This is a genomic window from Isoptericola sp. BMS4 (genome assembly GCF_011634835.1).
GTDB lineage: Bacteria > Actinomycetota > Actinomycetes > Actinomycetales > Cellulomonadaceae > Isoptericola.
Genome location: NZ_SIRP01000001.1, coordinates 3,601,331 through 3,657,203, shown reverse-complemented (window position 1 = coordinate 3,657,203; position 55,873 = coordinate 3,601,331). Strand labels below are relative to the sequence as shown.

The following is a 55,873-nucleotide window of genomic DNA, read 5'->3' as shown; positions in this document are numbered from 1 at the left end:
CAGACGATCGACTTCCCGATCGGCGTGGGCGCCGTCATCGGCGGCTGGGACAAGGGCCTCGTGGGCCGTAACGTCGGCGACCGCGTGCTGCTGTCCATCCCGGCCGAGCACGGCTACGGCCAGCGCGGCGTGCCCCAGGCCGGCATCCCCGGCGGCGCGACCCTCGTGTTCGTCGTGGACGTCGTCGACGTCCGCTGACGTCCCGCGCACCGCGACAGGCGGTCGCGCCCGCCACGCCGTGCGGGCGCGACCGCCTGCTGCGTCTCCGGAGCCTCAGCGTCGACGGGACCGGGTGACTGTGAACTTCGGGCTCTGGGCGATGTGCACGGTCGGTCCGACGGCGCGGGTCAGCGCCTCCCGGTAGTGCAGGGCGGTGTTGAAGACGCACCACAGCTCGCCGCCCTGGCGCAGCGCGCGCCCCGCCGCGGCGAACATCCGGCGCGCGGCGTCCGTCCGCACGGCGGCGCGGTCGTGGAACGGCGGGTTGAGCAGGATCAGGTCGACGCTCGCGGGAGGCAGGTCCTCGCCGGCGTCGTCGCGCAGCACGACGACGCGCTCGCCCGCCCCGTTCGCCTCGGCCGTCGCGCGCGTCGAGGCGACCGCGGACGCCGACCGGTCCACGCCCGTCACCCGGGCGTCCGGGTACCGGAGCGCGAGCGTGGTGGCGAGCAGGCCGGTGCCGCTGCCGAGGTCCAGCGCCTCGCGCACGCGGTCCGCGGCGGGCCACCTGTCCGCCGTCGTGAGCAGGAATCGGGTGCCCAGGTCCAGCGCCGGGCCGGCGAACGTGCCGCCGTGCGCGACGACGGTGAGGCCGTCGGGCGCCGTGCCGTCCCTGGGGGTCGCGGCCGCGAGCAGCTCGGCGTCGCGCAGGACCGCGCGCGCGGGGAACGACGGGGCGGCGTCCCGCGCCTCGGGCCGCACGCCCGACGCGACAAGCACCCGCGACTTCTGCCGCGCCAGTGTGGCCCGCACGTCGGCGAACGACGCGGCCAGCACCTCGTTCATCGTACGCGTCATGTGCTTGACCCGGCCGCCCGCCAGCACGGTGACGTCGTCCGCGGCGTACCGGGCGACCGCCTCCGCGATCTCGGTGAGCTCCGCCAGCGACGGCGGCAGCTGCAGCAGGACGACGCGGGCGCCGGCCAGGAGGTGCTCGTCGACGTCGTCGCGCATGGTGATCCCGAGCTGTTCCCGGTCGCCTCGCGCGAGGTCCAGACGGTCGGCGTCGGCCAGCTGGTGCTCGATCGCGGCCTCGGCCGTCACGGCGTCGGTGTGGGTGCGCACGTCGGGTGCCCCGAGCGCGAGCACCCCGAGCGTCAGCGCGCCGAACCGGTCGCCGAGGACGACGACGTCGCCGGGGCCCGCCGTCGCGAGCAGGGGAGCGGCCTCGTCGAGGAGCAGCCGGTCGGTGGCGTCGACGGCGACGGGACCGTCCGGGCGCGAACCGTCCTCCGGCCACGGGACGAGCGCGCCCAGCACGGCGTCGAGACGTTCGCGGAGGTCGGCGGGGACGGGGACACGGTCGGGGCCGGGCTCGGGGGCGTGGTGCACCCGACCAGTGTCCCCGACGTTCCCCTGGGCAGCCCTACGCTGTCGCCATGACGCAGGCCACGGACCCCGAGAGCACCGCCCCCGGCGAGGGCGCGCCGTCGACCGCTCGCGTGGCGATCACCTACTGCACGCAGTGCCGGTGGCTCATGCGCGCCGCGTGGGTGGCGCAGGAGCTGCTCACCACGTTCCGCACCCGGGTGGGCGAGGTCGCGCTCGTCCCCGGGACCGGGGGAGTGTTCCGCGTGGAGCTCGACCCCGGCGACGGGCGCCCGGGCGTGCTGCTGTGGGACCGGGCGCGCGGCGGCGGGTTCCCCGAGATCCCGCCGCTGAAGAAGGCGGTGCGCGACGCTGTCGCCCCCGAGATGTCCCTGGGGCACACGGACCGCGCGACGTAGTGCTGTCGTCAGGTCGGCACTCCGTCCCCGGGTCGGCACACATGTCTGCCGACCCGGGGACGGAGTGCCGACCCGAGGCCGGAGGTCAGCGGGACTCGCGGGACCGCAGCCGGTCCTCCTCCGCGCGCACCTTGGCGGCCGTCTCGCGCTCGCGGACCAGCCACGCGGGCGGATCCTCGCGCAGCTCGTCGATCTCCTCGGTGGTCAGCGGGTCGGTGATGCCGCCGCGGGCGAGCCCGGCGATCGAGATCCCGAGCCGGCCGGCGATGACGGGGCGCGGGTGCGGGCCGTGGCGGCGCAGGTCGGCGAGCCACTGCGGCGGGTTCTTCTCGAGCTCCTCGAGCTCCGCGCGCGTCGTGCCGTGCTCCTGGAACTCCGGCGGCGTGGCGGGCAGGTACACCCCGAGCTTCTTCGCCGCGTTCGTCGGCTTGAGGACCTGCTGGGAGAAGGGGGTTCCGGCCATGGGCACCAGGGTAGTCGCGGCGGCGGCGCCGGGGCGCACCGTAGCCTTGTGGCGTGAATGACGATCCCGTGGCCGACGCCCCGGACGGCGGAACCGCCGGGTTCCGGCTCGGCTACGTGCCGGGCGCTACTCCCGGCAAGTGGGCGCGCACCTGGCGCGCGCGCCTCGCCGACGTCCCCCTGGAGCTGGTCCAGGTGCCCGCCGCCGATGCCGCGGCCGCGTTGGCCGGACGCCGGGTGGACGCCGCGGTCCTGCGGCTGCCCGTGGACGCCGACGTGCTGCACGCCATCCCCCTGTACGCCGAGCTGCCGGTGGTCGTCGTCTCGCGCGACCACCTGCTCGCCGCGACCGACGAGGACGAGACCGTCACCGCCGACGCCCTCGCCGACGACGTCGTCTGGCTGGCCCGCGACGACGTCCTCTACGCGGGCGGCGCGCCCCTCCCGGGTCGCGCGCCCCAGCCGTACGACGACGGCGCCGGTGGCCTGGTGACCCCGGAGCCGCCCGCCACGACGGCGGACGCGATCGCGTGGGTCGCGACGGGCACCGGCGCCACCGTGGTCCCCATGTCGCTGGCGCGGCTGCACCACCGCAAGGACGCGACCTTCCGTGTGCTGGACGGCGGCCCCGAGGCGCCGGTCGGTCTCGCCTGGCTGCGGGACGGCCTGCCGGACGACGTCGCCGAGCTCGTCGAGGAGATGATCGGGATCGTGCGGGGCCGCACGGTCAACAGCTCCCGGGGGCGCGGTGGTCGCGACGCGGAGGGCACGGGATCGTCCCAGGCGGGGTCGGCGAAGGCAGAGTCGGCGAAGGGGCCGAAGGGCGCCTCGTCGCGGCAGGCGCCGTCGAAGGAGCCGCGGCGTGGGGGCCGGCCCCCGGCGCCGCGCCGCGGGCAGCGGCCGTCAGGCCGGCGCCGCGGCCGCCGCTGACCCCCGACAGTGTTGTGGGCGTGATCTTGGCGCATTCCCGCGTCGGGAATGCGCCAAGATCACGCCCACAACGTCCTGGGAGAGGGAGGCGAGCATGACGGAGGGAACGACCGGGGAGATCGCGCTGGACCTGACGGAGCTCCGCGCCGTCGCGGGGTACGCGGTAGCGTGCGCCACCCCCGCGCTGGGGCTCTTCGGGCGCGACCGGCCGGACGACCCGCGTCCGCGTGCCGCCGTCGAGGCCGCGCAGCGGTTCGCCGACGGCGCCCCGCGGACCACGGCGATCAGGGACGCCGCGTGGGCTGCGCAGCGGGCCGCGGGCGAGGCCCGCGACGCGGGGCGCGCAGCGGCGGGCGAGGCCGCCCGGGCGGCGCTGGCGGCGGCCGGTGCCGCGTTCCTGCACCCGTTGGCGAAGGCCACCCAGGTCAAGCATGTCCTCGGGGCGGCCGCGCACGCGGCCCGGGCGTTCGAGCTGGACGCGGGCGGCGATCCCGCCGTCGCCGCGGTCCACCTGGAGCGGGCCCGGCTCCTCGCCGGCCCCGTGGTGGTGGACGTCCTGTCGCGCTACCCGTCCGCGCCCGCGGGTGGTGGGCGGCCCGGCGCCCTGGTGCGCGAGCTCGACGCCGCCCTGCGCGCGGGTCACTCCTGAGGGGACGTCACCGCAGCGCCCGCACGGTGCCCACGGTGTCGGCCTCGTCGGCGGTCTTGTCGTGGCGGTAGCGCACTACGCGGGCGAACCGCAGCGCCATCCCGCCGGGGTAGCGCGTGGAGCGCTGGACGCCGTCGAACGCGACCTCGACGACCTGCTCGGGGCGGACCGTGACGACGTACCCGTCGGTGGGGCCCTCGGCGAGGTCGAGGAAGCGTTCCGTCTGCCACGCGAGCGTCGCGTCGGTCATGCCCTTGAACGTCTTGCCGAGCATGACGAACCCGCCGGTCTCCGGGTCGCGGGCACCCAGGTGGATGTTCGACAGCCAGCCCCGGCGGCGGCCGGAGCCCCACTCGACGGCGAGCACCACCAGGTCGAGGGTGTGGCGCGGCTTGACCTTCACCCAGCCCGCGCCGCGGCGCCCGGCGGCGTACGGGGCGTCGAGGTCCTTGAGCACCAGCCCCTCGTTCCCGCCCGCGACGGTAGCGGCGAAGAACGCCTGCACCTCGTCCGGGTCGGCGGACACCAGCCGCGGCACGACGGCGTCGGCGGGCACGACGGCGTCCAGCGCGGCGAGCCGGTCGCGGGCGGGCGCGTCGACGAGGTCGGTGCCGTCGTGGTGCAGCAGGTCGAAGAACCGCACGCTCAGGGGCAGGGTGGTGCCGAGGGCGTCGGTGTCGTGGCTGCCGGTGCGCGACGCGGTCTCCTGGAAGGGGCGCGGGCGGCCGGCGTCGTCGAGCGCGATCGCCTCGCCGTCGAGCACCACGGCCGTCACGTCGAGGGACCGCGCGAGCTCGACCACCTCACCGAGGCGCTCGGTGACGTCGTCGAGCGACCGGGTGAACACGGCGACGTCGTCGCCGCGGCGGTGCACCTGCACCCGGACGCCGTCGAGCTTGGTGTCGGCGGCGACCTCGCCGTCGAACCGCTCCAGCGCGGTCGCGACGTCGGGAGCCGACGCCGCGAGCATGGGGCGCACGGGCCGGCCGGGCTCCAGGCGGAAGGACTCGAGGGCAGAGGCCCCGCCGTCGAGCGCCGCGCGGGCGATCGGCCCCGACGGGCCGGAGAACATCGCGGCGCGGCGGACGGCCGCCGCAGGCACCTCGGCGGCGTCGGCCACGGCGTCCAGCAGCAGCGAGTCGAGGGCGCCCTGGCGCAGCTGCCCCAGGATGAGGCGGCGCACGAAGTCCTGCTCCTCGCCCGTGGCGCGGCCGAACAGCTCGTCGACGGCGGCGGCGCGGGCGGCCTGCGAGCCCGCCCCGGCGAGCGCGGCGACCCGCGTCAGGGCGGCGTCGACGTCGCCGGGCGTCAGGGTGGGCTCCTCGGCGGGCGGCGGCAGCTCGGCGAGGGTGCGCCAGCCGAGCCCGGTGCGCCGCTGGCGCGGCCGCCCGGAGAGGAACGCGGCGACGACCTCCACCTCGTCGCCGTCCGACGCCGCCCGCAGCGCTCCCGCGAGCAGCTCGCGCTTGCGCAGCCGCGAGCGCGTCGCGGCGACGGCGGCGTGCGTGGTGACGACCTCGGCGAGGAGCACGGTCCGATCGTCGCACCCCGGACCGACACGCGCTGACGCGCGTGGCGCTCAGGCGGCGTCGGGGTACGGGACGCCGGTGGTGGCGTGGCACCGGTACCCGTGCGGGTTCTTCGCGTCCGAGAGGTACTGCTGGTGGTAGTCCTCGGCGTAGAAGAACGGCCCGGCCTCGGCCGCCGGGCGCAGCTCGGTGGTGATCGGGTCGTAGCCGCGCGCCGCCAGCACCTCGCCGTACCGCTCCGCCGTCTCGCGGACCGCGGCCTCCTGCTCCGGCGCCGTCCAGTAGACGGCGGACCGGTACTGGGTGCCGACGTCGTTGCCCTGGCGGAAGCCCTGCGTCGGGTCGTGCCGCTCCCAGAAGATCCGCAGCAGCTCGGCCTCGGAGACCCGTGCCGGGTCGTACGCCACCAGCGTGGTCTCGGTGTGCCCGGTGCGCGCGGTGCACACCTCCTCGTAGGTGGGGTTCGGGGTGGTGCCGCCCATGTACCCCACGGCGGTGCTCACGACGCCGGGTACCTGCCAGTAGATCTCCTCGGCGCCCCAGAAGCAGCCCATGGCCAGGTACAGCACCCGCGTGCCCTCGGGCCACGGTCCGGTGAGGGACGTGCCGAGCACGGTGTGCGGGCGTGCCGCGGGGAGCACGGGGGACTCCCGCCCGGGCAGCGCGTCCTCGGGGGCCACCATCGTGGTCCTGCCGGAGCGGCCGAGCAGCTGGTCGAAGATCGAGCTCATCGGGTTACCTCCTTGATCGGGGCGGCCTCGTTCGGCGCGGCCTGCCCCCGTCAGGCGCAACGACGTCGGCCCGGTGCGTGTTCCCGCGGGCACGACGGCGGCTCGACATGAGGGAAGGGCCCCGCGGGTCTAGAGTGAGCCGCGTCACAGGCCCACGGAGGGGGACGACCGGGGGGTCGTCCGCGGTGCCGTGACGACCACGGTGGCAGGCGGCGCGGCAGGGGCGGCGACGGCCGACGTCACGGTGGTGGCAGCACGACGGAGTACAGGGGGAGAATCCGGGGTGGGCTGCGGCCGGACCGGGGCAGACCGGTTCTGACCGCGGCCCACCGAGGTCAGGGTCGTCCCGCACGGGCGGGCGCAGGAGCAGGAGTCGACGGCGACGCCCCTGCTCCCGGGCGCCCGCGCCCGGGGACGGTCGCGGTCCGTGTCGGGGACCGCGACCGGGCGTCGACGGTCCGTGCCTCGTCCTTCCCCGACGCGCAGACGGGAGACGACGATGGAACCAGACAGCAGCAGCTCCGGCGCCGACGCGGTGGAGCACCTCGTGCTGCCGGACCAGGCGGCCTGGCGCGCCTGGCTCGACCGGCACGAGGACTCCTGCCCGGACGGCGTGTGGCTGGTGCTCGCGAAGAAGGGGCGTCCCGCCCCGACGACGCTCACGCACGCGACGGCGCTGGACGAGGCGCTGTGCAGCGGCTGGATCGACGCGCAGATGCGCAGCCTGGGCGCGGACACGATGGCGCAGCGGTTCTGCCCGCGCCGGCGCAACAGCCGGTGGTCGGCGCGGAACGTCGAGCACGTCCAGCGGCTGACCGACGAGGGCCGGATGCGCCCGCGGGGGATCTCCGAGGTCGAGCGGGCGCGGGCCGACGGGCGCTGGGAGGCCGCCTACCGGGGCTCTGCGACGATCGAGGTGCCGCCCGACCTGGAGGCCGCGCTGGCGGGCAGCGCCCGGGCGCGGGCGGCGTTCGCCGCGCTCAGCGCACAGAACCGGTACGCCATCCTCTACCGGCTCGCGACGCTGCGGACGGAGCAGGCGCGGCGCCGCAACGTGGTGAAGTTCGTCGCCATGCTCGAGCGCGGGGAGACCCCGCACCCGCAGCGGCGCTGGTCTGCCTGAGCGCGCGGGTCGCCGGGCAGCGCGCTGCCCGGCGACCTAGGGTGTGGGCGTGAGTGCACCGACCTCCCCGACCCCGCACGTGCGGGGCGCCGACACCGTCCCGCTGAGCGTGCGCGCCGCCGCGGCCTGGTCGTGGCGGCTCCTGCTCGTCGCCGCGGCCGTGGCCGGCCTCGTGTGGCTGCTCGCCGCGCTGAAGACGATCGTCGTCCCGGTGGCCCTCGCGCTGCTGCTGACGGTCCTGCTCGGCCCCGTGCGGCGGACGCTCGAGCGCTGGCACCTCGGCCGGGGCCTCGCCACCGGCGTCTCCCTGGTGGGGCTCATCGCCCTCGTCGGAGCCCTGATCACCCTCGCGGGGACGTCGATCGTCTCCGGGTTCCAGGACCTGTGGGACCAGGCGGTGGCGGGCTTCGACCAGGTCACGACGTGGCTCGCCGAGGGACCGCTCGGCCTGGACACCGCCGAGCTCAGCTCGCTCGGCGACCAGCTCCAGGAGTCCGTCGTGGACAGCTCCGGGCTGGTCGCCGGAGCGCTGGGTGCGGCCACCACGATCGGGCACGTCTTCGTCGGCGCGCTGATCACGCTGTTCTGCACGATCTTCTTCTTGCTCGACGGGCGCACGATCTGGACGTGGCTGTGCAACCTGCTGCCGGTGCGGGCCCGCGAGCCCGTGCACCAGGCGGGCCGGCGCGGCATGGTCACGCTGTCCGCCTACGTCCGCACCCAGATCCTCGTGGCGGCCGTCGACGCCGTCGGCATCGGCGTCGGTTCGGCCTTCTTCGTGCCGGCCCTCGCCCTGCCGATCGGCATCCTGGTGTTCGTCGGGTCGTTCGTGCCGATCATCGGTGCCATCGTCACCGGGGCGATCGCGACCGCCGTCGTGCTCGTGGCCAACGGCTGGATCGCGGCGCTCATCATGCTCGGGATCGTGCTGCTGGTGCAGCAGGCCGAGAGCCACATCCTGCAGCCCTTCCTCATGGGGCACGCCGTGTCGCTGCACCCGGTCGCCGTCGTGCTCGTCGTCGCGGCGGGGTCGCTCGCCGCCGGGATCGTCGGGGCCCTGTTCGCCGTGCCGCTCGCCGCCGTGCTGAACACCGTCCTGCTGTATCTCCACGGGCACGACAAGTTCCCCGAGCTCGGCACCGAGGACCACATGCCGCTCCTGCGCAAGCGCCCCCAGCTCCCCGGTACCCTGCTCTGGTCGGGCAGGACGACGGCGTCGGGCACGGTGCCCGGCAGCCTGTCCGGCGACACGGACGACGCCCCCGCCGCGCCCGACGCGGGCCCGGCAGGACCAGGAGAGAACAGGTAGTGCCACACCCCCCGATCGACCGGGTGACGCTCGACGACGTGCGCGAGGCCGCGCGCCTGCTGGACGGCGTCGTCACCCGCACCCCCACCCACCCGTTCCGCGCCATGTCGGAGTCCGTCGGCGCGCCCGTCGTGCTCAAGTGCGAGAACCTGCAGCGCGCCGGGTCGTTCAAGATCCGCGGCGCGTACACGCGGCTGAGCCGGATGAGCGACGAGGAGAAGGCCGCCGGGGTGGTCGCGGCGAGCGCCGGGAACCACGCCCAGGGCGTCGCGCTCGCCGCGCAGATGCTCGGCATCAGCGCCGTCGTGTACATGCCGGTGGGCGCCTCCGTGCCCAAGCTGGCCGCCACCCGCGGCTACGGCGCCGAGGTGCGCCAGCTCGGCAGCAGCGTCGACGAGTGCCTCGTCGCGGCGCGCGAGGAGTCCGCCCGGACCGGGCGCACCCTCATCCACCCGTTCGACCACCTCGACGTCGTCACCGGCCAGGGCACGGTCGCTCTGGAGATCCTCGGGCAGGTGCCCGACGTCGGCACGGTCGTGGTCCCGCTCGGCGGCGGCGGCCTCGTGGCCGGCATCGCGACGGTGCTCGCCGAGGCGGCCCCCCACGTGCGGGTGATCGGCGTCCAGGCGGAGCAGGCGGCGGCGTACCCCGCCTCGCTCGCGGCCGGCCGGCCGCTCGCCGGCAGCCTGGGGCCCACGATGGCCGACGGCATCGCGATCGGGACGCCCGGCGACGTGCCGTTCGAGGTGCTGGCGCGGCTCGGCGTCGAGGTGCGCACCGTCTCCGAGGAGGAGATGTCGCGCGCGCTGCTGCTCGTGGCCGAGCGCGGCAAGCAGATCGTCGAGCCGTCGGCCGCGGCGGGCGTCGCGGCCGTGCTGGCCGCGGAGCCCGGCTCCCTGCCCGGCACGGTGGTGCCCGTCCTCACCGGCGGGAACATCGACCCGCTGCTCCTCGTGCGCGTCGTCCAGCACGGCCTCGTCGCCGCGGGGCGCTACCTGCAGCTGCGGGTGTGCATCGACGACAAGCCCGGCTCCCTCGCGGTCCTGCTCGACGCCATCGCCGCGACCGGCGCGAACATCGTGCAGGTCGAGCACACGCGCACCGACACGTCGCTGGCCGTCTCGGAGGTGCTGGTGAACGTGCAGCTCGAGACCAAGGGGCACGAGCACTGCACCGGCGTCGTGGAGGCGCTGCGGGCCGCCGGGTACGCGGTCGGCTGAGCACCGGTGGTCCCGGTCCTGCCCACCGGCGTCCGGTGGCTCGACGCGTCGTTGCTCGTCGCCGGTGCGGGCGTCGCCGCCGGGTACTCCGGCGTCCTGGTGCTGGAGTCCGGCCCCACGCGCGACCGGCTGCTCGTGCTGGCCGCCGGCCTGGTCGGCGGGATCGTGGCCGGCGCCTGGGCGCGCGGCGCCCTGGCGCGGCAGGCCGCGGCGGAGGCCGCGCGGCGCGGCGTCGTCCCGCCACGGTCCGGCCCCGCCTGGGCTGCCGCGACGGCATGGCTCCTCGGAGCGACCGGGGGCGCGGCGTTCGACGGCTACCGCGGCCCCGCGCTGTGGGTGCTCGGGGCGCTGCTGGCGGTCGCGGCGCTCCAGGTGGCGGCACGCCGGATGCCGCGGCCCGCCCGCCCCATTCAGCGCACGGACCGCCGGTAGGCGCCGGGCGACGTCCCGCAGATCTGGCGGAACGTGTCGTAGAAGCTGCTCTGCGAGGTGAAGCCGGCGGCGTGCGCGATCTCGGCCGTCGTCCTCGCCGTCGTGATGAGGAGGCGCTGCGCCTCGGCCACCCGGCAGCGGGCGACGTACGTGCCGACGGTGGTGCCCACCACCCGCCGGAACACCGTCATCGCGTGGCTGGGGCTCAGGTGCGCGGCCCGGGCCACGTCGGCCGCGGTGAGGGGGGAGCGGTAGTGCTCGGCGACGTAGCGCGCCATGGCCGTCGCCCGGGCGACGGGGTCCGTCCCCGGGTGCGTCGTCGTGGCGGGAGGGGCCGGCTCCGCCGGCTCGGCGAGGGCGTGTGCGCCGAGCGCGCGCCGGACGAAGGCCTGCACCTCGAGCATAACGACGGTCGGGTCGCCGCCGGCGAGGACGTCGTGGTGCCAGGTCGCGAAGCGGGCGCCGACGTCGGGGGCGAGGGCGGAGGCCGGGACCACGACCGGGCGGGCGCTGAGCAGGACGGCGAGCAGCTCGGACGGCAGCGACCAGCCCAGCACCTCGGTGAGGGGCACGTGCACCCAGGAGACGTCGGTCGGCACGGCGTCGGGCGCCACGAGCTGGTGCGGCGTGCCGCCCCAGAACAGCGCCACCTCGCCGGCGGCCACCCGCAGCGTCGAGCCGCCGAAGAGGTACCGCAACCGTCCCGTGCGCACCAGGTTGAGCTCGAGGTCGTCGTGCCGGTGGGGGTGCTCCATCACCGGGGGAGCGCCCTGGCGCACCCACAGGGCGGCCTCCTCCAGCCGCACGTCGTCGACACCGATCGGCACGACGGTCAGCCTAGACGCCCCCGGCCTGCCGAAGGATCCCGGAACCCTGGGCCACGTATCCGGAGGACCCACCGTCATCCTCGGACCTAGCGTCGCAGCATGACTCGATCACCGAAGATCACGATCATCGGAGCCGGCGGGTACGTGTTCCCCCTGCGCCTTATCGGCGACCTGCTGAGCTTCCCTGCCCTGCGCGACGCGACCCTGACCCTCATGGACCTCGACGCCGGCCGCCTGGACCGCGTCGCGGACGCCGCGTGCGAGCTCGTCGACCACCACGGCCTGCCGACCGTGGTCGAGCGGACCACCGACCGCCGCCAGGCGCTCGACGGCGCCGACTTCGTCATCATCACCTTCCAGGTGGGCGGCGTGGAGTCGTACCGCCACGACGTCGAGATCCCGCGCCGCTACGGCGTCGACCAGACCGTCGGCGACACCGTCGGCCCGGGCGGCGTCTTCCGCTTCCTGCGCTCCGTGCCGGCGTACCAGGACATCGCCGCCGACGCGCTCGAGGTGTGCCCCGACGCCCAGTTCATCAACTACGCCAACCCCATGGCGATGGCCACCGCGTACCTCAACGCCATCGGCCTGCGCACCGTCGGCCTGTGCCACAGCGTGCAGGGCACCACGCGGATGCTCGCCCGCACCCTCGGCGTCCCCTACGACGAGGTCTCCTACCGGTGCGCCGGCATCAACCACCAGGCGTGGATCCTCGACTTCCGCCGCGGCACCGAGGACCTGTACCCGCGGCTGCGCCAGGTCATGGCCGAGCGGCACCGGCGCGGGCGCGCGGCCGCCGACCTGCTCGCCGACGACGGCGACCACTCCGAGGAGGCGCTCGCCGCCAGCACCTACGAGGGCGGCAACGAGCAGGTGCGCACCGCGCTCATGAACCACTTCGGCTACTTCGAGACGGAGTCGAGCCACCACGCGTCGGAGTACGTGCCGTACTTCCGCAAGGACCCCGGCACCATCCTCGAGTACATCCCCGAGCGGTGGGACTACTACGAGATCTGCACCTCGCACGACGAGCAGGGCGACGTCGACGACCAGCTCGCCCGCCTCAAGGCGGAGCTGGCGCCGTCCGTCGAGTACGGGGCGTCGATCGTCAACGCCGCCGTCACGGGAGTCCCTGCGGTCGTGTACGGCAACGTGCCGAACGACGGCCGCGTCGTCACGAACCTGCCCGACGACGCGTGCGTCGAGGTGGCGTGCCTCGTCGACGCGAACGGCGTGCAGCCGACGTCGTTCGGCGACCTGCCGCCCCAGCTCGCCGCGATCAACCGCACCAACGTCAACGTGCAGACGCTCGCCGTGCGCGCGGCGCTGGACGGAGACGTGGAGCACGTGCACCACGCCGTCGCGACGGACCCCCTGACGTCGGCGCACTGCACGCTCGAGCAGATCCGGGCGATGACGGACGAGCTGCTCGCCGCGCACGCGGACCTGCTGCAGCCCGCCCTGCGCCCGGCCCCCGCCGCGGCGGCACCCGCGCCGGTCCCGGCGCGCTGAGCACCGCGGTGCTCCCGGGCGACGGAGCCCGGGGGCACCGCACCACCGATCCCTCGACGAAGAGGAGACGACATGCCGACGCACGCGTCGCCGGCGGTCCGGAGGCTGTCCCGGCGGAGCTTCCTGGCCGTGGCCGGGATCAGCGTGGCGGGAGCGCTCGCGGCCTGCTCCGGGGCACCCACGGGCACCAAGCACCTGCGCCTGTCCTCGTGGAACATCCCGCTCGACCTCGAGACCTACCAGGCGATCGCCGACGAGTTCGTGGCGGCCCACCCCGGCACCAGCGTCGCCGTGGAGGTCACCACCGGGCAGTTCCACCAGTGGTTCATCACGCGCCTGGCGGCCGACCTGGCCCCGGACATCATCCGCATCACCCCGCAGCAGATCGGCCGCTACGCCGCCAACGGCAGCCTCGTCGACATCACCGGCGCGGTCCCGCCCGAGTACGAGGACGACTGGTCCGAGCCCTTCTGGGCGATCGGCGCCAAGCCCGACGGCCTGTTCGGGGTGTTCCAGCACACCGACAACTTCATCACCTACTACGACCGGCGGGTGATGGAGCGCATCGGGGTGCGGGTGCCGCAGACCCTCGACGAGGCGTGGCACTGGGACGAGTTCTTGGAGGTCGCCCGCGAGGCGCGGAAGGTCACCCGCGGGTACGGCTTCGGCTACGGCTGGAGCGGGCCCGAGACTGCGTACCGGTGGATGCCGGTCGTCTACCAGAACGGCGGTGCCTTCCTCGGCGAGGACGGCGAGACGCCGAGCATGGACACCGCCGAGGCCGTCGGCGCGCTCGAGTTCGGCCGGCGCTGGTACGCCGAGGGCCTCGTCTCGCCGTCGAACATGAGCAAGTCCGGGGGTGGGGCCGTCGCCCGCGACCTGTTCCTCACCGGACAGATCGGGCTGCTGCTCGACAACCCGGAGTCGGTCGCGGCCCTCGACGAGGGCCGGCCGGACGAGTGGGGCACGGCGCCCATGATCCGCAACACCGGCGAGGCCTCCGACCTCGGCGGCAACGCCCTCGCGGTGACGCGCTCCAGCAAGCACCCCGAGCTCGCCGCCGAGCTCGTCGCCTTCATCACCAGCCGGGCCAACATCGCGGAGTTCTGCCGCCGGGGCAACTGGCTGCCGGCACGGTCCTCCCTCGACGCGGCCGACATCGGCTACGAGCGGCACGAGGCCACCATGCAGCGCTTCATCGACCAGGCCTCGACCATCCCGCTGTCGATGGTGCGCGCGCAGTCCGGCCAGTACTTCAGCTCGCTCAACTCGGTGTTCGCGGACTACCTCGACCTGTGCTTCCTCGGGGAGCTCAGCCCCACCGAGTGCGGCACCCGGATGACGGAGGCGATGCGCAGTGTCACCGCACGGTGAGACCCTCACGGCCGAGCCCGTCCCCGCGACCGCCCCCGCACCGGCGGCCGCCACGGGCGACGCGGCCCGCCGCTGGCGCACCCGCTGGGCGCCCTACCTGTTCGTCGGCCCCGCCGGGCTGCTGTTCCTGGCGTTCTCGCTGGTGCCGATCGTCATCGCGGTCGCCCTGTCGTTCCAGGACACGGCGACTCTCGGCGAGGGTGAGTGGGTGGGCGCGGACAACTACCGCACCATGCTCGCCGACCCGCTGCTGCGGACCGCCCTGCTGAACACGCTCGTGTTCACCCTCGGCACCGTGCCGACGGCGATGGCGGTCGGGCTGGCGCTCGCGGTGGCGCTCAACCGCCCGCTCCCGGGCCGCGGGGCGCTGCGAGCGCTGTTCTTCGTGCCGATGGTCGCGGCCGGCGTCGTCGTCGGTGTGGTCATGTCGTGGATCTTCAACCCCGACTACGGCGTGGCGAACAACGCCCTGCGTGCGGTCGGGCTCGACGGCCTGCCGTGGCTGACCTCGCCCCGCACGGCGATGGCGACCCTGATCCTCGTGGTCGTCTGGACCCGCATCGGGTTCTGCATGGTGATCTACCTCGGGGCGCTGCAGTCGATCCCGTCCGAGCTGCGCGAGGCCGCCGCGATCGACGGCGCGAGCGGCTGGCAGCGGTTCCGCCGCCTGACGGTGCCGATGCTCGCGCCGACGACGTCGATCCTGCTCATCCTCAACGTCGTGTTCTCCCTGCAGGCCTTCGACGTCATCTACGTGATGACTGGCGGCGGCCCCGGGTTCTCCACGACGGTCCTCATCCAGTACGTGTTCCGCTCGGCCTTCGCCGACGCCCGCATGGGGTACGCGGCGGCGCTCGGCCTCCTGCTCGTGCTGATCCTGCTGGTCTTCACGCTGCTGCGGCAGCGGGCGACGAAGAAAGCCGAGGAGCTCCTGTGACCGCGACCGTGCGCCCCGTCCCCGCGTCCCGACCCTCCGCGCGTGAGCGTCGCTCGTCCCGGCGCCGCTGGCTCCTCACCGCCGGCCTCACGGCCGTCGCGATGCTCGTCGTCTTCCCGCTGTACTGGATGGTCGTCTCGGCGCTCACGCCGGGTGGCCAGTCGGCCAGCAGCGACTTCTACGTCTGGCCCGCCGCCCCGACCACCCAGAACTTCGCGGAGGTGTTCGCCCAGCAGCCGGTCTGGCGCTGGCTCGGCAACTCGTTCTTCGTCGCGGCGGTCGGCACGGCGCTGTCCGTGTGCGTCTCGCTCGGCGCCGGCTACGCGCTGGCGAAGTACCGGTTCCGCGGGCGCGGGCTGCTGTACGCCCTGTTCCTCGTGACGATCATGATCCCGATCCAGGTGACGCTGGTGCCGGCGTTCCTCGTGGTGGCCCGGCTCGGGCTGGTGGACTCGCCGTGGGCGGTGATCCTGCCGACGCTGTTCGACGTCGTGGGGATCTTCATCGCGCGGCAGTTCCTGCTGGGGGTGCCGGACGCCCTCGTCGAGGCGGCGCGGCTGGACGGCGCGGGGGAGCTGCGCACGTTCGTCCGGGTGGTGCTGCCGTCGTGCTGGCCGCTCGTGGGGGTGCTCGTGATCCTCGGCTTCATGAACCGGTGGAACGACTTCCTGTGGCCGCTCGTGGTGCTGCAGGGCAACGAGAGCCTCACGGTGCCGGTCGGCCTGTCGACGCTGACGAACAACCCCGCGTTCAGCTCGCCGTGGGGTGCGGTCATGGCGGTGGCGACCGTGGCCGTGGTGCCGCTGCTGGTCGTCTTCCTGGTCTTCCAGCGCACGTTCGTGCAGGGCATCGCGAGCACGGGCATCAAGTGACGGCTGGCGGTGCGCCCGATCAGGGGGGACGCGGGCGCACCACCCGCCGTCGTGCCGGTTCCGCGGCCGCGCTCCGGTCACCGCCCACGGTAGGCAGCCGCGTCCCGACGGACGATGGGGAGTTCTCCCCATCGCCGGTGCACAGAAGTCGCACCGTCGCCGGTGTCGAGGACGGGGCCAGCCGTTCGTCGTCCTCATGACACGGCCCGCCCGGGGCCGTGCGGACGAGGAGGCGACAGATGCGATTCCTGGACACGATCCTGCGGACGGACCCGGAGGCCCGCCGGTTCCGGTCGGCGAGCCGGGGCGCGGGCCGCTGCGTCGGGGACGGGATCGAGGCCGCCGACGTGGCGTTCTTCGGCCCGCTAGTGTTCGACGGTGGCCTTGGCCGCGCGCGTGACGAGGAGGTCTGATGCGTTACCTGATGCTGGTGCTGAGCACGCCCGACGACCCGGAGCTGCGTCCCGAGGACGCCGCCGGCGCGCCGCCGATCGAGGGGTGGGTGGCGCGGTACGACGCCGACGGCACCCGGGTGACGGGCGACCGGCTGCGGCCGCCGCCGGACGCCGTGGGGGTCCGCGTGCGCGGCGGGAAGGTGCTCGTGACGGACGGGCCGTTCTCCGAGACCAAGGAGGCGGTCGGCGGGTTCGACATCATCGACGCGCCCGACCTGGACTCCGCGATCACCGTCGCGTCGGAGCACCCGATGGCGCACGCGGGTGCGATCGAGCTGCGGGCGTTCTGGCCCTTCGGGGACGACGCCGCACGATGACGACCCCGGCGACCGCCGTCGAGGACGCGTTCCGCACGGAGTGGGGACGCGTCCTCGGCGCGGTCGCGCGCAGCACCGGCGACCTCGACCTCGCCGAGGAGGCCACCCAGGAGGCGTTCGCGACCGCGTTGCGGACGTGGGGCAGGGACGGCGTCCCCGGGCGGCCGGGCGCCTGGCTCACGACGGCGGCGCGTCGGCACGCGATCGACGTGCTGCGCCGTCGCCGGACGGAGGGGGAGCGGACGGAGGCCGCCGCGAGGCTGGCCGCGCGGGTGGACGCGCCCGGGGACTCCGCCGACCCCGTCCTCGACGAGGTCGCGCTGGGCCTGGACGACGAGGGGTGGGCGGCGGACCACCCCGACGACGACCTGCTGCGGCTGCTGTACACGTGCTGCCACCCGGCGCTCCCGCTGGAGGGCAGGGTCGCGCTCACGCTGCGGTCCCTCACCGGGATGACGACGGCGCAGGTCGCGCGCGCCTTCCTGGTCCCCGAGGCGACGATGGCGCAGCGGCTCGTACGCGCCAAGCAACGCATCCGCGCGACCGGCATCACGTTCCGCGTGCCACCCCCGGCCGTGCGCGCCGAGCGCACCGAGGGAGTCCTCGCCGTGCTCTACCTGTTGTTCACGGAGGGCTACGACGCCTGGGCGGAGCCGGCGGGGGACGACGCCGGGAGCGCCGCCCGCCGCGCGCTCGCCGACGAGGCCGTGCGGCTCGCGCGCCTGACCGCACGGGTGCTGCCCGACGAGCCCGAGGCCCGCGGGCTGCTGGCGCTGCTGCTCCTGCAGCACGCGCGCCGGGACGCGCGGACGGGCGACGACGGGGCGTCCCGCACGCTCGCCGAGCAGGACCGGGCCCGGTGGCGGCGCGACGAGATCGACGAGGGCCTGCGGGTGCTCGACGACGCCCTCGCCGCTCGCCGGGCAGGTCCCTACCAGGTGCAGGCGGCGATCGCGGCGCTGCACGCCCGGGCGGGGGCCGCGGCCGACCCGGACTGGGTCGAGGTGCTCGGGCTCTACGACGTGCTCCTCGCGATGACGCCGTCGCCCGTGGTGGCCCTCAACCGGGCGGTGGCCGTGGCGGAGGTCCGCGGCCCGGAGGCGGCGCTGGCCGTCGTCGACGACCTCGCCGACGAGCCCGCGCTGCGGGGCTACCACCTGCTGCCCGCCGTCCGGGCGGAGCTGCTCGCGCGGGCGGGGCGGGCCGATGAGGCGGGCGAGGCACTGCGCGCGGCCCTGGATCTCGTCGACCGCGAGGGCGACCGGCGGCTGCTGCGCCGCCGCCTCGCCGCCCTGACCGGCTGACGAAAAGCTGTGGGCGTGAGCTCGGCGCTGTTCCCTCAGAAACAGCGCCGAGCTCACGCCCACAGCGCGGGTAGCGGGTCAGACCGTGGCGGTCTCCGGCTCCTCGGTCACCAGCGGGTACACGCCGTTCTCGTCGTGCACCTCGCGGCCGGTGACCGGCGGGTTGAACACGCACACGCACGTGATGTCGGTGCGCGGGCGCACCTTGTGCTTGTCGTGGTCGTTGAGCAGGTACAGCGAGCCCGGCTTGAGCTGGTGGACCTCGCCCGTGGCCAGGTCCTCGATCTCGCCCTCGCCCGAGGTGATGAAGACGGCCTCGATGTGGTTGGCGTACCAGAAGAAGCTCTCGGTACCGGCGTACAGGGTCGTCTCGTGCACCGAGAACCCGACGCCCTCCTTGGCGAGGACGATGCGCTTGGAACGCCAGTTCTCGCTCTTGATGTCGGCGTCGGTGTCGGTGATCTCGTCGAGGGTGCGGACGATCATGGTGGGTGTTCCTCCGGGGATGGGTCAGGACAGGACGGCGGCGAAGGCCTCGTCGAGGATCGCCAGGCCGCGGCGCAGCTCGTCGTCGGTGATGGTCAGCGGCGGGAGCAGCTTGACGACCTCGCCCTCGGGACCGGAGGTCTCCACGAGCAGGCCGCGCTCGAACGCCTCGGTCGTGACGCGGTCCGCCAGCTCACCGTCGGGCAGCTGGAGCCCGCGGGCCAGGCCGCGGCCCTTCGACACGAGGTCGTGCTGCGAGTAGCGCGACACGAGCGAGTTGAAGTGGCTCTCGATGAGCGCGCCCTTGGCGATCGTCGACCGCTCGAGCGCGTCGTCGGTCCAGTAGGTGCGCAGGGCCTCGGACGCCGTCGCGAAGGCGGGCGCGAAGCCGCGGAACGTGCCGTTGTGCTCACCCGGCTCGAAGATGTCCAGCTCGGGGCGCACGAGGGTGAGTGCCAGCGGCAGGCCGTACCCGGAGATCGACTTGGACAGGCAGATGATGTCCGGCGTGATCCCGGCCTCCTCGAAGGAGAAGAACCCGCCGGTGCGGCCGCAGCCCATCTGGATGTCGTCGGCGATCAGCAGGATGCCGTGGCGCTTGCACAGGTCGGCCAGACCGCGCAGCCACTCGGCGCGCGCGGCGTTGATGCCGCCCTCGCCCTGCACCGTCTCGACGATGATCGCCGCGGGCTCGTTCAGCCCGCTGCCGCCGTCCTCGAGCAGGCGCTCGAGGTAGATGAAGTCGTCGACGTCGCCGCTGAAGTAGTCGTCGTACGGCATCGGCGTGGCGTGGACCAGGGGGATCCCCGCGCCGCCGCGCTTCATGGAGTTGCCCGTCACGGACAGGGCCCCGAGCGTCATGCCGTGGAAGGCGTTCGTGAAGGTGATGACGGACTCGCGGCCGGTCACCTTGCGCGCCAGCTTCAGTGCGGCCTCGACGGCGTTGGCGCCGCCCGGGCCGGGGAACATCACCTTGTGGTCGAGCCCGCGGGGCTCGAGGATCACGTCGTGGAAGGTCTCGAGGAACTCGCGACGCGCCGTGGTCAGCATGTCGAGCGAGTGCACCATGCGGTCGTCGGTCAGGTAGTCGATGAGCACCTGCTTCAGACGACGGTTGTTGTGCCCGTAGTTGAGCGACCCGGCTCCTGCGAAGAAGTCGAGGTAAGGAGTTCCGTCCTCGGCGTACACGGTCGCGTCCACGGCCCGGTTGAAGACCGTGGGCCAGGCGCGCGAGTAGCTGCGGACCTGTGACTCGAGGGCGGTGAAGCCCGTCGGGTCGTCGCCGGCGTCGGTGGACGGGAGGGGGACAGTCGGGGATGTCACTGAGGACACTCCTTCTGGTGGTGCGCGCGGGTGCGGTGTGTGAAGTGAGGGGCTGCGGCGTCACCTGCGCGCCGGACCGGCGCAGCCCGAGATGTGTGCGTGCGAAGGGTCAGCGGTCCCGGGGACCGGGAAGCCCCTCGACGAGAAGCAGCGGCTCGGCCTCGTGGCCGTCCGGGAAGTCGGCGGCCTCGTAGCCCGTGGTCTCCCGGAGGGTGGCGTCGCGGCGGGCGGCGAAGCGGGCGAAGAGCCGACGGGAGGCGGTGTTGTCCTCGGTCACGGTGGTCGCGAGGCTCGTGACGCCGGGGGTCTCGTCGACGACGGCGTCGAGCATGCGGGCGGCGACCCGGCGTCCGCGGGCCTGCTCGTCGACGGCGACCTGCCACACGAAGAGGCGGCTCGGGTCGGCGGGGAGCCGGTAGGCGGAGAGGAAGCCCACGGGCCGGTCGCCCAGGAAGGCGATGCGGCAGGTCGCGGAGAAGTGGTCCGCGAGCAGCAGGTAGGCGTAGGAGGAGTTCAGGTCGAGGCTGCCCGTGTCGCGCGCGAGGCGCCACATCGCGGCGCCGTCGGACGTGCGGGGGGCTCGGACGACCAGTGCGGTGGCGGGGTCTCCGTCTGCGGGGTCGTCCGACGTGCGCCCGGTGGGCCCGGGGGCTGCCCCGGCGTCGTGCGTATGGTCCGTGCTGTCGGTCGGATGGTTGGTCGTTGCGGTGTCCGTCGTGTCCATACCGCCGTCGATCATAGACCGTCCCGAGGTGATCCCACACCTGCCCCATGACCTTGTCTCGACCTACGGGCAGCGGTGCCCCCTCGGCAATCGGTGGCAGGTCACGGATCGTCGAGGATTCGAGACCTTGGACACACCAACGCCCGCCGTCTCGACATGTGAGACGACGGGCGGGGTGGCGCGGTCCGGTCAGGCCGTGCCGGATCAGCCGGAGAACGGCGTCGCAGCCTTGATCTCCACGGGGATCTCGCGACCGTTCGGGGCCGTGTAGGCGACCTCGTCGCCGACGCTGTGGCCGTCGATCGCCGCGCCGAGCGGCGACGTGGGGGAGTAGACGTCGAGGTCGGTCGTCCCGGCGATCTCGCGGGACCCGAGCAGGAACGTCATCTCGTCCCCGGCGACGAGCGCCGTGACGACCATTCCGGCCTCGACCTTGCCGTCGTCGGGCGGGGTGCCGATCTGCACGTGACGCAGCTTCTCGGTGAGCTCGCGGATGCGGGCCTCGTTCTTCGCCTGCTCCTCGCGGGCGGCATGGTAGCCCCCGTTCTCCTTGAGGTCGCCCTCGTCGCGGGCGGCGGAGATGCGCTCGGCGATCTCGGTGCGGGCGGGGCCGGAGAGGTGCTCCAGCTCGGCCTGCAGCCGGTCGTGAGCCTCCTGGGTGAGCCAGGTGCCGGTGCTCTCGGTCACGAGGGCTCTCCTTTCGTGGTGCTCGTGGCCTGTTCCGGGCCGCACGAACGCCGCCGACGCGTCGGCACGCGCGTCGGCTGGCGCAGGACTGCGTGTGAATCCCTCAGGCTAGCGCCCGACGAGAAGGTTTTCCCAGGTGATTCACCCGCTCCTCACGGGAATCTGCCCAGGGCGAACATGGTCGTCCCCGGCGTCAGCCGGTCGCCCGGCAGTCCTCGACGACGCCCGTCGTGGCCTGCTCGGACGTGCTCACCGTGACCGCGTAGGTCGACGTCGTGCCGTCGGCCGGGCCCACGGGCACGTCCAGCGTGCCGACCTGCGCATAGCTGGAGGCCAGCGCCTCGACCGTGCACACCGCCGTCGAGCCCGGCGGCATGTGCACCTGGAACGTGACCTCGATCTGCTCTGGGCCGGGCACGTCGAAGCCCACGACCTCGGCCGTGACCGGCTCGGACCGCGTCTGCTCCACGGCGAACCAGGCGGTGACGCCGACCGCCGCCGCGAGCGCCGCGACCACCGCGACGCGCCCGCGGGTGCCGAGCGCCCGGCGCGGCCGGGTGCCGTACCGGTCGGCGTGCGGGTCCGTCTGCCGGTCCGACCCGGGCGTGGGCGTGGGCGACTCGCTCATGGTGCACCATTGTCCCTGACCCTGGTCGTACCGAGATCCCCGGGAGGGACAGTGCCCAGCGACTCGCCCGAGCCCCTGCGTCTGATGGTGGTGCACGCGCACCCCGACGACGAGTCGTCGAAGGGTGCCGCGACCACCGCGCGGTACGCGGCCGAGGGTGTCGAGGTCCTCGTCGTCACCTGCACGGGCGGGGAACGCGGCGACGTGCTCAACCCCAGCTTCCAGGTCCCCGAGGGGCACGAGTTCGACACGGTCGAGGGCCGCCGCGCCGTGCGGCGCCTCGAGATGGCGCGGGCGGCCGAGGCCCTCGGCGTGCGCCAGACGTGGCTCGGGTTCGTCGACTCGGGTCTGCCCGAGGGCGACCCGCTCCCGCCGCTGCCCGAGGGGTGCTTCGCGCTCGTGCCGCTCGCCGAGGCGGCCGCGCCGCTGGTCGAGCTGGTGCGCTCCTTCCGGCCGCACGTCATGACCACGTACGACCCGACGGGCGGGTACCCGCACCCCGACCACATCAAGTGCCACGAGGTCTCCTACGAGGCGTTCGTCGCGGCCGGCGACGGGTCCCGCTACGTGGTGACCGGTGGCGCGGAGCCGTGGGAGCCGCGCAAGCTCTACTACAACCACGGCTTCTCGATGTCGCGGATGCGGGCCGTGCACGAGGCGATGCAGGGCGCCGGCCTCGAGTCGCCGTTCGGCGACTGGATCGAGTCGCGCGCGGCGCGGGAGATCCCCGAGCGCGAGGTGACGACCCGCATCCATGTCGCGGACCACTTCGACCAGCGCGACGCCGCGCTGGTGGCGCACGCGTCGCAGATCGACCCGGACGGCTTCTTCTTCGCGGTGCCGCGCGACATCGAGGCCGACGTCTGGCCGACCGAGGAGTACGAGCTGGCGCTGTCGCACGTGCCGACGACCCTGCCGGAGGACGACCTGTTCGCCGGTCTGCGGGAGGAGCGATGAGCGTCGCGACGCTGTGGGCGCACGCGCCCGCGCTGGGCGCCCCGTTCGGCTCGGTGCTCGCCGACCCGGTGCCCAGCCCCAGCCCGAGCACGCAGGTGCCGGACGACCTGGAGGTCACGCCCGGCCTGGCCGGGTTCCTGGCGACGTTCGCCGTCGCCGTGGCCTGCGTGCTGCTGTTCCTCTCGCTGACGCGGCACCTGCGCCGGGCCAGGCACAACGCGGAGGAGCGCGGGATGCCGGTCGACGAGCGCCGGACCGTCCGGGAGCGGCGCCACGGCGAGTCCTCCGCTCCCGACGAGGGCGCCACGGGCACCGGGCCCGGCGGGGCGTCGGACGGCGAGCCGCCCGACCCCGGGGACCGGGGATGACCACGCCCGTCCGCGTCACGGTGGGCCAGCTCGCGGTCGGCGAGGACCACGCGGCCAACCGCGCGGCGGTGGCCGACGCCTTCGTCGCCGCGGCGCGGGTGGGCGCCGACCTGCTGGTGCTGCCCGAGTACGCGTCGGGCTACTCGCCGCGCGGTGTCGGGGTCGAGCACGCCGAGCCGCTCGACGGCCCGTTCGTCACCGCCCTGCGAGAGCACGCCGCGCGCTACCGCGTCGCCGTCATGGCGGGGACGACGGTGCCTGCCGCGGGGATACGTCGCGCGCCCGGCGAGTCGGCGCTGACCGGCCAGCTGCCGGCGATCACGGGCGCGGTGCGCCGCGTGGGCGGCGGCCGCGCGGCCGCGGACGAGCCGGCCGGGGACGGCAGGGCCGCGGACGGCGCCGACGGTCCCGAGCGGGCCGCGAACACGGTCGTGGCGGTGGACGCGTCGGGCGCGCTCGTGGGGGCCTACCAGAAGGTCCACCTGTACGACGCGTTCGGCACCCGCGAGTCCGACCGCCTCGAGCCGGGGCCGGCGGACGCGCCGCCGCTCGTGGTCCGGCTGGGCGACCTCACGTTCGGGGTCGTCACCTGCTACGACCTGCGCTTCCCGGAGTCGGTGCGGCGGCTGGTCGACGCGGGGGCCGACGTCGTCGTGGTCCCCGCGGCGTGGCTCGACGGGCCGCACAAGGCGGACCACTGGCGCACGCTGCTGCGGGCGCGCGCGATCGAGAACACGTCCGTCGTGGTGGGCGTCGGCATGGCGGGGCCGGGGCTGGTGGGCCGGTCGCTGCTGGCGGGCCCCGACGGCGCCGTCGGCCTGGAGCTGGACGACGCCGAGCAGGTGCGCACGGTCGACATCGACCCCGAGCCGCTGGCCGAGGCGCGGCGTCGCAACCCGTCGCTGAAGAACCGCCGCTACGTCGTCGTGCCCCGGGCGTGACGGGCCCGGCCGGTCACACCGTCGCGAGGTAGATGGCGACGGTGTGGCAGGCGAAGCCGACGACGGTCAGCGTGTGGAAGATCTCGTGGAAGCCGAACCAGCGGGGCGACGGGTCCGGGTACTTCGTGCCGTACACGACGGCGCCGACGGTGTACGCGAGGCCGCCCGAGACGACGAGCCAGCCCACGGCCGCGCCGCCGGCGGCGGCGAACTGCCCGATGTAGCCGACGGCGACCCAGCCGAGCGCGAGGTAGAGCGGCACGTAGAGCCATCGCGGGGCGCCCAGCCAGAGCACCCGGGCGAGCACGCCGGCGACCGCGCCGGTCCAGACGATCGCCAGCAGCACGGTGGCGGTGTCCGGGGGCAGGAGGATCACCGCCAGCGGTGTGTACGTGCCCGCGATGATGAGGAAGATGTTCGCGTGGTCCATCCGCCGCAGCGTGGCGGCGGCCCGCGGCGACCAGGTGCCGCGGTGGTAGACCGCGCTGGTGCCGAACAGCAGGAGCGTGGTGAGGCCGAAGACGGCGCACGAGACACGCTCGGCGCCGGGGTCGGCCAGCACCACGAGGACGATCGCGGAGGCGAGCGCCAGGGGGGTGGTCCCGGCGTGGATCCAGCCGCGCAGCCGGGGCTTGAGCAGCGCCGCGCCGGTCGCGGCCGCGACGGAGACGGTCTGCACGACGCCGGTCACCGCGTCGCGGGCGCCCGCCGCGGCGTCCTTCGCCTCGTCCTTCAGGCCGTCGACGACGCCCCGGACGTCGGGCGCGTCGGCGCGGTCCGTCGCGCCCGGGGCGTCGCCCCGGCCGTCCGGCGCACGTGTGGCCACGGTCGTCCTCCTCGCTGCAGTCGAACCTACGCATCCGTAGGTTACGCCAGCGTAGGTCACGGCCGCGAGGGAAGCGACCACGCCCTGTGAAGATCGTGGGTGGACCCGCTGGTGGGCGCCTCGGCAGGGCGCCGGAGGGGCGTACCGGTGCCTGTACGGTTGTCCCGGTCCGACCGCCGGTCACGCTCCATGCCCTGCTCCCGTACCCGCCGCCGCGCGCCCGCCGTGCGGCCCGATCCCCCGAGGTCCGCCGTGCGAATGCCCCACCTGCTCTACGGCCTGTACGAGCGGCGGCTGCTCGCCGCCCTGCCGGCCGCGCAGATGCCGCGGCACGTCGGCGTGATCCTGGACGGCAACCGCCGCTGGGCCCGGTCGTTCGGCGAGGCCGCCTCGACGGGGCACCGCCGCGGGGCGGACAAGATCGCCGAGTTCCTCGGCTGGGCGGAGAACCTCGGCATCGAGGTCGTCACGCTGTGGATGCTGTCGACCGACAACCTCTCCCGTTCCGAGGCCGAGCTCGCCGACCTGCTCGACATCATCCGGGACGCGGTGCAGGACCTCGCCGAGTCGCGACGCTGGCGGCTGCGCGTCGTGGGCCGGCGCGACCTGCTGCCCGACGAGCTCGCCGAGGCCGTGCAGGCCGCCGCCGACGGCACCCGGGGCGTCCAGGGCCTGCAGGTGAACGTCGCGGTGGGCTACGGGGGCCGCCACGAGATCGCCGACGCCGTGCGGTCCTACCTCAAGCAGGAGGCCGCCCAGGGGGCCACCATCGAGGAGCTGGCCGAGCGGCTCGACGTCGAGGACATCGCCAACCACCTGTACACCAAGGGCCAGCCCGACCCCGAGCTCGTGATCCGCACGTCCGGCGAGCTGCGGGTCGGCGGCTTCCTCATGTGGCAGAGCGCCCACTCCGAGCTCTACTTCTGCGAGGCGTACTGGCCGGACTTCCGCCGCGTGGACTTCCTGCGCGCGCTGCGCGACTTCTCGCGGCGCGAGCGCCGGCTCGGCCGCTAGGAGATCGCGGGCGGGCCCGCGCGTCATCTCCGCCGCCGGCCGGCGCGCGGCCGGGCGCCCGTCGGTGCCGTGCGGCACACTGCCCCCGTGACGATGTCGCCCGAGCCCTCCCCGCCCCGTGCCGGCGCCCGACTGGCCGCCGACGCCTGGGAGTCGCTGTTCCGCACCCAGGTCACGATCATGCGGCGGCTGCAGTCCGACGACATCTGGCAGGACCTGACCATGCGGGAGTACGACGTCCTGTTCACCCTGTCCCGGGCGCCCGGGGGTGCCATGCGGCTGCGCGACCTCAACGAGGGCATCCTGCTCGCCCAGTCGTCGCTGTCCCGGCTGGTCGAGCGCCTCGAGGCACGGGGCCTGGTGGCGCGCGCCGTGCCCGCCGACGACGCGCGCGGCACGCTCGTGCGCCTGACCCCCGAGGGCGCCCGGCTGCAGCGCGAGACCGGGCTCGCGCACGTGCGCACCATCACCGAGTACGTGGGCCAGGGCCTACCGCCCGACGAGCTGGAGGCGCTCATCGCCCTGCTCGACCGCCTGCGCGCCGCGCAGGCCGGCATCCCCGCGCGCACCGCCGTCCGGCACGACCCGGCCCCGGAGGACGTCTGCGCCGAGCCGGGCCCGGAGCCCGAGCCGGGATCCTCGGCGGGCGGGACGCGGGGGAGCGAGGGGCCGCAGCGGGCGAGGTGACAGGACGTGCTGTCAAAGTCACGTCCTCGGGCGGGCGTTCCTGGCCTGAGCGGCCGCGGGCTGGTGGAAGGATGGGCCCCATGCCGACGACCCTCCACTCGGCCGACACCGGCCCGTACGACGCACTGCTGCTCTACTCCTTCGGTGGCCCGAACAAGGCGGAGGACGTCGTCCCGTTCCTCCGCAACGTGACGGCCGGCAAGGGGATCCCGGACTCCCGCCTGGAGGAGGTCGGCGAGCACTACTACGGCTTCGGCGGCAAGAGCCCGATCAACGAGCAGAACCTCGCGCTGAAGGCGGCGCTGGAGGCCGAGCTCGCCCGGCGCGGCATCGACCTGCCGGTCGTGTGGGGGAACCGCAACTGGGAGCCGTACACCACCGACGCGATCGACGAGCTCGAGGAGCTCGGCGCCAAGCGTGCCGTCGCGCTGGTCACCTCGGCCTACTCGTCGTACTCCGGCTGCCGCCAGTACCGCGAGGACCTCGCGGTCACGCTGGACAGGCGTGGTCAGCTCGGCGACGAGGGCTCCATCGGGGTGCGGTTCGACAAGATCCGCTCCTACTTCAACCACCCGGGCTTCGTGCAGGCCAACGTCGAGGCCGTCGTCGAGGCGTACGGCGAGCTCGCCGCGAAGGGCGGCGCGCCCGCCGAGGCGAGGCTCGTGTTCGTCACGCACTCCATCCCCACCACGATGGAGGCCGCGTCGGTGGTCTCGCACGCCACCTACTCCGCGCAGCACCTGGACGTCGGCGCGGTCATCGCCGAGCGGGTCGCGGCCGAGCTGGGGCACGAGGTCCCCTGGGAGCTCGCCTACTGCTCCCGCTCCGGGCCGCCGTCGCAGCCGTGGCTCGAGCCGGACGTCAACGACCTGCTCACCGAGCGTGCCGGCGAGGGCCTGCGCGACGTGGTGATGTCGCCCATCGGCTTCGTCTCCGACCACATGGAGGTCGCCTACGACCTCGACACCGAGGCCATGGCCACGGCCACGGAGCTCGGCATGACGGCGGTGCGGGCCGGGACCGTCGGGACGCGCCCCGCGTTCGTGTCCGGCCTCGTGGACCTGCTGCTCGAGCGCGCCGCGCTCGCCCGCGGGGACGAGGTCGACGAGGCGACCGTCGGGGACCTGCCGGCCTTCCGGTCCGTCTGCGAGGTCGACTGCTGCCTGCGGCGTGACGGCGAGCCGAGCGGCGTGCCCGCGCTGTGCAGCCGCGACCTGTACCGCTGAGCACCGGGTGCCCCGCCCGGGCACCCCGTCCCGACCACCTCTCTCGACCCTGAGGAGCGCACGATGACGGACCAGCACGTCCACGGCGACACCGGCGAGGCAGTCGACGCGGAGAGCATCAACGCGTCGATCCGGTACGCGATGATCGCGGTGTTCTCGGTCGCCGAGCCGCTGCCCGCCGACGACGCCCGCCGCGCGGCGCTGGCGGCCGAGGCGGAGACGGCCCTGTGGGACGGCCAGGAGGACCGCGAGCCGTCCCGCGTCGACGGGGGCGTCGTCGTCCGCGGCGTCTACGACGTGGCCGGGCTGCGCGCCGACGCCGACCTCATGGTGTGGGTGCACGGGCCGTCCGTCGAGTCGGTGCAGGGCGCCTACCAGCGCCTGCGGGCCTCGGGCCTCGGCGCCGCGCTGGCGCCCGAGTGGTCCGTGGTGGCGCTGCACCGTGCCGCCGAGTTCAACAAGGGCCACGTGCCGGCGTTCCTCGCCGGGGAGCGGCCGCGCGACTACCTGTGCGTGTACCCGTTCGTGCGCTCCTACGACTGGTACCTGCTGCCCGACGACGAGCGCCGCACGATGCTGCGCGACCACGGCCTGGCCGCGGCGGGGTACAAGGACGTCCGGGCGAACACCATGAGCACGTTCGCGCTGAGCGACTACGAGTGGCTGCTGGCGTTCGAGGCGGACGAGCTGCACCGCATCGTCGACCTCATGCGCGACCTGCGCGCCACCGAGGCGCGCCGCCACGTGCGCGAGGAGGTGCCGTTCTTCACCGGCCCGCGCACCACCCTGGCCGAGTGGGCGGAGAAGCAGCCCCGCGATTGATCCCCAAGATGCTCAGCATGCTGAGTTTTGCCATGCTGGGTGGATGAGCGCCGCACCCACGAGCCCCGTCACCCCCGAGGCGGCCACCGCCGCCGACCGCGTCCGGCAGGTCGTCGTCCTGCTCGGGGCGCTGCTCGCCGTCGCCGGCGCCGCGGTGGGGTCGGGGGCCGCCGGCGGCACCCCCGTGGCCGAGGCCGCCGACGGCGCCCTCGCCTCCGACGCGACCGTCGTCGCCCCGGGCGGCCCGGCCTTCGCGATCTGGTCGGTGATCTACGCCGGGCTGATGCTCTTCGCCGTCGTCCAGGCGCTGCCCGGACGGGGCGCCGACCGCCGGTTGCGCGCCGTGGCCTGGTGGGTGCTGGCCTCCATGGTCCTCAACGCCGTGTGGATCGGCGTCGTGCAGGCGGGCCTGCTGTGGGGGAGCGTCCTGGTGATCGCCGCGCTCGTCGCGGTGCTGAGCGTCGTCGTCGTCCGCCTGGCGCGGATCGCGCCCCCTCGTGCGCTGGACACCGTCGCCACCGACTGGCCCCTGGGTCTGTACCTCGGCTGGGTCTGCGTGGCGACGCTCGCGAACGTGGCGGCAGCGCTCGCGCGCGCGGGTGTCGGCGACCTGCTCCTCGGGGAGAGCGTCTGGGGCACGGTCCTGGTGGTGGCCGGCGCGCTGGTCGTCGTGGCGCTCGCGACGTTCGTGCGAGCGGCCGGCCCGCGGCCCGGGATCGCGGTGCCGATCGGTCTCGCCGCGGGGTGGGGGCTGGCGTGGATCGGCGTCGCCCGGCTCCAGGGTCCGCTGGCCGACCCGGTCGTGGGCGTGACCGCCCTGGTCGCGGCCGCCGTCGCCGTGGCGGCGCCCCTGGTGCTCGCGCTGCGCCGCTGAGCACGTCCGGGCGCCGGTCCGCGCCTACCGCGTGGCGACGACGACCGTGCCGCCGGTCGCGTCGTCGTCGTCCGGGTCGTCGTCGGTCACGACCCGGGGCATCATCCTGTGCTCCGTGACCAGGGCGCGCGCGGCGTCGACCTGGCCGCCGCCGATCTCGAACAGCAGCGACCCGCCGGGAGCCAGCCAGGCCGACGCGGCGGCGACCACCCGGCGCAGCACGTCGAGGCCGTCGCCGCCGCCGTCCAGCGCCACGGCGGGCTCGTGCTCGCGGGCCTCGGGCGGCATGGTGCCGATCGCGCCGGTGGGCACGTAGGGCGCGTTGCAGGTGAGCACGTCGATGCGGCCGCGCAGCGCGGCCGGCAGGGCGTCGAACAGGTCGCCCTCGTACGCCGCGCCGCCGAGCGGGGCCAGGTTGTGCCGCGCGTGCTCCACCGCGGCCGGCTCGACGTCGGCGGCGTGCAGCTCGGCGCCGGCGCGCACGCCGTCGGGCAGCCCGAGGAGCACGGACCCACCGACCGCGCCGCACCCGCAGCACAGGTCGACGAGCACCTCTCCCGACAGCTCGCCGGCGGTGCGCACCATGAGCTCGGTGCGCCGCCGGGGGACGAACACGCCCGGGCCGACCGACCAGCGCCGCCCGGCGAACTCCACCCAGCCGAGCAGGTGCTCCAGTGGCTCGCCGGCGACCCGCCGTGCGACAAGACGTTCCAGTCTCGCCCCGGTCTCTTCGGCAGTTCGGGTTCCGTGCGGCAGTTCGAACTGCCGCGCAGAACCCGAACTGCCGACCGGATCGCCCGGCAGGCCGCTCGCAGCACCGAGGAGCAGCGCCTCCTCCTCCGCGAAGACGCAGCCCGCGGCGCGCAGCCGTGCGGTGACCTGCGCGAGGACTCCCTCCGGTTCGCCGCTCAGGGGTTCCGCCCGCAGGTCTCGTGCGCCCCGGGGGCCGGCCGGCGGCTGCAGGCAGCGGACTGTCGAGGATGAGTGGGCATCGACGGCTCGTCAGTGACCGAACGCATCCGAGTCCGTGACGTGCGCCTCGCCGCGGTCGAGCGCGGAGACCGCCTCGATCTCCTCGGCGGTGAGCTCCACCTCGAGCGAGGCGAGGTTCTCGCGCTGCCGCTCCGGCGAGGCCGACTTCGGCACCGTCACGTACCCCTGCTGGGTGACCCACCGCAGCACGACCTGCGCCGGCGTGCAGCCGTGCCGCTCGGCGATCTGGACGACGACCGGCTCCGCGAGGACGTCCGCGGGCTTGATGGGGCTCCACGCCTCGGTGACGATCCCGTGCTCGCGGTGGAACGCGACCGTCTCGGCGCGCGTCGCGTACGGGTTGAGGTTGATCTGGTTCACCTCCGGCGCCTCGCCGGTGGCGTCGAGGAGCCGCCGCAGGTGGGCCGGCTTGAAGTTCGACGTGCCCGCCGCCCGGATCAGGCCCTCCTCGCGCAGGCGCAGCAGGCCCCGCCAGGCGTCGACGTACCGGTCCTGGCCCGGGTTCGGCCAGTGGATCAGCAGCAGGTCGAGGTAGTCGAGGCCGAGCCGCTCGAGGGCGTTCTCGCAGGCCTGCCGCGCCCCGTCGACGCCGTGCCACTCCTTGTTGAACTTGGTGGTGACGAACAGCTCGGAGCGCGGCACGGAGGCGTCGGCGATCCCGCGGCCCACGCCGCGCTCGTTGCGGTAGTTCTCGGCGGTGTCGACCGAGCGGTACCCGGAGGAGATCGCGGCGGCGACGGCGGTCGCGGACTCGTCGTCGTCCATCGGCCAGGTGCCCAGGCCGAGCACCGGCATGGCGGTTCCGTGGGACAGGGTCACGGTGGGGGCGAGTTGCGTCATGCCGCTGAACTTACGCCCGTCTCCGAGCGGGTGAAAGCCGGGGCTACCGGGACCGGCGGCGGAACGACGACGGCGTCTCGCCCGTCAGCCGGGCGAACGTGCGCGTGAACGACGGCTGGTCGTAGAACCCGGCCGCGGTGGCGACCTGTGCCAGGGGCGTCGCCGTGGACGTCAGCAGGTGCGCGGCGCGGTCCACCCGGGCCCGCAGTACGAGCTGGCGCGGCGACAGGCCGAAGACCTTGCGTACCCGCCGGTCCAGCACCGCGGGCGTGCTCCCCGCCATCGCCGCCAGTTCCGCGACGGTCAGCGCACCGCCCGGGTCGGTCTCCAGACGCTCCTCCACCGCGGCGACCAGGCGGGCCATCGCGTCCATCGTCGCGTCGTCGGCGTCGCCCGAGCGCAGGTCCTGCGACACGGAGACGAGCCCGGCGACGCGGCCGCCGTCGTCCCGCAGCGGGAGCTTCGCGGTGAGGAACCAGCCGGGCGTCCCCCCGACGCGGCGGATCAGCTCCAGCTCGTTGCGCAGCGGGCGTCCGGTGCGCAGCACCTCGGCGTCCTGCGCCTCGTAGCGCTCGGCGAGCTCCGGCACGAACAGGTCGGACGCCCGCCGCCCGAGCACCTGGCGCCGCGACGTCTCGTTCGTGCGCCGCACGAAAACCTGGTTGACGGCGATGTAGCGCCCGCCGGCGTCCTTCGCGCAGAACATCACGTCGGACAGCTCGTCCATGAGTGCGACCATGACGGGCGACAGGGCCGCCATCAGGTCGGGGGAGTTGTTCGAATCCGCGCTCATCGCGGGTGCGATCGTACAAGACGAGCACCCCGGGTCAGGAGCACCCTGGGAGGATGAGTACCGCTGCAGCGACCCCCGGCGCCGCCACCCCCGGCGCCGGCCGGTCCGGACACCAGAGCACGCGCGCCGACGGGGGCGTCGAGGGCGTTCAGGGCGCGCAGGACGTGGAGAGCATGGTCGAGGACGCCGTCGCCCTCGCCCACCACTGGATCGCGGTCGCCGACGGCTCGGCGACCGACGGGCCCGCGGGCGGCGCCACGACCACCCGCGCCGACAAGAAGACGCGCGCCACCGCCGAGCGGCTCGGCTCCCTGGTCTCCGACCCCGCCGGGCTGGAGCTCGCCGTCGGCTTCGTCGACGACGTCGCGCGCCCGCACGACGTCGGCGCCGCGGCCAAGGCGCTCGCCCGCCTCGGCAAGGACGCCGGGTCCGCGAGCTTCCTCAGCCCCGTCGACCGCACGCTGTTCAAGGTCGGCGCCGCCGTCGCCCCGACCCTGCCCTCCGTCGTCGTGCCGGCCGCCCGGATCCGGCTGCGCCAGCTCGTCGGGCACCTCGTCGCCGACGCCGGCAAGGGCCTCACCGCGCACCTCGCGCGCACCCGCGCCGAGGGCTACACCCTCAACGTCAACCTGCTCGGCGAGGCCGTCCTGGGCGAGCAGGAGGCCCAGGCCCGCCTGCAGCGCACCATCGACCTGGTGCGCCGCCCCGACGTCGACTACGTGTCCGTCAAGGTCTCCTCGGTCGCCGCGCAGCTCGTCACCTGGGACCTCGACGGGTCCCGCGAGCGCGTCGTCGAGCGCCTCGTGCCGCTGTACCGGGCGGCGCGCGAGTCCGGCGTCTTCGTCAACCTCGACATGGAGGAGTACAAGGACCTCGCGCTGACCACCGCCGTCTTCACCGAGATCCTCGAGCGCGACGAGTTCCGCGACCTCGAGGCCGGCATCGTCCTGCAGGCCTACCTGCCCGACGCGATGGGCGCCCTCGACCACATCACCGAATGGGCACGGCGGCGCGTGGACGCCGGCGGCGCGCGGGTCAAGGTCCGCCTCGTCAAGGGCGCGAACCTCGCCATGGAGCACGTCGAGGCCGAGCTGCACGACTGGGAGCAGGCCCCGTACCCGACGAAGCCGGACGTCGACGCGAACTACGTGCGCATCCTCGACCACCACCTGCGCGCCGACCGCACCTCCGCCGTCCGCCTCGGCGTCGCCTCGCACAACCTGTTCCACGTGGCGCTCGCGATCCTGCTCGCCCGCGGCCGGGGCGTGACCGACGGCCTCGACATCGAGATGCTGCAGGGCATGGCGCCCATCGAGGCGCGCCTGGTGCGCGACGAGGTCGCGAAGGATGGCGGCCGCGTCGTGCTGTACACGCCCGTCGTGCGCGACGAGGACTTCGACGTCGCCATCTCCTACCTCGTGCGGCGGCTCGAGGAGAACTCCGCGCCGCAGAACTTCGTGCACGCCGCGTTCGCGCCCGCCGTCGAGTCCGGCGGCACCCGGCCCACACCCATGGCGCGCCAGGAGGTCGCCTTCCGCGCCTCGATCGACGGGGTGCGCTACGAACCGTCGGACGTCGCGCCGCGCCGCCGGTCCCGCTTCGACGGGGCGCCCGACCACGTCGAGGTGTCCGCCGGGTTCCGCAACGCCATGGACACCGACCCCGCCGTGGCGGCGCACCGGGCCTGGGCGCAGCACGTCACCGGCCCCGACAGCGGGTACGTCGGCGTCCAGGCCGCCGAGGTCACCAGCACCGACGAGATCGACGCCGCCGTCGCGCGCGCCACCCGCGCGCAGGCCGTCTGGGCCGCCGTCGCGCCCGCCGACCGGGCGACGGTGCTGCGCGCCGCCGCCCGCCACCTCGAGGACCGCCGCACCGAGCTCGTCACCGCCATGGTGCACGAGCCCGGCAAGACCGTCGCCGAGGCAGACCCCGAGGTCACCGAGGCCGTCGACTTCGCCAACTACTACGCGCAGTCCGCGGAGCAGCTCGAGCACGTCGACGGGGCCACGTTCACCCCCGACGGCGTCACCCTCGTCACCCCGCCGTGGAACTTCCCGGTCGCCATCCCCGCCGGCGGCGTGCTCTCGGCGCTCGCGGCCGGATCGGTGGCCATCGCGAAGCCGGCGCCGCCGACGCCGCGCTGCTACGAGATCGCGATCGACGCCGTCCACGACGCCCTCGACGAGGTCGCGCCGCAGATCGGGCTCGACCCCGCCGTGGCCCGCGACGTCGTGCAGTTCCTGCGCGTGCCCGACGGCGACCTCGGCAAGCACCTGGTCACCCATCCCGAGGTGGCGCGCGTCATCCTCACCGGCGCCATCGAGACGGCGGAGCTGTTCGCGTCGTGGCGCCCCGACCGCCCGGTGCTCGCGGAGACGTCGGGCAAGAACGCGCTCGTCGTGACGCCGTCGGCCGACCTCGACCTCGCCGTCGCCGACCTCGTGAAGAGCGCCTTCGGGCACGCGGGGCAGAAGTGCTCCGCCGCGTCGCTGGTCATCCTCGTCGGCTCGGCGGGCGACCCGTCGACCGAGACCGGCCGCCGCGTCCGGCGCCAGCTCGTCGACGCCGTCCGGTCGCTCGCCGTCGGGCCCGCCACCGACATGTCCACCGTCATGGGCCCGCTCACGGAGCCGGCCCGGGGCAAGCTGGAGCGGGCGCTGACGACGCTGGAGCCGGGGGAGTCGTGGCTGGTCGAGCCGCGCCGCCTCGACGACGCGGCCGCCGCCGCGGGGATCGACCCCGACCGCCTGTGGTCGCCCGGGCTGCGCGACGGCGTCGTCCCGGGCTCGTTCTTCCACCTCACCGAGGTCTTCGGCCCCGTGCTCGGGATCATGACCGCGAAGGACCTGGACGAGGCGATCCGGCTGCAGAACCAGGTGGCGTTCGGCCTCACGGCCGGGATCCACTCGCTGGACGACGAGGAGATCACCAGCTGGCTCGACCGTGTCGAGGCCGGCAACGTGTACGTCAACCGGCACATCACGGGCGCGATCGTGCAGCGGCAGTCGTTCGGCGGTTGGAAGGCGTCGTCGGTGGGCCCGGGCGCCAAGGCCGGCGGCCCGAACTACGTGGGCCAGCTCGGCGCCTGGTCCGACGACACCACCGTGGTGCCGTCGCGCGGCAACGACCCCGAGGCCTGGCTCGCCTGGGCGGAGCGCTCCGACCAGGCCGCCTGGGACGCCGAGTTCGGCACCGGGCACGACAGGACCGGGCTCAGCGTCGAGGAGAACACCTTCCGCTACCGGTCGATCGACCGGATCACCGTGCGCGTCGGTGAGGGCGCCCTGCCCGTCGAGGTCCGCCGCGTGCTCCAGGGCGCCCGGAGGGCGGGCGTGCCGGCGGTCGTCGTGCCGGCCCGGGACTCCGGCTGGGGCGTGCCGCACGAGGCCCCCGTCTCGCACGAGGACTTCGCTGCCGCGGTCGCGGACGGCCGCGTCACCGGCCGGGTCCGGGTGCTGGGCGACGCGCCCGGCCTGAAGGAGGCGGCCGCCACGCGGCTGGGCACCGTGACGGTGCTCGACGGGCCGGTCCTCGCCTCGGGGCGCCGCGAGCTGCTCGCGTTCCTGCGCGAGCAGGCCGTGAGCCGCACCCGCCACCGGTACGGGCACGTGCACGCCTGACGAACAGGCCCTTCCTCGACGCCGAACATGTGGTCGGTCCGGGATTGACGACGTCAATCCCGGACCGACCACATGTTCGGCCGCCACCCACGACATGGTCGTGGCACCATCGGGCGCATGACGGTCGCGTTCGTGCTCGGTGGCGGCGGCGTGCGCGGCGCCGTGCACGTCGGGATGCTGCAGGCCCTCCTGGAGGCCGGTATCCGCCCCGACCTCGTCGTCGGTACCTCGATCGGGGCGATCAACGGGGCGGCGGTGGCCGCCGAGCCCGAGCTGCCCGTCGTCGACCGGCTCGTCGAGGCCTGGTCGTCGTCCGTGGCGAACGAGGTCTACGGCGAGCCCTGGTACCGCCAGCTCGGGCGCCTCGCCCGCTCCCGCACCCACCTGTACGACCCCGCGGCGCTGCGCCGCGTCATCGCCGGCACCCTCGGCGCGCACACCACGTTCGAGGACCTGCGGGTCCCGCTCGCCGTCGTCGCCGCCAGCATCGAGCGCGCGTCCGAGCACTGGTTCGACACCGGCCCGCTCGTCGACGCCGTCCTCGCCTCCGCGTCCGTGCCCGGCGCGCTCCCGCCCACCGAGATCGGCGGGGAGCACTTCGTCGACGGCGGCATGGTGAACTCCATCCCCCTGGGCGAGGCCGTGCGGCGCGGCGCCACCACCGTCTACGTGCTGCAGGTCGGCCGCGTCGAGGAGCCCCTCACCGCGCCGACGAGGCCCGCCGACGTCGCCCGCGTCAGCTTCGAGATCGCCCGGCGGCACCGCTACTTCCGCGAGCTGGACGAGGCCCGGCAGACAGCGACCGTGCACGTGCTGCCCAGCGGCGGCGCCCTGCCCGGCGACGAGCGGCTCGGGGCTTTCCGCCGGCTCGACTCGACGCACCGGCGCATCGCGCAGTCGCTCGCCAGCGCGCGGGAGTACCTCGCCTCGCCGGCGCACGACGACGCGGAGCGGGCCCCGTGATCGCCCCGCCGCCCCGGTGGGCCCGGCGCGTGCTGCTCGGCCCGATCGTGGTCCTCCTCGCCGTCGCGCTCGTGCCCACGACGCTCATGCTCGGGCTGCTCGTCGGCGCCGCGCTCACCTGGGTGCTGCCGGGGCGCCTGCGCGTGCTGCGCCTGCTGTGGATGATCAGCGTCTACGTGGTGTGGGACGCGCTCGCGCTCCTCGGGCTGTTCGTGCTCTGGGTCGCGTCCGGCTTCGGGCTGTGGATGCGCCGGCCGTGGATGCAGCGGGCGCACGTCGTCCTCGCGCGGCGCATGCTCGCGATCCTGTTCTGGCAGGTGCGCTGGACCCTGCGCCTGCGGATCGTCGTCGACGCGCCCGCCGGCGCCACCCTGCCCGGCGTCCCGCTCGTCGTCGTGAGCCGCCACGCCGGCCCCGGGGACTCGTTCGTCCTGCTCGACGCCCTGCTGCGTGGCGGGGGCCGCACCCCGGCGATCGTGCTCAAGGACACCCTGCAGTGGGACCCGGCGATCGACGCGCTGCTGCACCGGCTGCCCGCCGCGTTCGTCACGCCGCGCTCCCGGCGCCGGCGCGGCCAGCCGGGCGCGAGCGCGACCATCGGCCACCTCGCCGCCGACCTCGGCCCGGACGGCGCGTTCGTGCTGTTCCCGGAGGGTGGCAACGTCACCCCGCGGCGCCGAGACGCGCGGATCGCCGCCCTGCGCCGGGCCGGACAGGACGTGCTCGCCGACCGCGCGGCGCGGATGCCGCACGTCATGGCGCCGCACACCGGCGGCTTCCTCACCGCGCTGGACGCCGTCCCGACCGACGGGGCCGTGCTCGTCGTCGCGCACACCGGTCTGGAGCGCCTCGTCACCGTGAAGGACATCTGGCGCGAGCTGCCCATGGACAAGACGATCGTCCTCGGCGGCTGGCTCACCCCCGTGGCCGACCTCCCGGCCGACCACCAGGGGCGCTCCCTGTGGCTGTTCGACCAGTGGGAGCGGGTGGACGCCTGGATCGCCGCCCGAGCCTCGGAGACCGCGCCCGCCGAGTAGCGCGCCGCGGTCCCCGCGGCGCCGGGTCAGCCCGCAGGCCGTCCGAGGTATGCCGCCAGCCGCGCGGTCGGGCCGGCGCCAGCCGGTGGTTCCACCGGGTCGTCGAACGGCAGCCGCGGGTCGCGGGGACCGTCGCCGAGGGCGCGCTCGGCGACGGCCTGGGCCACGGCGACGACAGCCGGCTCTGCCTCGACCGGCTGCCCGGTCGCCGTGGCGAGGTCCCAGCCGTGCGCGACGGTCTCCATCACGAACCCCGCCAGCGCCAGGGCGCCCGGTGCCGGGCCGAACGGGGCCGTCACGGTGGTGGTCAGCAGCTTGTCGTCCGACCACGCCGCCATCGCCTCGGCCGCCCCTGCGGCATACCGGTCCGCGACCGCCTCGTCGCCCAGGGGGACCCGGGCGGGCAGGTCCCGGGGATTGTCGCCCTCGGCCATCGCCCGCAGCTTGGCGGACACGGCGTGCAGATGCTCTGCCAGGGCCCGGACGTCGTACTCGGTGCACGGGGTGGGGTCCGCGGCCTGCTCCGGCCGGGTGCCGTCGAGCAGGTCCGTCACCCACCTCTGGGCCGTCATCAGATGGGGTCGAGGATCGGTGAGAAGGTCCATGGACCCACTGTGCCCGCCGGCACCGACACCACCCGTCGCGTGCTTCGTCTCAGGCGGAGTCGCCCTCGACCAGGCGAGGCACGAAGATCTGCGGCTCCGGAGACACGGGCACACCCGCCACCATGTCCAGCAGCGTGGACGTGGCGGCGGAGACCATCTCCACGACGGGCTGCAGCACCGTCGTCAGGCGCGGCGTGGTCCGCTCGGCGCCGAGCGCGTCGAAGCCGACGAGGGCGACGTCGTCCGGCACGCGGCGGCCGGCGGACCGCAGCACCTGCAGTGCGCCGGTGGCCATGAGGTCGGAGGCGGCGAACACGCCGTCGACGTCCGGGTGGTCGGCGAGGATCCGCTCCATCGCGGCGGCACCCCCCGCGACGGTGAAGTCGCCGCTCTCGACCGCCACGCCGTCCAGGCCGGCCTCGCGCAGCGTCCGCTGCCAGGCGTCGTAGCGGTCGAGCGCCGCCGTCATGTCGAGCGGGCCGGTGATCGTCGCGATCCGCCGGCACCCGCGCTCGACCAGCCGCCGGGTGGCGACGGTGCCGCCCGCCGCGTTGTCCACGTCCACGAAGTGCAGGGACTCCGTGTCGAAGGGGCGCCCCACGAAGACCGCGGGCATGCGCGACCGGCCGAGCTCGGGCTCGATCTGGTCCTCCCGGTGGTGGGAGGCCACGATGACGCCGTCCACGTGGCCGCTGCGCAGGTACCGCGCGATGTGCCCCGGCCGCTCGCCCTGGCGGGCGAGCAGCAGCACGAGCTGCAGCTCGGTGCCGCCGAGCCCCTCGCTCACGCCGCGCAGCACCCCGGCGAGGAACGGGTCGGTGAGGATGCGGGCGTCCGGCTCGGGCACCACGAGGGCGATCGAGTCGGTGCGCCGCGTCACGAGCGTGCGCGCCGCACGGTTCGGCGCGTAGCCGAGGCGCGCGACCGCGTCGTCGACGGCGGCCTGCGCCTCGGGGGAGACCCGCTCGCCGCCGTTGACGGCACGCGACGCCGTGGACCGGGAGACCCCGGCGGCCCGTGCCACGTCATCCAGCGTCGGGCTGGGGTGCTCGGTGCTCACGTCGGGAGACTACCGCTCGGCGGCCGGGCGGGCGGGCAGCGTGCCGGTGCGCGCGACGTCGGCGTACCAGTGACCCGACGCCTTGACGGTGCGCTCCTGGGTCTCGTAGTCGACACGGACCAGGCCGAAGCGCTTGGAGTAGCCGAGCGCCCACTCGAAGTTGTCCATCAGCGACCAGGCGAAGTACCCCCGCACGTCCGCGCCGGCGTCGATCGCGTCCGCGACGGCGCGCAGGTGGCGGTCGACGAACTCGAGGCGGTCCTGGTCGTCCACGCTGCCGTCCTCGGCGACGACGTCCGGGTAGGCGGCGCCGTTCTCCGTGACGAACATCGCGGTGCCCCGCGGACCCGTGTAGTCGCGCTGCAGCCGCACGAGCAGCCGGCTCAGGCCTTCGGGCTGCACCTCCCAGCCCATGTCGGTGGTCGGCAGCCCCCGGCTGTGGGGGTGGATGCCGTCCGGCACCGGGTTGGGCGACCGCGTCTCGCGCACCGGCCCGGCGTCGTCGCGGGCCCCGTCGGGGCCCGCCGTGCCGTCCGGTGCGGCGTCGCCCGCCGTGTGCTGCGGCCGGGCTGAGACCGCGCCGCCGTTGTAGTAGTTGACGCCGAGCACGTCGACCGGGGTGGAGATGATCTCCAGGTCGCCGTCGCGCACGTGGTCCGCCAGGCCCAGGTGCGCGACGTCGTCCAGGACGTCGGGCGGGTACACCCCGCGCAGGATCGGGTCACAGAAGATGCGGTTGAACATGCCGTCGTCGCGGCGCGCGGCGTCGACGTCGGCGGGGTCGGACGGGTCGACCGGGTCGGAGACGGTGAAGTTGAGCGTGAGGCCGACCGACGCCTCCGGGTCCCGCTCGCGGATCGCCCGGGTGGCCAGCCCGTGGCCGAGCATGAGGTGGTGGGCGGCAGCGAGGCCGTCCGCGGGCGAGGTGCGACCCGGGGCGTGGACGCCGGCGGTGTAGCCGAGGAACGCCGAGCACCAGGGCTCGTTGAGCGTCGTCCAGACGCCGACCCGGTCGCCGAGGGCGTCGTGCATCACCGCGGCGTAGTCGGCGAACCGGTACGCGGTGTCCCGCGCCGGCCAGCCGCCCGCGTCCTCCAGCGCCTGGGGCAGGTCCCAGTGGTAGAGGGTCAGCCACGGCAGGATGTCCGCACCGAGGAGCTCGTCGACGAGCCGGGAGTAGAAGTCCAGGCCCTCGGCGTTGACGGTCACCCCGTCCGGCATGACGCGCGCCCACGACGTCGAGAACCGGTAGGCGCCGAGGTCGAGGCGCCGCATGAGGGCGACGTCCTCGCGGTAGCGGTGGTAGTGGTCGCACGCCACCATGCCGTCGTGCCCGGCGTGCACGGCCCCGGGGACGCGGCAGAAGGTGTCCCAGACCGAGTCGCGCCGCCCGCCCTCGGCTCCGGCGCCCTCGACCTGGTAGGCCGCCGTCGCCGTGCCCCACAGGAAGCCTTCGGGGAACGTCACCGCGCCGGTCGTGTTCGGGGTGGGCGCGGTGAGCGGCGTCGTCGGGGAGAAGGGCACGGGCGTGCCGGGGGCGGCGAGACGACGGCCGGTGCCGAGCGTGGTCAGGGTCATGTCAGCGGAACTTCCCATGCGAGTCGGGGCGGGCGGTGTGTGCCCGGGAGAGGAGGGGGCGGGTCAGCCCTTGACGGCGCCGGCCATGATGCCGGCGACGAGCTGCTTGCCGACGACGGCGAACAGCACCAGCAGCGGCAGCGTGACGAGGAAGATGCCGCCCATCACCAGCGAGTAGTCGACGAAGTAGTTGGCCTGCAGCGACTGCACGACCAGCGTCAACGTCGGGTTCGTGTTGTTCAGCACGATCGACGGCCAGAAGTACATCGTCCACTGCTGGACGAACCAGAACAGGCCCAGCATGAACGCGGCCGGCCGGGCGGCGGGCAGGGCGACCGACCGGAACGTGCGGAACATCGAGGCGCCGTCGACGCGCGCCGCCTCGATGAGCTCGTAGGGCAGCGCCTCCGAGAGGTACTGCGTCATCCAGAAGACACCGAACGCGGCGGCCATGGCGGGCAGGATGACCGCCTGGATCTTCCCGACCCACCCGATGTCCGACATGAGGATGTACAGCGGGATGACGCCGAGCTGCACCGGGACCGCCATCGTCGCGATGGTGAAGACCAGCAGCGGGCCGCGACCGCGGAACCGCAGCTTGGCGAACGCGTAGCCCGCGAGGGTGGAGAAAAACACCACCGACAGCGAGGTCACCGTCGAGATGATCAGCGAGTTCGCGAGGGCCTTCCAGAAGTTGATCTGGGTGGAGGAGATGACGGTGGCGAACTGGTCGAAGAGGCTGCCGTCGGGGAGCCACTGCGGCACCGCGTTCTTGGCGATCTCGACGGGGTCGGACGAGCCCAGCAGCAGCGTGAAGTACAGCGGGAAGATCGAGATGAGCAGCACGATCCCCAGCAGGGCATAGGTCAAACGGCCCGGCCGGCGCTGCGCGCCGCCGATCGCCCGGCGGGCCCGGCGCCTCGCGGCGTCGGCCGCCGCGCGCTTGCCGGCGGTCTGTGCGGTGACGGCGACGGAGGTCATCGGTCCTCTCCCGGGGTGGTGCGGTGCGGGGTCGGGGCGTCGGCGGCTCCGGGCGGCCCGCCCGGAGCGGCGCCGGCGGGTGGTGGGGCGGCAGCGGCGGCGGCACGGGCATGGGCGACGACCGCCCGGGTCTGCCGACGGCTGACCTTCGCCCGCCGGCCGTCGGAGGTGGAGATACGCCGGGTGACCAGGAAGTTGACCATCCCGATGCCCACGACGAGGACGAAGAGCAGCCAGGCCACGGCCGACGCGCGGCCGAAGTCCTTCTGGTTCCCCCAGGCGACGTCGTACAGGTAGACGACGGTGGTCATCCAGTCCTTGTCGGGGCCGCCGAGCCCGGTGGCGTCGAACATGCGGACCTCGTCGAAGATCTGCAGGCCGCCGATCGTCGAGGTGATGACGACGAAGATGACCGTCGCCCGGATCTGCGGCACGGTGACCGAGAAGAACTGGCGCACGCGCCCGGCGCCGTCGATGACGGCGGCCTCGTAGAGCTCGCGCGGCACCGCCTGCATGGCGGCCAGGAAGATGAGGGCGTTGTAGCCGGTCCAGCGGAAGTTGACCATCGTGGCGATCGCGACGTGGCTGGCGAGGCGGTCGCTGTGCCAGCCGACCGGGTCGATCCCCACGATGCCGAGCAGCTCGTTGATGAGGCCGTACTGGTCGGCGAACATGCGCCCGAAGATCATCGACACGGCGACGGGGGCCACGACGTAGGGGACGAGGACGCCCATGCGCCAGAACGTGGCCGCGCGCAGGTTCTGGTCGAGCAGGGCCGCGATGGTGATCGCGAGGATCACCTGCGGGATCGACGAGAGCACGAAGATGGAGAACGTGTTCGCCAGCGACTTCCAGAACACGGGCTGGCCGAGCACCTCGGCGTAGTTCTGCAGGCCGACGAAGTCGCCCTGGCCGCCGAGCAGGTTCCAGTCGTGCACCGACACGTACGCGGTGTACACCAGCGGGAACAGGCCGGTGATCGCGAAGAGGACGAAGAACGGCGAGACGTACAGGTAGGGGGAGACCTTCACGTCCCAGCGGCCGAGCCGCTGGGAGAACCCGACGCGTCGCGGGGGTCGGGGTGCCGGTCCGTCGCGCCGCGGCGCGGACTGGGTGGGGGACAAGACGGCCATCTGCTCTTCCTGTACGTCGCCGGAGGTCGTGGGGGTGGGCCGGGGCGGCCGGCCGGCGTGCTGCCGGCCGGCCGCCGCGGGGCGCGGCGCAGGGGGTGCCTCGCCCCGCGGCCGGGAGGTCAGAGCGACGCGTACTCGTCGAGGGCGCCCTGCCAGCTCTTCTCGGGGTCGTCACCGTTGAGGTCGACCCGGTTGAGGGCGTTCTGCACGGCCTGGTGGATGGCGAAGTAGTGCTGGCCCTTGAACGGGGCGCCGTCGATCGCCTCGGCGCGGGCGGTGAAGATCTCACCGACGGGCGCTTCGTTGAAGAAGTCGTTGGTGAACGACTGCACCTGCTCCGACGCCTGCGCGTCGACCTGCGACGGGAACGTCCCCGCGTTCTCGAACGCCTCGGTCTGCTGGGCCGGGTCGGTCAGCCAGGCCGCGAGCTCCTGGGCGGCCTCGACGTTCGGGCCCGACGCCGGGACCGTGAGGAAGGAGCCGCCCCAGTTGCCGCCCCCGCCGGGGAAGACGTCGGCGACGTCCCAGCCGGTGATGCCGCCGGAGTTCTCCTCGATGGGCCCGGTCATCCACGCCGGGCAGAGCATGGTCGCGAAGGCGTCGTTCTGGAAGCCGGCGACCCAGTCCTCGCCCCACTGCTCGAGGCCGGCCGAGAGCTCGTCGTCGACGGAGGCCGTCAGGACCTGGTCGTACAGGTCCTTGACCGCGGTGTTGCTCGCCAGGTCCTTCGGCTCACCGGTGGCCGGGTCCTCGTAGGCGCCGTCGAGCTGGTTGACCATGCCCTGGTAGGTGGGCACGGCGCCGTCGTACCAGGCCGCGTCGGACTTGCCGACGAACTTCTTCCCGGCGGCGAAGTAGTCGTCCCAGGTGGCGTCGTCGCCGCCCAGGAGCTCCGCGACCTTCTCGCGGTCGGTGGGCAGCCCGGCGGCCTCGAACAGGTCGGCCCGGTAGCAGATCGCCTCCGGCCCGATGTCGGTGCCGTAGCCGATGACCTTGCCGTCGGGGGTCGTGGCCTGCTGCACCTTCCAGTCGAGCCAGCGGCCGTCGAGGGCCGGGTCGGCGAGGTCGGTGAAGAGGTCGGGGAACTCCATGAGCTCCGGCAGCCAGTCGACCTCGATGGCCTCGATGTCGGCGAGGCCATCGCCGCCGGCGGCGAGCTTGGTGGTGAGGTTCGAGCGGGCGTCCTCCGACTTGGCGGCCTTGACCTGCTCGACGGTGACGTTCGGGTGCTCCTCGGAGTACCGGGCGAGGAGCTCGTCGGAGTAGCCGAAGTCGTTGAAGGTGGCGACGGTCAGCGTGATGGGCTCGTCGGGGTCGGCACCCTCGGCCGACGGCTCCTCGGAGCCGCCGCCGCACGCCGTGAGGGCGAGGGCGAGGGACGCGACGCCGGCGGTCGCCGCGACGGCGCGGCGGGTCCTGCGGGCGGTGGGTCGGGTGCTGTCGAGCACGATGACTCCCTTGTCTGGATCGGACGTCGAGGTGGTGCTTGGGACGATGGGAGCGCTCCCAACATCATGGGTGGTAGCGCTTCCATGGATGGCCACGATGGTTGCCGCCCGAAGGCGGTGGAGTCAAGCCTGTCGCGGGGTGATGGCGAGGGCCGTCGTCGCCGACGGAGCGTTCGTGCAGGTCAGAGGGCTGTGACGGGTGCGGCGGTGACCGGATCGTTACCGGGCGGTCGCATCCTCGCCGCCCTCGAACCACGCGCCGGCCGCCGCGCCCTCGGCCTCGAGGGTCGTCCGCACCGTCCGCGCCGCCGCCCGGGCGACGGCGTCGCCGAAGAGCGGGACGGAGGCGCGCACGTCGCCCTCGTAGACCTGGCGGCATCCGCCGTCCGGCAGCGGCTCCAGCCTGACCGTCCCGGTCAGCCGGACCGGGGCACCGGTGATCTCCACCGCGACCGTGCCGACGCGCCGGCCCTCGGACGGGGCCTCCCACGCCTCGGCCTGGCGGACCTCGAGGTGGTCGCCGACGAACGGACGCACCTGCGGGGGGATCAGGTCGGTCGGCAGCGTGCGGCGCACGGCGACGGTGAACCCGTCCGCCGGGGTGCCGGACACGTCCACCTGCTCGACGCTCCCGCTCGCCGCCCGGTCCGCGCGCCACCGCACGAAAGTCTCGTCGGCGAGCGCCGCGGCGACGTCCTCGACGTCGGCCGGAATGGTCAGCTCCACGGTCAGGTGCACGAGAGCACCCTACCGAGGTGGGGTCCCGCCCCTCGACGGGCGCGCGGGCCCCGGGCGGGGGCGGGGCGACCCGCGGGCGCCCGTAGGCTGGTGCGCGTGTCCGCCATGAGTGATCTCATCGCCCAGTACGCCGACCTGTCCGAGGGCGACGTCGAGTGGTTGCACCTGCTCGCCGGCGACTGGCAGATGGTCTCCGACCTCGCCTTCGCCGACCTCGTCCTCTGGCTGCCGACGAAGGACGACGGCTTCGTCGCGATCGCGCAGTGCCGGCCCTCGACCGGCGCGACCGTCCACTACGACGACATCGTCGGCGCCCTCGCCCCGGACGGCCAGCGCCCGCAGCTGGCCGCGGCGATGCAGGAGGTCAAGGCGCAGCGATCGCGCGAGCCGCGCTGGTTCGGCGCCTACGCCGTGCGCGAGGAGGCGGTGCCGGTCGTCCACGAGGGGCGGGCCATCGCCGTCGTGGCGCGCCAGACGAACCTGGGCTCCGGGCGCACGCCGAGCCGCCTCGAGCTCAACTACGTCGAGTCCGCCGACGACATCCTCGCGATGATCGCCCGCGGGGAGTACCCCACGCGCAACGCCGCCACCGGGCCCCGCCGCGGGGCGCCACGCGTGGGCGACGGCCTCATCCGGCTCAACTCGGAGGGCGAGGTGCTGTACGCCAGCCCCAACGCCCTGTCGTGCTTCCACCGGCTGGGCGTCATCGGGCCGCTCGTCGGCCAGGCGCTCGTCGAGGTCACGGCGGAGATCGCGCAGAGCCAGGACACGGTCGACGAGTCCCTGCCCGTGGTCGTCATGGGACGCGCCCCGTGGCGCACGGACATCGAGGCGAACGGCGTCGCGCTGTCCCTGCGCGCGCTGCCGCTCACCGACCAGGGCCAGCGCATCGGCGCGGTCCTGCTGTGCCGCGACGTCACCGAGCTGCGGCGCCGTGAGCGCGAGCTGATGACCAAGGACGCCACCATCCGGGAGATCCACCACCGGGTGAAGAACAACCTGGCCACGGTCGCCGCGCTGCTGCGCCTGCAGGCGCGGCGCATGGACGTGCCCGAGGCGCGGGCCGCCCTGGAGGAGGCCATGCGCCGGGTGGCGACGATCTCGCTGGTGCACGAGTCGCTGTCCCAGACGCTCGACGAGCACGTCGAGCTGGACGACATGCTCAAGCGCGCGCTGCGCCTGGCCGCCGACGTGGCGTCGACGCGCACGAGGGTGCGCACCCGGCAGACCGGTTCCTTCGGCATGGTCCCGGCCCAGGACGCGACGCCGCTGGCGCTCGTCCTCACCGAGCTCGTGACGAACGCCGTCGAGCACGCGTTCCCCGAGCGGGAGGCGGGCGTCGTCGAGATCGACGTCGAGCGGACGGGGACGGCGCTGCGGGTGGTGGTCGCCGACGACGGCGTCGGCATGGCCGACGACATCGCCGCGCTCGGCCGGGCCTCGCGCAGCGGCCTCGGCTCCCAGATCGTGCAGACGCTCGTGACCAACGAGCTGCGCGGCACCATCACCTGGGAGGCGCGCGAGGGCGGGGGCACCCGCGTCATCCTCGAGATGGAGCTCCGCGAGGGGCAGCCCGGCTCGCGCTAGCCGTGGCGGGCGGTGTGCCCGCGCACGGGCGCCCGGCGTCGTGCGCGGGTCGCCGTGCGTGAGCGGGCGCGTCGGCCGACGGGTCCGGAGACGACAGAGGGCGGACCGCACCAGGTGCGGTCCGCCCTCCGGCGGGTGCGGTCGGCGTCAGCCGGCGCGGCGGGCGCGCGCCGTCCGGCGCTTGAGCGCCCGGCGCTCGTCCTCGCTCATGCCGCCCCACACGCCGGCGTCCTGCCCGGACTCGATGGCCCACTTGAGGCACGTGTCCACGACGTCGCAGCGGCGGCAGACGGCCTTGGCCTCCTCGATCTGCAGCAGAGCGGGGCCGGTGTTGCCGATGGGGAAGAAGAGCTCAGGGTCCTCGTCGAGGCAGGCGGCCTTGTGGCGCCAGTCCATGTCAACTCCTACGGGGGTGGGAATCCTGGGAGGACGGTGGGCACGACGGCGCACGCCCGTCCGAGGCCAGGGGTTCAGGGGTTCAGTGGAACTGCTCTCAAGCGTCACATCTCGTGAAGCACCGCACAAGAGGTTGCAGAGAAGTTTCTGCCGAATGAAGCCTGAGTGCTTCATCACACTGTTGTGAAACCCCAGGTCGCACGTATCCTGGCGTGTCATGCATGCTGCTGACCCGCCCGCCGAGGCCTCCGACGGCGCCCGTCCCGCCATGCCGACCGGGCTGCGCGTCGTGACGGCGGGCGCGGGGATCGAAGGGCTCGTCCTCGTCGTGATGGCGGTCGTCGTCGCACTGGAGCTCGTCCGCGGCGAGTCGGGCAGCGTCGGCGTCAGCATCTTCCTCGTGCTCTTCTTCCTCGGGATGGCCGCCGTCCTCGTCGCCGCGACCCGCTCCCTCTGGGGCGGGCGCCGCGGCGGGCGGGCACCGCTGGTCGTGTGGCAGGTGCTGCAGGGCCTCGTCGGCGTCAGCCTCCTCGCCGGCGGCGTGGCGTGGGCCGTCGTCGCGGGCCTCGGGCTCCTGGCCGTGTCCGCGACCGTGCTGGTGGCGCTCATGACGCGTCGCGTCGTCGAGGCCACCGCCGGCTGACCCAGGCGCGCCCGCCGCGGGGGTCACGGCCGCGCCACCTGCAGCGGCCGCGCGTCGCCGGCGACGACGAGCGCCCCGCGCCCGGCCCGCGGCGGGCCGGGCTCCGCCGTCTCGCCCACCGGCGTCGCCAGCACCTCGTCCGCCCCGCGCTCGGCGGGGTGCAGGACCACGCCGGTGCGCGCGGCGCGCAGCTCGACCAAGGGGCCGCGGTGCGCCAGCAGCGCCCCGGTGGTCGTCGCGGCCGCGACCAGCGCGTGACGTCCCCGCGGCCCTGCCGGGGCGGCGGCCAGGTCCGCGAGGCGCTCAGCGTCCACCGGGCAGGTCTGGGCGAGCGCGTCGAGGTCGTCGACGACCAGGACCCCGGGCGCCGCGTCGGCGAGCAGCCCCTGGACGCCGGCGGCCGTCGGCGCGACGGCGGGCACCCCCGCGCCGGCACCCTCCTCGCGCAGCGCCGGGTCCCGCGCCACCACCCCCGCGAGGGTCCCGGTCGCGGCGAGCCGCCGCGCCACCAGGCGCAGCACCGATGTGCGGCCCGTGCCCCGTGGGCCGGTGACCAGGAGCCCGCCGGCGACGTCGACCCCCGCCGGCTCCGCCGCGTCGCCGCCGGCGCCGAGCACGACCGTGGTCGCGCCACCGGGCGTGGGCAGGTCGCCGGCGTCGACGACGCGCGGCAGGGGACGCACCACCACCGGTGCGGACGGCGGGACGGCGCCGCCCGCCACGGGCTCCCGCCCCGGCCGCACCACCTGGCACACGACCGGGTCCCCGGCGAGCCACGCCGCCCGCCCCGGCGGGCCGCCGGTGCCGGCGACACCGCTCGGGGCGCCGAGGACGACGTCGGCGTGCGCGTCGCGTCCCAGCAGCACCAGACGGGGGCCGACCCGCGCGGCGAGACCGCCCACCGTGGCGCTGTCCGCGGTGACCGCGAAAGCGGCCCCGCCCGTCGCCATCGCCCCCGCGAGCGGGTCCCACGGGTCCGGCCCGGCGAGCGCCGAGCGCAGCTGCTCGACACCGTCGACCAGCACGAGCACGGGCGCCTCTCGCGGGTGTGCCGGTGGACCGTCCGCGGCCAGCAGCCGCAGCAGCCGCACCGCCCGCCGCGGGTCGTCCGGGCCCGCCAGGGTGCCGAACCCGGGATGCCGTGCGAGCTCCTCCACGGCGCCCCGGACGGCGGGCGGCACCAGCGCGTGCACGTGCCAGCCACGTGCCAGCGCCACCCGGGCGAGGGTGAGGAGCGTCGTGGTGCGGCCCGACCGTGCGGCACCGACCACCGCGAGGTGCCCGGCGCCGGGTGACCAGCGCACGACCGACCGCCGCTGGCGCGCGGGGTCGTCACCGAGGGCGAGGGGGAGGGCCCGGCGGTCGGGGCCCGTGACGCCCCCGCCGTCCACGAGACCCGCGCTCCCGGCGTCGTCGGCGAGATCCGCGGAGCTCGCAGCGTCCGTGAGGTCGGCGAGGTCGGCGGGGCCGACCTGCTCCGGCAGCGGCGGCAGCCACGGCGCGGGCCCGGGCTCCAGGCCTCGCCGGGCGGCGGCCTCGCGCAGCGCGGCCACGAGCGCACCGACCGCGTCGGGCTCGCCGTCCGACGGGCCGTCCGCCGGCCCACCCGGCCCGCCGTCGGCGCTCGGGTGCCCGCCGGCCGTACCGCGGGGGAGGCCGGGGCGTGCGGCGGGCGCGCCGCGACGTCGCCAGACGGGCGCGCGCCGGACCCCCGGGCCCGCCTCCGGCAGCGTGCCGGCATGGGCGCACTGGAGGGCCACGGGGGCTCCCGCGCCCACGCGCAGCACCGCCCGGCCGGGGTGCTCGGGCGGGATGCGGGCCGCGGCCGGCGACTCGACCACGTCCTGCGAGTCGGCCGCGTCCACGACCCGCAGCGCGACCCGGGCCGAGACGTTGGCCCGGACGTCCGCGCTCACCGCCCCGGACGGGCGCTGCGTGGCGAGCACGAGATGCACGCCCAGCGAGCGGCCCTGCGCGGCGACGCGCAGCAGCCCGGGCAGGAACTCGGGCAGGTCGTCGGCGAGCGCACGGAACTCGTCGATCACCACGACCAGCCGCGGCGGGGCGTCGTCGCGGCCGGCGATCTCCCGCAGGTCGGCGGCGCCGGCAGCGGCCAGCAGCCGTTCACGGCGGTGCAGCTCGGCCCGGAGCCCGTCGAGCGCGCGGCCCGCCAGGCCTGCGTCGAGATCGGTCACCTGGCCCACGACGTGGGGCAGGCGCGCGCAGCCGCCGAACGACGCGCCACCCTTGAAGTCGACGAGCGCGAGCGCCAGGTCCCGCGGGGAGCGGCGCACGGCCAGCGCCAGCACGAGCGACTGCAGCAGCTCCGACTTGCCGGAGCCCGTGGTGCCGGCCACGAGCAGGTGCGGGCCGTCGTCGACCATGTCGAACGCGACGTCCCGGCCGTGCGCGTCCCGCCCGAGGGGGACGGACCAGTCGCCCCCCGCGTCCCAGCCGGCGGCGAGCGCCGGCGCGTCGGGCAGGTCCCCGGCCAGGCCCAGCACGTCGAGCAGCGGTACCCGCCCGGGGAGCCCCGGGTCCGCGGGGTCCGCGCCGTCGGGCACGTCGGCCCCGTCGCGGCCGGACGCGGGCCGCGAGCCGTCGAGGTCGCCCAGGGACCGGCGCAGCCCGTGCAGGGCGGCGACCCGCCGTGCCAGGTGCTCGGCCCAGGCCGGCGAGACACCGACGAGCGGGCCCGTGACGGCGGACCCGTCCGGCCCGGCGCGGCGCACCGAGCGGCCGTCGACCTGCCACAGGGTGCGGCACCAGGCGGGCGGATCGGCGCCCTCGGGCAGGCACAGCACCACGGCGGCGGGTGGGTCCGCGCCGTCCCGGAGGGCGTCGGCGGGCACCGGCTCCCCGGCGGCGAGGTCCGCCACGACCGCGCGGGGACCGTCGTCGGGGAACCACCGGCACCACGACCAGGCGTCGTGTCCGTCGCCGACCACGCGGACCGCGGCGCCCCGGACCGCGAGCTCGGCGACGACGGCGCGCGCCACGGCCCGCACCTCGTCCCGGGGGCCGCGCACGGCCAGGGCGCCGTCGGGCAGGAGCGTGCCGGTGCCGGCGACCGGCGCCTCGCCTGCCCGGGCCGGCGTCGCGGCGCGGACGGCGCGGCTCCACGCGCCCGCCGAGGCCTGGTGCGCGGCGACCGTGCCCGCGAGCAGGGGCCCCGGGGCGCTCCCCGGGGGAAGCGGCCCCGCCGTGCCCGCTGCCCAGGCGGCAGGGCCGGCCGGCGTCTGGGCCGGCTCCCGCCCGGCCCGGCGGCGGCGCCGGGCCGCCAGCAGCTGGGGCACGAGCGCGAGCACGCCCACCAGGGAGAACAGGGCGTACAGGGGCTGGCGCACCACGGCCGCGAGCACCAGCGACCCGACGATCGGCACGACCGCCGCCGCGGCGACCCGCGGGCCACGGCCCTGCTCGTGGTCGGGCGGCGGATCGGCCACCAGCCACGCGTCGACGCCGCCCGAGCGATGCAGGGTGTAGCGGGCGCCGGGCAGCACCAGGCCGGCCTCCGGCCGCCAGCGACGCGGCAGCGCCCCCACGGCGCCGGCAGCACCGGCGGCACCGACGGCGCGGTCGGCGCCGCCGCCCCGCCCGCCGGACGCCGCCTCCCGGACGAGCCGCGCCGTCGCCGCTCCGCGCCGTCGTCCCGCCGACCGCACCCGCACCCGGTCCGGGCGCCGTCGCGACACACGCACCACGACGGGCCGGCCGCCGGGCGGGCGCAGCGTCACCCGCTCGCCCGGCGCGAGCGCCACCGGCCACCCGGCGTCCGGGCCGTGGGCGCGGACGACCACCCACGGCGCGCCGAGGACCGCGGCCTCGACACGAGGCCCCCGTCCCGCCGTGCGGGCGCCGGGCGCCCGGCGCCGCGTGCCGTCCTCGGCCACGGCGAGGGTGGCGCCCGGCAGCAGCGGTCGCTCGCCCACGACGTCGCGGTCGGACAGCCGGACGCCGTCCGCCGCGAGCGGTGCGTGGCGCAGCTCGGGGCGCCGCAGCAGGTCGGCCAGGCCCCCGCGGACGGTGCCGAGGGCGACCCCGCGCGGCAGCACGACCTCCTCTGCCGGGGCGACGACGACGCGCACGCCGTCCTGCGCGGCCCGGGCCGACGCCCGGGCGGACGACCGGACCGTGGCCGGGACGCCGGCGGGGGAGACGGCGCGGGCGGGCACCTCGGTGGTCGGCATGACCACCAGGGTGCCCGCCCGGGGCGGCCGCCGTCGGCGGCCTGTGGACAACTCCGGCCTGGGGGCCGGATCCTGCCCGCGCTACTCCGCCGCCAGCGCCTCCACGGGGGAGGTGCGCACCGCGGCCCGCGCCGGGACCACCGACGCCACGAGGCCCGCGACCGCCGCGACGCCCAGCATCGCGGCCAGGTCCGCCCACGGCACCACGAACACGGGCTCGCCGGCCCAGCCGAGGGCGGACGCCGCGCCCGCCCAGCCGTAGACCAGGCCGAGCAGCACGCCCAGCACCGCCCCGACCAGCGCGATCAGCAGCCCCTCGACCGCCAGCATGCCGCGCAGCTGGCCCCGCGACAGGCCGATCGCGCGCAGCGTCGCCGACTCGCGCCGCCGCTCGATGACCGACAGCGACAGGGTGTTCGTCACGCCGATGAGGGCGATGACGACCGCGACCGCCAGGAGCCCGACGACGATCGCCAGGGCCGTGTCGATCACCTGCTGGAACGTGGCCCGCTCGACGGCCGCGCCCATCACCTGCGCCGGCGACTCGGTGTCCGCGACCGCGTCCTGCACGGACGGGACCACGGCGACGGCGTCGGCCGGGTTGTCCAGGCCCACCCAGAGCTGGGTGGTCGGCGCTGCGGCGTCGAGCCTCGCCAGGTCGTCCGGCACCACGAGGAAGCCGTCGTCGACCAGGTCGGTGACCGCCGCCGTGCCCTCCAGCGTGCCGTCCGCGCCGGTGATCGTCAGGGCATCCCCGTCGGTGATCCCGTAGACCTCCGAGAGCTCCTCCGGCACGACGACCGTGCCCGCGGCGAGCGGTTCCACCATCTCGGTGCTGCGCAGCACCGCGTCGGCGTCCGCCGGGGCGACGGCGCGCACCGGAAGGGTGGCGTCGTCCCCGCCCGGGACCGAGACGTCGCCGCTCGTCACGGGCACCTCGACGACCGTCGCCACGCCGTCCAGCCCGGCCACCGTGCCCGCGAGCCCGTCGGTGACGGGAGGGGCTCCGGCGGGGCCGCTGTCCAGGTCGGTCGCGACGACCACGTCCACCGGGTAGCGGGCGTCGAGCTCGGAGTCCATGGTGACGCGGGCGCTCGCCGCGGCCGTCGACATCATGGCCACGAGGGTCACGCCGATGAGCAGCGCGGTCGACGTCGCCGCGGTGCGCCGCGGGTTGCGCAGCGTGTTCGCGGCGGCGAGCCGCGCCGTCGGGCCGGAACCGCCGACGACCCGCCCCGCCAGCGCCACGACCTTCGGCAGCCAGAAGACCGCGCCGACGAGGATCCCGACGAAGGAGAACGCACCGCCCGCGAGGGCGACCAGCAGGCCCGTCGTGGGCTCCTCCGCGACGACGCTCAGCGCCACACCGGCACCGAGGAGGGCGAGGCCCACCACGGTGACGAGCAGGGACAGCACGAGCCGGACGCGCCCGGCGCCGCGGGCCGCCGTCGGGGACTCGGCCGGGCGCAGCGCCGCGAGCGGCGCCACGCGGGTCGCGGCGCGGGCTGGCGAGAGCGCCGCGACGAGGGTCACCAGGGTGCCCGCCACCAGGGGCGCGATCACCACGACCGGCGTGACCTCGATCGCGGAGGGCAGCGGGACGCCCAGGTCCATGTTCCGGCCGACGGCGAGGGCCGCCTGTGCGAGGCCCGACCCGAGCACGAGGCCCACGACCGAGGAGAGCAGCCCCACGATCGACGCCTCGACCAGCACCGACCGGCGGAGCTGGGACTTGTCGGCGCCCACGCAGCGCAGCAGCGCGAGGGTGCGGGTGCGCTGGGCGACCAGCACCTGGAACGTGTTGGCGATCACGAGCGCCGCCACGAGGAGCGCGATGGCGGCGAAGACGAGCACGAACGTCACGAAGACGACGTTCTCGCCGCCGGTCGTCTCGGCCGCGACCCGCTCCGCGTGCTCGTCGGGGGTGACGACCTCCAGCATCGAGGCGTCCGCCTCCTCGGCCTGCGCGGTCGTGGTGACGGCGTCCTCGACCGCGGTGCGCACCTGCTCCAGGTCCGCACCGTCGTCGAGCGTGGCGAGGACGGTGGCGGGCATGGCCGACGTCTCCTCGCCCGGCGCGACCATGTCGGCCTCCCAGTCGGCGACGTCAGCGGCGGGCGCGACGGCGGCGCCGCCCAGCATCGCGTAGGCGCCGTACGGGTCGTCGAGGGTGCCGGAGACCACGACCTGCTCGCGGACCTCGGTCCACGTCGGCTCCGTGCCGTCGGTCCCCTCCTCGAAGGCGCCGCGGACGAGGTCCGTCTCGTCGCCCGGCGCGACGTCGAGACGCTCGGCGACGTCGACCGGCAGCGCGATCTCGCCCGAGGCGTCGGGCAGCGCGCCGTCCACGATCTCCAGCGGCAGCACGTCGAGGTTCGTCGGCTTCGCCAGCACGCCCTGGTAGATGGTCCGCCCGCCGTGCTCGAGCTGCTGGTACGACATGGTCATGGGGTCGGCGGACGCGACGCCGTCGGTTCCCCGCACCGCGTCGACGGTGGCCTCGCCCGCCGGGGCGTCGGCGACGACGAGGTCCGCGCCCTTGAACTGGGCGGCGATGGAGTCGTAGGTGGTGCTCGTGATGACGTTGCCCGCGATGAGGGTGATCGCGACGAACGCGGTGCCGATCACGATGGCGACGCCCGCGGCGGCCAGCCGGCCGGCGCTGCGCCGCATCTGCGACAGGGTGAGTCGGATCATCGCGCGGCCACCGTCCGCAGCGCGTCGAGGCCCGCCAGGGCCGACTCGGGGGTCGGGTCCGTGATGTCGCCGGCGATCTTGCCGTCGGCGATGAGCACGACGCGGTCGGCGTAGGCGGCGGCCGCCGGGTCGTGGGTGACCATGATGATGGTGCGGCCGAGCTCGCGCACCGAGCGGCGCAGGAAGCTCAGCACCTCGGCGCCCGAGCGGGAGTCCAGGTTGCCCGTCGGCTCGTCGGCGAAGACGACGTCGGGCTGGGCGATGAGGGCGCGGGCGATGGCGACGCGCTGCTGCTGGCCGCCGGACAGCTCGCTGGGCCGGTGCTCGAGGCGCTTGCTCAGGCCGAGCGTGTCGACGAGGGTGCCGAACCACTGCTGGTCCGCGGTGCCGCCCGCGAGCTCCACCGGCAGGGTGATGTTCTGCGCGGCGGTGAACATCGGCAGCAGGTTGAACTGCTGGAACACGAAGCCCACGCGGTCGCGGCGCAGCGCGGTGAGCGCCTTGTCGTTCAGGCCCGTGACCTCGGTGGAGCCGATGAACGACTGCCCGCTCGTCGCGGAGTCGAGGCCGGCGAGCAGGTGCATGAGCGTGGACTTGCCCGAGCCGGACGGGCCCATGATCGCGGTGAACCGGCCCGTCGCGAAGTCGACGTCCACGCCGTCGAGGGCACGCACCTGGGCCTCGCCCCGACCGTAGGTCTTGGTCAGGGCGCGCGCCCGCACGGCGGGGGTGACGGCGGGGCGGTGGCCGTCGTCGCCTGCGGGGGCGTCGTCGGGCATCGGGACGAACACGGTGGTGTCCACGGAGCTCTCCGGTCTTTCTCGCGGGTGGTGGCCCGCGATGACGCGTGCGGGCCAGGACACCCCCGACGCTACGGAGGCGCGGCGGGCGGGACATCGGCCCGGAGGGTGGTCCTCGTCAACTCCCAGGTCATCCCCAGGTATGACATCGCCCCCCGAGACTTGTCAGGGTGTGCGCGAGGTATACGTCGCGCACACCCTGACAACCCGCCGTGCGGCGGGTTCAAGCGGTCGTCGCAACACCTGATCTAGCGAGGGGTGTTGCGATGGGTGACG

General features: G+C 74.9%; 53 protein-coding genes (1 of these 53 only partly in view). 28 read left to right on the top strand and 25 right to left on the bottom strand.

The genetic code is table 11. The annotated features are described in order from the left end of the window. A protein-coding gene (locus EYB28_RS16450) for an FKBP-type peptidyl-prolyl cis-trans isomerase (protein ID WP_166850051.1) crosses the window boundary here: on the top strand, positions 1–198 show its final stretch. It extends 204 nt beyond the left edge of the window; 198 of the gene's 402 nt are visible here — the last part of the coding sequence; the start codon falls outside the window, past its left edge; the stop codon is at positions 196–198. 75 nt (positions 199–273) lie between these two features. Here the strand turns inward: EYB28_RS16450 and EYB28_RS16445 are convergent, their stop codons facing one another. Continuing rightward, complete coding sequence (locus tag EYB28_RS16445) at positions 274–1,551, bottom strand: methyltransferase (RefSeq protein WP_166850049.1); 1,278 nt, start codon at positions 1,549–1,551, stop codon at positions 274–276. Positions 1,552–1,598: 47 nt separating this feature from the next. Between EYB28_RS16445 and EYB28_RS16440 the strand changes: the two genes are divergently transcribed. After that, positions 1,599–1,946 (top strand): SelT/SelW/SelH family protein, encoded by a 348-nt coding sequence (locus EYB28_RS16440; RefSeq protein WP_166850046.1) that lies wholly within the window; start codon positions 1,599–1,601, stop codon positions 1,944–1,946. 85 nt (positions 1,947–2,031) lie between these two features. On the opposite strand, the gene EYB28_RS16435 is transcribed toward EYB28_RS16440, so the two are convergent. Further along, a complete protein-coding gene (locus tag EYB28_RS16435; protein ID WP_166850043.1) occupies positions 2,032–2,409 on the bottom strand; it encodes a DUF5997 family protein in 378 nt (125 codons plus the stop codon). Positions 2,410–2,462: 53 nt separating this feature from the next. On the opposite strand from EYB28_RS16435, the gene EYB28_RS16430 reads away from it, so the two are divergent. Continuing rightward, positions 2,463–3,338, top strand: coding sequence for a LysR substrate-binding domain-containing protein (locus tag EYB28_RS16430; RefSeq protein WP_240930605.1), 876 nt, complete (start codon positions 2,463–2,465; stop codon positions 3,336–3,338). A 94-nt stretch (positions 3,339–3,432) separates the two neighbouring features. Further along, complete coding sequence (locus EYB28_RS16425; RefSeq protein ID WP_166850040.1) at positions 3,433–3,987, top strand: putative immunity protein; 555 nt, start codon at positions 3,433–3,435, stop codon at positions 3,985–3,987. 7 nt (positions 3,988–3,994) lie between these two features. Here the strand turns inward: EYB28_RS16425 and EYB28_RS16420 are convergent, their stop codons facing one another. Together EYB28_RS16420 and msrA are read right to left on the bottom strand one after the other, a co-directional pair. Next, entirely contained in the window at positions 3,995–5,518 is a 1,524-nt protein-coding gene (locus tag EYB28_RS16420) for an ATP-dependent DNA ligase (RefSeq protein WP_166850037.1), read from the bottom strand. A gap of 48 nt (positions 5,519–5,566) precedes the next feature. Next, complete coding sequence (gene msrA / locus EYB28_RS16415) at positions 5,567–6,247, bottom strand: peptide-methionine (S)-S-oxide reductase MsrA (protein ID WP_166850035.1); 681 nt, start codon at positions 6,245–6,247, stop codon at positions 5,567–5,569. A 499-nt stretch (positions 6,248–6,746) separates the two neighbouring features. Here msrA and EYB28_RS16410 point away from each other — a divergent pair, with 499 nt between their 5' ends. The 4 genes from EYB28_RS16410 to EYB28_RS16395 are packed head-to-tail and all read left to right on the top strand — an operon-like array spanning position 6,747 to position 10,331. After that, entirely contained in the window at positions 6,747–7,370 is a 624-nt protein-coding gene (locus tag EYB28_RS16410; RefSeq protein ID WP_166850032.1) for a YdeI family protein, read from the top strand. Between the two features lie 49 nt (positions 7,371–7,419). Then, a complete protein-coding gene (locus EYB28_RS16405; RefSeq protein ID WP_166850029.1) occupies positions 7,420–8,679 on the top strand; it encodes an AI-2E family transporter in 1,260 nt (419 codons plus the stop codon). Further along, complete coding sequence (gene ilvA, locus EYB28_RS16400; RefSeq protein WP_166850026.1) at positions 8,679–9,899, top strand: threonine ammonia-lyase; 1,221 nt, start codon at positions 8,679–8,681, stop codon at positions 9,897–9,899. The genes EYB28_RS16405 and ilvA overlap by 1 nt, the downstream gene beginning before the upstream one ends. A gap of 6 nt (positions 9,900–9,905) precedes the next feature. Continuing rightward, complete coding sequence (locus EYB28_RS16395) at positions 9,906–10,331, top strand: hypothetical protein (RefSeq protein ID WP_166850023.1); 426 nt, start codon at positions 9,906–9,908, stop codon at positions 10,329–10,331. Here EYB28_RS16395 and EYB28_RS16390 read toward each other — a convergent pair. After that, the gene (locus tag EYB28_RS16390; protein WP_240930604.1) at positions 10,310–11,158 is read right to left on the bottom strand and encodes a helix-turn-helix domain-containing protein; all 849 of its coding nucleotides are present in this window, start codon (positions 11,156–11,158) and stop codon (positions 10,310–10,312) included. The two genes, EYB28_RS16395 and EYB28_RS16390, sit on opposite strands and share 22 nt — an antisense overlap. A 99-nt stretch (positions 11,159–11,257) precedes the next feature. Here EYB28_RS16390 and melA point away from each other — a divergent pair, with 99 nt between their 5' ends. The 7 genes from melA to EYB28_RS16355 all read left to right on the top strand — a co-directional run bounded on the left by melA (position 11,258) and on the right by EYB28_RS16355 (position 17,929). Beyond that, entirely contained in the window at positions 11,258–12,670 is a 1,413-nt protein-coding gene (melA, locus tag EYB28_RS16385; RefSeq protein ID WP_166850018.1) for an alpha-galactosidase, read from the top strand. A 72-nt stretch (positions 12,671–12,742) separates the two neighbouring features. Next, on the top strand, positions 12,743–14,044 hold the full coding sequence (locus EYB28_RS16380) for an ABC transporter substrate-binding protein (protein WP_166850015.1): 1,302 nt from the start codon (positions 12,743–12,745) through the stop codon (positions 14,042–14,044). Then, positions 14,028–14,981 (top strand): carbohydrate ABC transporter permease, encoded by a 954-nt coding sequence (locus tag EYB28_RS16375; protein ID WP_240930603.1) that lies wholly within the window; start codon positions 14,028–14,030, stop codon positions 14,979–14,981. The genes EYB28_RS16380 and EYB28_RS16375 overlap by 17 nt, the downstream gene beginning before the upstream one ends. Continuing rightward, positions 14,978–15,853 carry a carbohydrate ABC transporter permease gene (locus EYB28_RS16370; protein ID WP_240930602.1) on the top strand — a complete coding sequence of 292 codons (876 nt, stop codon included), beginning with the start codon at positions 14,978–14,980 and terminating at the stop codon, positions 15,851–15,853. Before EYB28_RS16375 ends, EYB28_RS16370 begins: the two co-directional genes overlap by 4 nt. A gap of 239 nt (positions 15,854–16,092) precedes the next feature. Continuing rightward, positions 16,093–16,266, top strand: a complete 174-nt coding sequence (locus EYB28_RS16365; RefSeq protein ID WP_166850012.1) for a hypothetical protein — start codon at positions 16,093–16,095, stop codon at positions 16,264–16,266. Then, positions 16,266–16,625, top strand: coding sequence for a YciI family protein (locus EYB28_RS16360; RefSeq protein ID WP_166850009.1), 360 nt, complete (start codon positions 16,266–16,268; stop codon positions 16,623–16,625). The genes EYB28_RS16365 and EYB28_RS16360 overlap by 1 nt, the downstream gene beginning before the upstream one ends. After that, on the top strand, positions 16,622–17,929 hold the full coding sequence (locus tag EYB28_RS16355) for an RNA polymerase sigma factor (protein ID WP_166850006.1): 1,308 nt from the start codon (positions 16,622–16,624) through the stop codon (positions 17,927–17,929). Before EYB28_RS16360 ends, EYB28_RS16355 begins: the two co-directional genes overlap by 4 nt. A gap of 78 nt (positions 17,930–18,007) precedes the next feature. Here EYB28_RS16355 and EYB28_RS16350 read toward each other — a convergent pair whose 3' ends face one another. From EYB28_RS16350 to EYB28_RS16330, 5 genes are all read right to left on the bottom strand, one after another. Further along, on the bottom strand, positions 18,008–18,415 hold the full coding sequence (locus EYB28_RS16350; protein WP_166850003.1) for an ectoine synthase: 408 nt from the start codon (positions 18,413–18,415) through the stop codon (positions 18,008–18,010). A 24-nt stretch (positions 18,416–18,439) separates the two neighbouring features. Next, the gene (gene ectB, locus EYB28_RS16345) at positions 18,440–19,738 is read right to left on the bottom strand and encodes a diaminobutyrate--2-oxoglutarate transaminase (protein WP_166850001.1); all 1,299 of its coding nucleotides are present in this window, start codon (positions 19,736–19,738) and stop codon (positions 18,440–18,442) included. A 109-nt stretch (positions 19,739–19,847) separates the two neighbouring features. Further along, the gene (gene ectA, locus EYB28_RS16340) at positions 19,848–20,462 is read right to left on the bottom strand and encodes a diaminobutyrate acetyltransferase (RefSeq protein ID WP_166849999.1); all 615 of its coding nucleotides are present in this window, start codon (positions 20,460–20,462) and stop codon (positions 19,848–19,850) included. A gap of 204 nt (positions 20,463–20,666) precedes the next feature. Further along, a complete protein-coding gene (greA, locus tag EYB28_RS16335) occupies positions 20,667–21,149 on the bottom strand; it encodes a transcription elongation factor GreA (protein ID WP_166849997.1) in 483 nt (160 codons plus the stop codon). A gap of 193 nt (positions 21,150–21,342) precedes the next feature. Further along, positions 21,343–21,777 carry a DUF4307 domain-containing protein gene (locus EYB28_RS16330; RefSeq protein WP_166849995.1) on the bottom strand — a complete coding sequence of 145 codons (435 nt, stop codon included), beginning with the start codon at positions 21,775–21,777 and terminating at the stop codon, positions 21,343–21,345. A gap of 84 nt (positions 21,778–21,861) precedes the next feature. Here EYB28_RS16330 and mca point away from each other — a divergent pair, with 84 nt between their 5' ends. From mca to EYB28_RS16315, 3 genes are read left to right on the top strand one after another with little or no spacing between them, the layout of a single operon-like run. Beyond that, complete coding sequence (mca, locus tag EYB28_RS16325) at positions 21,862–22,734, top strand: mycothiol conjugate amidase Mca (RefSeq protein WP_166852616.1); 873 nt, start codon at positions 21,862–21,864, stop codon at positions 22,732–22,734. Continuing rightward, positions 22,731–23,102: a hypothetical protein gene (locus EYB28_RS16320; RefSeq protein ID WP_166849993.1), complete on the top strand. Its 372-nt coding sequence runs from the start codon at positions 22,731–22,733 to the stop codon at positions 23,100–23,102. The genes mca and EYB28_RS16320 overlap by 4 nt, the downstream gene beginning before the upstream one ends. Beyond that, the gene (locus EYB28_RS16315; protein ID WP_166849991.1) at positions 23,099–24,043 is read left to right on the top strand and encodes a nitrilase-related carbon-nitrogen hydrolase; all 945 of its coding nucleotides are present in this window, start codon (positions 23,099–23,101) and stop codon (positions 24,041–24,043) included. The genes EYB28_RS16320 and EYB28_RS16315 overlap by 4 nt, the downstream gene beginning before the upstream one ends. Positions 24,044–24,056: 13 nt before the next feature. Here EYB28_RS16315 and EYB28_RS16310 read toward each other — a convergent pair whose 3' ends face one another. Beyond that, complete coding sequence (locus EYB28_RS16310) at positions 24,057–24,869, bottom strand: hemolysin III family protein (RefSeq protein ID WP_370459492.1); 813 nt, start codon at positions 24,867–24,869, stop codon at positions 24,057–24,059. A 252-nt stretch (positions 24,870–25,121) separates the two neighbouring features. Between EYB28_RS16310 and EYB28_RS16305 the strand changes: the two genes are divergently transcribed. The 5 genes from EYB28_RS16305 to EYB28_RS16285 all read left to right on the top strand — a co-directional run bounded on the left by EYB28_RS16305 (position 25,122) and on the right by EYB28_RS16285 (position 29,492). Further along, positions 25,122–25,883, top strand: a complete 762-nt coding sequence (locus tag EYB28_RS16305; protein ID WP_304599255.1) for an isoprenyl transferase — start codon at positions 25,122–25,124, stop codon at positions 25,881–25,883. Positions 25,884–25,976: 93 nt separating this feature from the next. Beyond that, positions 25,977–26,570, top strand: coding sequence for a MarR family winged helix-turn-helix transcriptional regulator (locus EYB28_RS16300; RefSeq protein ID WP_166852607.1), 594 nt, complete (start codon positions 25,977–25,979; stop codon positions 26,568–26,570). Positions 26,571–26,650: 80 nt separating this feature from the next. Next, positions 26,651–27,796 (top strand): ferrochelatase, encoded by a 1,146-nt coding sequence (locus EYB28_RS16295; RefSeq protein WP_166849989.1) that lies wholly within the window; start codon positions 26,651–26,653, stop codon positions 27,794–27,796. A gap of 63 nt (positions 27,797–27,859) precedes the next feature. Then, positions 27,860–28,618: a hydrogen peroxide-dependent heme synthase gene (hemQ, locus tag EYB28_RS16290; RefSeq protein ID WP_166849987.1), complete on the top strand. Its 759-nt coding sequence runs from the start codon at positions 27,860–27,862 to the stop codon at positions 28,616–28,618. A 43-nt stretch (positions 28,619–28,661) separates the two neighbouring features. Beyond that, positions 28,662–29,492 carry a tryptophan-rich sensory protein gene (locus EYB28_RS16285; protein ID WP_166849986.1) on the top strand — a complete coding sequence of 277 codons (831 nt, stop codon included), beginning with the start codon at positions 28,662–28,664 and terminating at the stop codon, positions 29,490–29,492. A gap of 24 nt (positions 29,493–29,516) precedes the next feature. On the opposite strand, the gene EYB28_RS16280 is transcribed toward EYB28_RS16285, so the two are convergent. The 3 genes from EYB28_RS16280 to EYB28_RS16270 form a co-directional block, all read right to left on the bottom strand. Then, the gene (locus tag EYB28_RS16280; protein WP_370459516.1) at positions 29,517–30,248 is read right to left on the bottom strand and encodes a putative protein N(5)-glutamine methyltransferase; all 732 of its coding nucleotides are present in this window, start codon (positions 30,246–30,248) and stop codon (positions 29,517–29,519) included. A gap of 246 nt (positions 30,249–30,494) precedes the next feature. Beyond that, complete coding sequence (locus EYB28_RS16275) at positions 30,495–31,325, bottom strand: aldo/keto reductase (protein ID WP_166849984.1); 831 nt, start codon at positions 31,323–31,325, stop codon at positions 30,495–30,497. Between the two features lie 43 nt (positions 31,326–31,368). Further along, positions 31,369–32,118: an AraC family transcriptional regulator gene (locus EYB28_RS16270; RefSeq protein ID WP_166849981.1), complete on the bottom strand. Its 750-nt coding sequence runs from the start codon at positions 32,116–32,118 to the stop codon at positions 31,369–31,371. 53 nt (positions 32,119–32,171) lie between these two features. On the opposite strand from EYB28_RS16270, the gene EYB28_RS16265 reads away from it, so the two are divergent. From EYB28_RS16265 to EYB28_RS16255, 3 genes are all read left to right on the top strand, one after another. Further along, positions 32,172–35,741, top strand: coding sequence for a bifunctional proline dehydrogenase/L-glutamate gamma-semialdehyde dehydrogenase (locus EYB28_RS16265; protein ID WP_166849979.1), 3,570 nt, complete (start codon positions 32,172–32,174; stop codon positions 35,739–35,741). A gap of 117 nt (positions 35,742–35,858) precedes the next feature. Then, complete coding sequence (locus EYB28_RS16260) at positions 35,859–36,704, top strand: patatin-like phospholipase family protein (protein WP_205710944.1); 846 nt, start codon at positions 35,859–35,861, stop codon at positions 36,702–36,704. Further along, positions 36,701–37,741: a 1-acyl-sn-glycerol-3-phosphate acyltransferase gene (locus tag EYB28_RS16255; protein ID WP_240930601.1), complete on the top strand. Its 1,041-nt coding sequence runs from the start codon at positions 36,701–36,703 to the stop codon at positions 37,739–37,741. Before EYB28_RS16260 ends, EYB28_RS16255 begins: the two co-directional genes overlap by 4 nt. Positions 37,742–37,767: 26 nt before the next feature. On the opposite strand, the gene EYB28_RS16250 is transcribed toward EYB28_RS16255, so the two are convergent. From EYB28_RS16250 to EYB28_RS16220, 7 genes are all read right to left on the bottom strand, one after another. Beyond that, entirely contained in the window at positions 37,768–38,313 is a 546-nt protein-coding gene (locus tag EYB28_RS16250) for a TIGR03086 family metal-binding protein (protein ID WP_166849976.1), read from the bottom strand. Positions 38,314–38,395: 82 nt separating this feature from the next. Next, the gene (locus EYB28_RS16245; RefSeq protein WP_166849973.1) at positions 38,396–39,406 is read right to left on the bottom strand and encodes a LacI family DNA-binding transcriptional regulator; all 1,011 of its coding nucleotides are present in this window, start codon (positions 39,404–39,406) and stop codon (positions 38,396–38,398) included. Positions 39,407–39,415: 9 nt separating this feature from the next. After that, positions 39,416–40,984 (bottom strand): glycoside hydrolase family 1 protein, encoded by a 1,569-nt coding sequence (locus tag EYB28_RS16240; protein WP_166849969.1) that lies wholly within the window; start codon positions 40,982–40,984, stop codon positions 39,416–39,418. 63 nt (positions 40,985–41,047) lie between these two features. After that, positions 41,048–41,965 carry a carbohydrate ABC transporter permease gene (locus tag EYB28_RS16235; protein WP_166849966.1) on the bottom strand — a complete coding sequence of 306 codons (918 nt, stop codon included), beginning with the start codon at positions 41,963–41,965 and terminating at the stop codon, positions 41,048–41,050. After that, complete coding sequence (locus EYB28_RS16230) at positions 41,962–43,098, bottom strand: carbohydrate ABC transporter permease (RefSeq protein ID WP_166849963.1); 1,137 nt, start codon at positions 43,096–43,098, stop codon at positions 41,962–41,964. The genes EYB28_RS16235 and EYB28_RS16230 overlap by 4 nt, the downstream gene beginning before the upstream one ends. A gap of 119 nt (positions 43,099–43,217) precedes the next feature. Continuing rightward, a complete protein-coding gene (locus EYB28_RS16225) occupies positions 43,218–44,546 on the bottom strand; it encodes an ABC transporter substrate-binding protein (RefSeq protein ID WP_166849960.1) in 1,329 nt (442 codons plus the stop codon). A 219-nt stretch (positions 44,547–44,765) separates the two neighbouring features. Beyond that, positions 44,766–45,284 (bottom strand): DUF2505 domain-containing protein, encoded by a 519-nt coding sequence (locus EYB28_RS16220; RefSeq protein ID WP_166849957.1) that lies wholly within the window; start codon positions 45,282–45,284, stop codon positions 44,766–44,768. 105 nt (positions 45,285–45,389) lie between these two features. Between EYB28_RS16220 and EYB28_RS16215 the strand changes: the two genes are divergently transcribed. Continuing rightward, positions 45,390–46,871: a sensor histidine kinase gene (locus tag EYB28_RS16215; protein WP_166852595.1), complete on the top strand. Its 1,482-nt coding sequence runs from the start codon at positions 45,390–45,392 to the stop codon at positions 46,869–46,871. A 147-nt stretch (positions 46,872–47,018) separates the two neighbouring features. Here the strand turns inward: EYB28_RS16215 and EYB28_RS16210 are convergent, their stop codons facing one another. After that, a complete protein-coding gene (locus EYB28_RS16210) occupies positions 47,019–47,267 on the bottom strand; it encodes a WhiB family transcriptional regulator (RefSeq protein ID WP_166849954.1) in 249 nt (82 codons plus the stop codon). A 217-nt stretch (positions 47,268–47,484) separates the two neighbouring features. Between EYB28_RS16210 and EYB28_RS16205 the strand changes: the two genes are divergently transcribed. Further along, complete coding sequence (locus EYB28_RS16205; RefSeq protein WP_166849953.1) at positions 47,485–47,910, top strand: hypothetical protein; 426 nt, start codon at positions 47,485–47,487, stop codon at positions 47,908–47,910. Between the two features lie 23 nt (positions 47,911–47,933). On the opposite strand, the gene EYB28_RS16200 is transcribed toward EYB28_RS16205, so the two are convergent. The 3 genes from EYB28_RS16200 to EYB28_RS16190 all read right to left on the bottom strand — a co-directional run bounded on the left by EYB28_RS16200 (position 47,934) and on the right by EYB28_RS16190 (position 55,576). Then, positions 47,934–52,100: an FtsK/SpoIIIE domain-containing protein gene (locus EYB28_RS16200; RefSeq protein WP_166849950.1), complete on the bottom strand. Its 4,167-nt coding sequence runs from the start codon at positions 52,098–52,100 to the stop codon at positions 47,934–47,936. An 81-nt stretch (positions 52,101–52,181) separates the two neighbouring features. Further along, a complete protein-coding gene (locus EYB28_RS16195; protein ID WP_166849948.1) occupies positions 52,182–54,797 on the bottom strand; it encodes an ABC transporter permease in 2,616 nt (871 codons plus the stop codon). Next, positions 54,794–55,576 (bottom strand): ABC transporter ATP-binding protein, encoded by a 783-nt coding sequence (locus EYB28_RS16190; RefSeq protein ID WP_166852592.1) that lies wholly within the window; start codon positions 55,574–55,576, stop codon positions 54,794–54,796. The genes EYB28_RS16195 and EYB28_RS16190 overlap by 4 nt, the downstream gene beginning before the upstream one ends. Between the last annotated feature and the right edge of the window lie 297 nt (positions 55,577–55,873).

What these genes read in the sequence shown, in the direction of transcription:
- EYB28_RS16440 (WP_166850046.1), top strand. Translation starts at nt 1,599, where the DNA reads ATGACGCAGGCCACGGACCCCGAGAGCACCGCCCCCGGCGAGGGCGCG.
- EYB28_RS16435 (WP_166850043.1), bottom strand. Translation starts at nt 2,409, where the DNA reads ATGGCCGGAACCCCCTTCTCCCAGCAGGTCCTCAAGCCGACGAACGCG.
- EYB28_RS16425 (WP_166850040.1), top strand. Translation starts at nt 3,433, where the DNA reads ATGACGGAGGGAACGACCGGGGAGATCGCGCTGGACCTGACGGAGCTC.
- msrA (WP_166850035.1), bottom strand. Translation starts at nt 6,247, where the DNA reads ATGAGCTCGATCTTCGACCAGCTGCTCGGCCGCTCCGGCAGGACCACG.
- EYB28_RS16410 (WP_166850032.1), top strand. Translation starts at nt 6,747, where the DNA reads ATGGAACCAGACAGCAGCAGCTCCGGCGCCGACGCGGTGGAGCACCTC.
- melA (WP_166850018.1), top strand. Translation starts at nt 11,258, where the DNA reads ATGACTCGATCACCGAAGATCACGATCATCGGAGCCGGCGGGTACGTG.
- EYB28_RS16380 (WP_166850015.1), top strand. Translation starts at nt 12,743, where the DNA reads ATGCCGACGCACGCGTCGCCGGCGGTCCGGAGGCTGTCCCGGCGGAGC.
- EYB28_RS16365 (WP_166850012.1), top strand. Translation starts at nt 16,093, where the DNA reads ATGCGATTCCTGGACACGATCCTGCGGACGGACCCGGAGGCCCGCCGG.
- EYB28_RS16360 (WP_166850009.1), top strand. Translation starts at nt 16,266, where the DNA reads ATGCGTTACCTGATGCTGGTGCTGAGCACGCCCGACGACCCGGAGCTG.
- EYB28_RS16355 (WP_166850006.1), top strand. Translation starts at nt 16,622, where the DNA reads ATGACGACCCCGGCGACCGCCGTCGAGGACGCGTTCCGCACGGAGTGG.
- EYB28_RS16350 (WP_166850003.1), bottom strand. Translation starts at nt 18,415, where the DNA reads ATGATCGTCCGCACCCTCGACGAGATCACCGACACCGACGCCGACATC.
- ectA (WP_166849999.1), bottom strand. Translation starts at nt 20,462, where the DNA reads ATGGACACGACGGACACCGCAACGACCAACCATCCGACCGACAGCACG.
- EYB28_RS16330 (WP_166849995.1), bottom strand. Translation starts at nt 21,777, where the DNA reads ATGAGCGAGTCGCCCACGCCCACGCCCGGGTCGGACCGGCAGACGGAC.
- mca (WP_166852616.1), top strand. Translation starts at nt 21,862, where the DNA reads ATGGTGGTGCACGCGCACCCCGACGACGAGTCGTCGAAGGGTGCCGCG.
- EYB28_RS16320 (WP_166849993.1), top strand. Translation starts at nt 22,731, where the DNA reads ATGAGCGTCGCGACGCTGTGGGCGCACGCGCCCGCGCTGGGCGCCCCG.
- EYB28_RS16315 (WP_166849991.1), top strand. Translation starts at nt 23,099, where the DNA reads ATGACCACGCCCGTCCGCGTCACGGTGGGCCAGCTCGCGGTCGGCGAG.
- EYB28_RS16300 (WP_166852607.1), top strand. Translation starts at nt 25,977, where the DNA reads ATGTCGCCCGAGCCCTCCCCGCCCCGTGCCGGCGCCCGACTGGCCGCC.
- EYB28_RS16295 (WP_166849989.1), top strand. Translation starts at nt 26,651, where the DNA reads ATGCCGACGACCCTCCACTCGGCCGACACCGGCCCGTACGACGCACTG.
- hemQ (WP_166849987.1), top strand. Translation starts at nt 27,860, where the DNA reads ATGACGGACCAGCACGTCCACGGCGACACCGGCGAGGCAGTCGACGCG.
- EYB28_RS16285 (WP_166849986.1), top strand. Translation starts at nt 28,662, where the DNA reads ATGAGCGCCGCACCCACGAGCCCCGTCACCCCCGAGGCGGCCACCGCC.
- EYB28_RS16275 (WP_166849984.1), bottom strand. Translation starts at nt 31,325, where the DNA reads ATGACGCAACTCGCCCCCACCGTGACCCTGTCCCACGGAACCGCCATG.
- EYB28_RS16270 (WP_166849981.1), bottom strand. Translation starts at nt 32,118, where the DNA reads ATGAGCGCGGATTCGAACAACTCCCCCGACCTGATGGCGGCCCTGTCG.
- EYB28_RS16265 (WP_166849979.1), top strand. Translation starts at nt 32,172, where the DNA reads ATGAGTACCGCTGCAGCGACCCCCGGCGCCGCCACCCCCGGCGCCGGC.
- EYB28_RS16260 (WP_205710944.1), top strand. Translation starts at nt 35,859, where the DNA reads ATGACGGTCGCGTTCGTGCTCGGTGGCGGCGGCGTGCGCGGCGCCGTG.
- EYB28_RS16250 (WP_166849976.1), bottom strand. Translation starts at nt 38,313, where the DNA reads ATGACGGCCCAGAGGTGGGTGACGGACCTGCTCGACGGCACCCGGCCG.
- EYB28_RS16240 (WP_166849969.1), bottom strand. Translation starts at nt 40,984, where the DNA reads ATGACCCTGACCACGCTCGGCACCGGCCGTCGTCTCGCCGCCCCCGGC.
- EYB28_RS16235 (WP_166849966.1), bottom strand. Translation starts at nt 41,965, where the DNA reads ATGACCTCCGTCGCCGTCACCGCACAGACCGCCGGCAAGCGCGCGGCG.
- EYB28_RS16230 (WP_166849963.1), bottom strand. Translation starts at nt 43,098, where the DNA reads ATGGCCGTCTTGTCCCCCACCCAGTCCGCGCCGCGGCGCGACGGACCG.
- EYB28_RS16215 (WP_166852595.1), top strand. Translation starts at nt 45,390, where the DNA reads ATGAGTGATCTCATCGCCCAGTACGCCGACCTGTCCGAGGGCGACGTC.
- EYB28_RS16210 (WP_166849954.1), bottom strand. Translation starts at nt 47,267, where the DNA reads ATGGACTGGCGCCACAAGGCCGCCTGCCTCGACGAGGACCCTGAGCTC.
- EYB28_RS16205 (WP_166849953.1), top strand. Translation starts at nt 47,485, where the DNA reads ATGCATGCTGCTGACCCGCCCGCCGAGGCCTCCGACGGCGCCCGTCCC.
- EYB28_RS16200 (WP_166849950.1), bottom strand. Translation starts at nt 52,100, where the DNA reads ATGCCGACCACCGAGGTGCCCGCCCGCGCCGTCTCCCCCGCCGGCGTC.
- EYB28_RS16195 (WP_166849948.1), bottom strand. Translation starts at nt 54,797, where the DNA reads ATGATCCGACTCACCCTGTCGCAGATGCGGCGCAGCGCCGGCCGGCTG.
- EYB28_RS16190 (WP_166852592.1), bottom strand. Translation starts at nt 55,576, where the DNA reads ATGCCCGACGACGCCCCCGCAGGCGACGACGGCCACCGCCCCGCCGTC.